42 protein-coding genes and 2 pseudogenes are annotated in these 49,866 nt (G+C 62.3%); 14 read left to right on the forward strand and 30 right to left on the reverse strand.

Annotated elements, in window-relative coordinates; genetic code table 11:
- Positions 1 to 259 precede the first annotated feature (259 nt).
- The 5 genes from PTE30175_RS25845 (at position 260) to PTE30175_RS25865 (ending at position 5,030) form a co-directional block, all read left to right on the forward strand.
- Positions 260 to 631, forward strand: a complete 372-nt coding sequence (locus PTE30175_RS25845; RefSeq protein WP_150699936.1) for a hypothetical protein — start codon at positions 260 to 262, stop codon at positions 629 to 631.
- Positions 632 to 1,036: 405 nt separating this feature from the next.
- Complete coding sequence (locus PTE30175_RS25850; protein WP_150699937.1) at positions 1,037 to 1,327, forward strand: helix-turn-helix transcriptional regulator; 291 nt, start codon at positions 1,037 to 1,039, stop codon at positions 1,325 to 1,327.
- A gap of 179 nt (positions 1,328 to 1,506) precedes the next feature.
- Positions 1,507 to 3,111: a primase-helicase family protein gene (locus PTE30175_RS25855; RefSeq protein WP_150699938.1), complete on the forward strand. Its 1,605-nt coding sequence runs from the start codon at positions 1,507 to 1,509 to the stop codon at positions 3,109 to 3,111.
- A gap of 525 nt (positions 3,112 to 3,636) precedes the next feature.
- Positions 3,637 to 4,131, forward strand: a complete 495-nt coding sequence (locus PTE30175_RS25860; RefSeq protein WP_150699939.1) for a hypothetical protein — start codon at positions 3,637 to 3,639, stop codon at positions 4,129 to 4,131.
- Positions 4,132 to 4,406: 275 nt separating this feature from the next.
- Positions 4,407 to 5,030: a recombinase family protein gene (locus PTE30175_RS25865; protein ID WP_150699940.1), complete on the forward strand. Its 624-nt coding sequence runs from the start codon at positions 4,407 to 4,409 to the stop codon at positions 5,028 to 5,030.
- Positions 5,031 to 5,215: 185 nt separating this feature from the next.
- On the opposite strand, the gene PTE30175_RS25870 is transcribed toward PTE30175_RS25865, so the two are convergent.
- The 3 genes from PTE30175_RS25870 to PTE30175_RS25880 form a co-directional block, all read right to left on the reverse strand.
- The gene (locus PTE30175_RS25870; RefSeq protein ID WP_150699941.1) at positions 5,216 to 5,815 is read right to left on the reverse strand and encodes a hypothetical protein; all 600 of its coding nucleotides are present in this window, start codon (positions 5,813 to 5,815) and stop codon (positions 5,216 to 5,218) included.
- 140 nt (positions 5,816 to 5,955) lie between these two features.
- Entirely contained in the window at positions 5,956 to 7,077 is a 1,122-nt protein-coding gene (locus PTE30175_RS25875) for an FRG domain-containing protein (protein ID WP_150699942.1), read from the reverse strand.
- Positions 7,078 to 7,214: 137 nt separating this feature from the next.
- Positions 7,215 to 8,351 (reverse strand): tyrosine-type recombinase/integrase, encoded by a 1,137-nt coding sequence (locus PTE30175_RS25880; RefSeq protein ID WP_150699943.1) that lies wholly within the window; start codon positions 8,349 to 8,351, stop codon positions 7,215 to 7,217.
- Between the two features lie 64 nt (positions 8,352 to 8,415).
- On the opposite strand from PTE30175_RS25880, the gene PTE30175_RS28375 reads away from it, so the two are divergent.
- Both PTE30175_RS28375 and PTE30175_RS25885 read left to right on the forward strand, forming a co-directional pair.
- The gene (locus tag PTE30175_RS28375) at positions 8,416 to 9,039 is read left to right on the forward strand and encodes a hypothetical protein (RefSeq protein WP_191629226.1); all 624 of its coding nucleotides are present in this window, start codon (positions 8,416 to 8,418) and stop codon (positions 9,037 to 9,039) included.
- Positions 9,011 to 10,435: an aminotransferase-like domain-containing protein gene (locus tag PTE30175_RS25885; RefSeq protein WP_150699944.1), complete on the forward strand. Its 1,425-nt coding sequence runs from the start codon at positions 9,011 to 9,013 to the stop codon at positions 10,433 to 10,435. Before PTE30175_RS28375 ends, PTE30175_RS25885 begins: the two co-directional genes overlap by 29 nt.
- 28 nt (positions 10,436 to 10,463) lie before the next feature.
- Here PTE30175_RS25885 and PTE30175_RS25890 read toward each other — a convergent pair whose 3' ends face one another.
- Positions 10,464 to 12,749: an FdhF/YdeP family oxidoreductase gene (locus PTE30175_RS25890; protein ID WP_150699945.1), complete on the reverse strand. Its 2,286-nt coding sequence runs from the start codon at positions 12,747 to 12,749 to the stop codon at positions 10,464 to 10,466.
- 48 nt (positions 12,750 to 12,797) lie between these two features.
- Complete coding sequence (locus tag PTE30175_RS29020; protein ID WP_150699946.1) at positions 12,798 to 13,037, reverse strand: hypothetical protein; 240 nt, start codon at positions 13,035 to 13,037, stop codon at positions 12,798 to 12,800.
- 196 nt (positions 13,038 to 13,233) lie between these two features.
- Between PTE30175_RS29020 and PTE30175_RS25900 the strand changes: the two genes are divergently transcribed.
- Complete coding sequence (locus PTE30175_RS25900) at positions 13,234 to 13,872, forward strand: hydrolase (RefSeq protein ID WP_150699972.1); 639 nt, start codon at positions 13,234 to 13,236, stop codon at positions 13,870 to 13,872.
- A gap of 144 nt (positions 13,873 to 14,016) precedes the next feature.
- On the opposite strand, the gene PTE30175_RS25905 is transcribed toward PTE30175_RS25900, so the two are convergent.
- The 7 genes and pseudogenes from PTE30175_RS25905 to PTE30175_RS25935 form a co-directional block, all read right to left on the reverse strand.
- On the reverse strand, positions 14,017 to 14,760 hold the full coding sequence (locus PTE30175_RS25905) for a DUF899 domain-containing protein (RefSeq protein ID WP_150699947.1): 744 nt from the start codon (positions 14,758 to 14,760) through the stop codon (positions 14,017 to 14,019).
- A gap of 19 nt (positions 14,761 to 14,779) precedes the next feature.
- Entirely contained in the window at positions 14,780 to 15,448 is a 669-nt protein-coding gene (locus PTE30175_RS25910; RefSeq protein WP_150699948.1) for a Vgb family protein, read from the reverse strand.
- Between the two features lie 44 nt (positions 15,449 to 15,492).
- Positions 15,493 to 16,713, reverse strand: a complete 1,221-nt coding sequence (locus PTE30175_RS25915; RefSeq protein ID WP_150699949.1) for a helix-turn-helix domain-containing protein — start codon at positions 16,711 to 16,713, stop codon at positions 15,493 to 15,495.
- Positions 16,714 to 16,806: 93 nt separating this feature from the next.
- Positions 16,807 to 17,350, reverse strand: a pseudogene (locus PTE30175_RS25920) (class I SAM-dependent methyltransferase).
- A 49-nt stretch (positions 17,351 to 17,399) separates the two neighbouring features.
- The gene (locus tag PTE30175_RS25925; RefSeq protein ID WP_150699950.1) at positions 17,400 to 17,774 is read right to left on the reverse strand and encodes a copper resistance CopC family protein; all 375 of its coding nucleotides are present in this window, start codon (positions 17,772 to 17,774) and stop codon (positions 17,400 to 17,402) included.
- 54 nt (positions 17,775 to 17,828) lie between these two features.
- Positions 17,829 to 18,647: an SDR family NAD(P)-dependent oxidoreductase gene (locus PTE30175_RS25930; protein ID WP_150699951.1), complete on the reverse strand. Its 819-nt coding sequence runs from the start codon at positions 18,645 to 18,647 to the stop codon at positions 17,829 to 17,831.
- A 7-nt stretch (positions 18,648 to 18,654) separates the two neighbouring features.
- Positions 18,655 to 19,170 carry a VOC family protein gene (locus PTE30175_RS25935; RefSeq protein WP_224788980.1) on the reverse strand — a complete coding sequence of 172 codons (516 nt, stop codon included), beginning with the start codon at positions 19,168 to 19,170 and terminating at the stop codon, positions 18,655 to 18,657.
- Positions 19,171 to 19,427: 257 nt separating this feature from the next.
- On the opposite strand from PTE30175_RS25935, the gene PTE30175_RS25940 reads away from it, so the two are divergent.
- Entirely contained in the window at positions 19,428 to 19,889 is a 462-nt protein-coding gene (locus PTE30175_RS25940; RefSeq protein WP_191629227.1) for a nuclear transport factor 2 family protein, read from the forward strand.
- Positions 19,886 to 22,030: an oxidoreductase gene (locus tag PTE30175_RS25945; protein ID WP_150699954.1), complete on the forward strand. Its 2,145-nt coding sequence runs from the start codon at positions 19,886 to 19,888 to the stop codon at positions 22,028 to 22,030. Before PTE30175_RS25940 ends, PTE30175_RS25945 begins: the two co-directional genes overlap by 4 nt.
- Positions 22,031 to 22,114: 84 nt before the next feature.
- Here PTE30175_RS25945 and PTE30175_RS25950 read toward each other — a convergent pair whose 3' ends face one another.
- The 7 genes from PTE30175_RS25950 to PTE30175_RS25980 all read right to left on the reverse strand — a co-directional run bounded on the left by PTE30175_RS25950 (position 22,115) and on the right by PTE30175_RS25980 (position 29,620).
- Entirely contained in the window at positions 22,115 to 24,748 is a 2,634-nt protein-coding gene (locus PTE30175_RS25950; protein ID WP_224788981.1) for a penicillin acylase family protein, read from the reverse strand.
- Between the two features lie 152 nt (positions 24,749 to 24,900).
- Positions 24,901 to 25,560, reverse strand: a complete 660-nt coding sequence (locus PTE30175_RS25955; protein WP_150699955.1) for an aspartate/glutamate racemase family protein — start codon at positions 25,558 to 25,560, stop codon at positions 24,901 to 24,903.
- A 91-nt stretch (positions 25,561 to 25,651) separates the two neighbouring features.
- Positions 25,652 to 26,677 carry a flavin reductase gene (locus PTE30175_RS25960; protein ID WP_150699956.1) on the reverse strand — a complete coding sequence of 342 codons (1,026 nt, stop codon included), beginning with the start codon at positions 26,675 to 26,677 and terminating at the stop codon, positions 25,652 to 25,654.
- A gap of 164 nt (positions 26,678 to 26,841) precedes the next feature.
- Positions 26,842 to 27,333, reverse strand: a complete 492-nt coding sequence (locus tag PTE30175_RS25965) for a nuclear transport factor 2 family protein (RefSeq protein ID WP_150699957.1) — start codon at positions 27,331 to 27,333, stop codon at positions 26,842 to 26,844.
- A 16-nt stretch (positions 27,334 to 27,349) separates the two neighbouring features.
- Positions 27,350 to 28,588, reverse strand: a complete 1,239-nt coding sequence (locus tag PTE30175_RS25970; protein ID WP_150699974.1) for an NADH:flavin oxidoreductase — start codon at positions 28,586 to 28,588, stop codon at positions 27,350 to 27,352.
- A gap of 107 nt (positions 28,589 to 28,695) precedes the next feature.
- On the reverse strand, positions 28,696 to 29,223 hold the full coding sequence (locus PTE30175_RS25975) for a gamma carbonic anhydrase family protein (protein WP_150699958.1): 528 nt from the start codon (positions 29,221 to 29,223) through the stop codon (positions 28,696 to 28,698).
- Positions 29,224 to 29,236: 13 nt separating this feature from the next.
- A complete protein-coding gene (locus PTE30175_RS25980) occupies positions 29,237 to 29,620 on the reverse strand; it encodes a nuclear transport factor 2 family protein (RefSeq protein WP_224788982.1) in 384 nt (127 codons plus the stop codon).
- Positions 29,621 to 29,968: 348 nt separating this feature from the next.
- Between PTE30175_RS25980 and PTE30175_RS25985 the strand changes: the two genes are divergently transcribed.
- Together PTE30175_RS25985 and PTE30175_RS25990 are read left to right on the forward strand one after the other, a co-directional pair.
- Complete coding sequence (locus PTE30175_RS25985; RefSeq protein WP_150699959.1) at positions 29,969 to 31,534, forward strand: DUF1302 domain-containing protein; 1,566 nt, start codon at positions 29,969 to 29,971, stop codon at positions 31,532 to 31,534.
- 52 nt (positions 31,535 to 31,586) lie between these two features.
- Entirely contained in the window at positions 31,587 to 32,966 is a 1,380-nt protein-coding gene (locus PTE30175_RS25990) for a DUF1329 domain-containing protein (protein WP_150699960.1), read from the forward strand.
- Between the two features lie 592 nt (positions 32,967 to 33,558).
- On the opposite strand, the gene PTE30175_RS25995 is transcribed toward PTE30175_RS25990, so the two are convergent.
- The 10 genes and pseudogenes from PTE30175_RS25995 to PTE30175_RS26035 all read right to left on the reverse strand — a co-directional run bounded on the left by PTE30175_RS25995 (position 33,559) and on the right by PTE30175_RS26035 (position 46,616).
- Positions 33,559 to 33,747: a hypothetical protein gene (locus PTE30175_RS25995; protein WP_150699961.1), complete on the reverse strand. Its 189-nt coding sequence runs from the start codon at positions 33,745 to 33,747 to the stop codon at positions 33,559 to 33,561.
- Positions 33,748 to 34,773: 1,026 nt separating this feature from the next.
- Positions 34,774 to 37,179, reverse strand: coding sequence for an efflux RND transporter permease subunit (locus PTE30175_RS26000; protein WP_224788983.1), 2,406 nt, complete (start codon positions 37,177 to 37,179; stop codon positions 34,774 to 34,776).
- 94 nt (positions 37,180 to 37,273) lie between these two features.
- Entirely contained in the window at positions 37,274 to 38,254 is a 981-nt protein-coding gene (locus PTE30175_RS26005; protein ID WP_150699963.1) for a WD40/YVTN/BNR-like repeat-containing protein, read from the reverse strand.
- Between the two features lie 208 nt (positions 38,255 to 38,462).
- Positions 38,463 to 39,641 (reverse strand): acyl-CoA dehydrogenase family protein, encoded by a 1,179-nt coding sequence (locus tag PTE30175_RS28910; RefSeq protein ID WP_224788985.1) that lies wholly within the window; start codon positions 39,639 to 39,641, stop codon positions 38,463 to 38,465.
- 156 nt (positions 39,642 to 39,797) lie between these two features.
- A pseudogene (locus PTE30175_RS28915) lies at positions 39,798 to 40,982 on the reverse strand (acyl-CoA dehydrogenase family protein); the annotation flags it as partial.
- A gap of 81 nt (positions 40,983 to 41,063) precedes the next feature.
- A complete protein-coding gene (locus PTE30175_RS26015; protein WP_150699964.1) occupies positions 41,064 to 42,167 on the reverse strand; it encodes an acyl-CoA dehydrogenase family protein in 1,104 nt (367 codons plus the stop codon).
- A gap of 30 nt (positions 42,168 to 42,197) precedes the next feature.
- Positions 42,198 to 43,376, reverse strand: coding sequence for an acyl-CoA dehydrogenase family protein (locus tag PTE30175_RS26020; RefSeq protein ID WP_150699965.1), 1,179 nt, complete (start codon positions 43,374 to 43,376; stop codon positions 42,198 to 42,200).
- A 90-nt stretch (positions 43,377 to 43,466) separates the two neighbouring features.
- Positions 43,467 to 44,234: a glucose 1-dehydrogenase gene (locus PTE30175_RS26025; RefSeq protein WP_150699966.1), complete on the reverse strand. Its 768-nt coding sequence runs from the start codon at positions 44,232 to 44,234 to the stop codon at positions 43,467 to 43,469.
- 64 nt (positions 44,235 to 44,298) lie between these two features.
- Positions 44,299 to 45,468: an acyl-CoA dehydrogenase family protein gene (locus PTE30175_RS26030; RefSeq protein ID WP_150699967.1), complete on the reverse strand. Its 1,170-nt coding sequence runs from the start codon at positions 45,466 to 45,468 to the stop codon at positions 44,299 to 44,301.
- Positions 45,465 to 46,616, reverse strand: coding sequence for an LLM class flavin-dependent oxidoreductase (locus PTE30175_RS26035; protein ID WP_150699968.1), 1,152 nt, complete (start codon positions 46,614 to 46,616; stop codon positions 45,465 to 45,467). Before PTE30175_RS26035 ends, PTE30175_RS26030 begins: the two co-directional genes overlap by 4 nt.
- A 263-nt stretch (positions 46,617 to 46,879) precedes the next feature.
- On the opposite strand from PTE30175_RS26035, the gene PTE30175_RS26040 reads away from it, so the two are divergent.
- The gene (locus tag PTE30175_RS26040) at positions 46,880 to 47,224 is read left to right on the forward strand and encodes a VOC family protein (protein ID WP_150699969.1); all 345 of its coding nucleotides are present in this window, start codon (positions 46,880 to 46,882) and stop codon (positions 47,222 to 47,224) included.
- A 38-nt stretch (positions 47,225 to 47,262) separates the two neighbouring features.
- On the opposite strand, the gene PTE30175_RS26045 is transcribed toward PTE30175_RS26040, so the two are convergent.
- Positions 47,263 to 48,450 (reverse strand): helix-turn-helix transcriptional regulator, encoded by a 1,188-nt coding sequence (locus tag PTE30175_RS26045; protein ID WP_150699970.1) that lies wholly within the window; start codon positions 48,448 to 48,450, stop codon positions 47,263 to 47,265.
- A gap of 438 nt (positions 48,451 to 48,888) precedes the next feature.
- Between PTE30175_RS26045 and PTE30175_RS26050 the strand changes: the two genes are divergently transcribed.
- Complete coding sequence (locus PTE30175_RS26050) at positions 48,889 to 49,686, forward strand: SDR family NAD(P)-dependent oxidoreductase (RefSeq protein ID WP_150699971.1); 798 nt, start codon at positions 48,889 to 48,891, stop codon at positions 49,684 to 49,686.
- The last annotated feature ends 180 nt before the right edge of the window (positions 49,687 to 49,866 follow it).

Raw genomic sequence — 49,866 nt, forward strand, 5'->3', positions numbered from 1 at the left:
TGCTTGGTCATCAGACACCTCTTCATGGCGAGTATTCTCGCCTAAATCAGTGTCCGGGTTCATTAGACCACTACACTACGCAGCCCAGCCAGCGTCTTAATAACTTAGAAATCAAAGGTGGACTATGAAGCTGAATCGAATCCTTGCAGGCGTCAGCATGGCCGTAGGAATGGTTGTAACTACCCTCGCGAATGCATCGCCTCCCTTGAATCCTTACGGCCCGAGTGCGTCCGACTACATAGCAGGCGCGCGGCGATCTATGGCAAGTACGTTCGGCAAGAATTCGGATGCGCTAATCTTCGCGGTTCAGCCGCTAAATGACGGATATATCGTGTTCACGCGCAAGAGTTGCCCCGAGCCGCACGATGCGTCGGGCAAATCGCAGGACGGTGGAGCCGAGGCGATCTACTTCAAATACGGCGGAGAAATTAAGCAAGCTGGCTGCTGGGTGCCATACGCCGATGCTGCTGCTCTCAAGTGGGCCGATACGGATGGCACAGTAACGCCAATGCGGGCCGTGCAGTGGGCCAATGTGTTCCTCTCGCCGGACGGCAAACAATACCTACTGAAGAAGTATGGCGATAAATTTCGGGCAATGGTCCAGCATGAGAATGCTAACCGTGCGTGGTGAAATGCTGGCAGCGCGCACGGCATGGCGATTTCAGCGGAGTGAACTATTTACGTTACACACTCGGAATGTCGCTCATTTCTAGCCCAAGTCTGCAATAATGCGTTCCGTCGATGAGATGAACGTGCCGGTGCCGAATGACCGGATGCGATCAGTGTCGATGAAGGCTTAGTTCAGAAGGTTTCAAGCAAGGCGAGAAAGAATTGGCGGCTTAGGCTGCTGGCTCTTTCTCGCCTTTTGTTTTGTCTTTTGACTTTTTATTTGGAGATTGGTTATCGGGATCTTTGATGATCCGGATAATTCGGCGTGTTCTATTTGTGTTTATTTGTGCATATGAGAATCCGTTGTGTGGGCACGCTAGTTAGAATATTTCTAACTAAACGGCTCACAGCTCAACAGGAGGTTATTGTGGCAAAAAACACTCACCCCGGGTTCAGACTCAGGCGGATTATTCTGGATAAGGGCATCCAATTCCAGCGGGTGGCCGAAGCAATGGCCGTCACAAAGCCTACTCTCAGCCTTATCACAACCGGCAAGCAAAAAATCACGCCGCCCATCGCGCTGGCCATCGTTAAAGCGCTTGGAGAGGAATACGGGACGGCTTGGGATTGGGCCGTGGCGCAAATCGCATACGACATGCAGGAATTGCGCAATGCCGCTGCCGCGAAGTCTGGCGAGCCGATGGAGGTCGCAGCATGAACACGTTATGGGATTGCGTCCTGCCGGTGCTGTGCGTCGCTTCGTTTGTGCCTACGCGCGTTTGGTTCAGGGTGCTGGGCCTATGAACGCGAACAGGCAAAAAGAAAAGCCGCGCGGCTTGTGTCAGGCAAGCGGCGCGGCTGAATAACGTTAAATCGAGTAACTGGAGTAATTTTACTATGCAGCACAACTCGGAAGCAACTAGCACCGATAATAACGTTCATCACTCCGTACATACAACCGGAGAAGAACTGCACGCCTCACCAAGAATGCCGCCGTTCACCGACGCTGGATACAGTGCGGAGTTCACCGCCATTCAAGAGTCCAGCGCCCAAGCCGTCCGAGGAATTAATGACACGAATGCTCAGAAGGAGATCGATGAGCACAAAGCGCACAAAAAGCTGAAGCAGGAACAACGCGCGGCGCAGGCCGATTTGGATGCACTCACCAAGCGCAATGTGAGCCGCGCTCCGTGGGCGCAGGACTGGTACTTTGTCAGCGGCATCGATCGGTTCATCAAGCTTGGCGAACTGAACACGTACTCGATGACCGGGTTCAATACCGTCTTTGCACAAGAAATCGACCTAGGCGCGAAAGGCAACCCGTACACCTTTGTTCGCGATACGGTCGGATTCAAGGAGGCCCACGGCATGGCGTACGCCGCCGGGTACGGCCCGGTGTACGAGTTCGACGGTATGACGCTCATCAACACCTACCGCGAAAGCCGCGTGCCGAAAGCCACAACCGAATACACGCCGGAAGGTGCCGCGTCAGTGTCCACCGTTCGCGCTCACCTGCGCAACCTGTTCGAGAGCGAGCGCGACGCCGCAATGGTCGAGTCGTGGATTGCCTTGAACGTTCGGAATCCGGGCAAGCTCATCGGCGTGGCGCTTCTCGTCAAGGGCGCGGAGGGTGACGGCAAGTCGGTGATCTTCCATGAAATGATGAGGGAGATTATGGGCAAGGAGAATGTGGCCGAAGTGTCACAGATCGAATTGCACGAGAAATTCAATTCTTGGGGCATCGGCAAGGCCGTCCGCGTGCTGGAGGAAATCAAGGTGGCCGGCAAGAACCGGTATGACGTGCTGAACGCAGTGAAGCCGCTGATCACCAACCCAACAGTACGCACTGTTGCAAAGGGCGGAAATGGCGTTAGCTCTCCGAATACTACCAACTATGTCGGGCTGACGAACCACGAAGATGCGTTGCCGATCAGCAATGTGGATCGCCGTTGGTGGGTTGTATTTACACCCTATGCGCATCGTAGCGAACTGGCCGCGAAAGTCGGCGACCTCCGGACGTACTTCGAGAAGCTGCGAGCGGCGATCTACGGGCACGGCGATGCCCTTCGCAAATACTTTCTCGAATGCGGGATTCACCCGGAGGTCTATCACGGCATGCAAGCGCCTGAAACTGAGGGCCGCCGCCGCATGATGGCAACTGACACTAGCGCGATTGGCGGAGATTACTTGGACGGGTATCTTGCGGATGGTGGTCGAGTAGGCATTAGCTCCGAAGTCGTGGCGGTGAGCGCTTTGACCGAACAGCTTGAATCGGACATGGGACGGTCGGAAATGCCGCAGAGTCGGCAGGTGGCGCGTTTGCTCGTATCTCGCGGCTATATCAAGTGCGAGGGTACATTCATGTGGAATTACAAGACCGTTCGCGTGTATGTGAAGGATAAAGCGCTAGTTCCGCTCGACACAAAGGAGATTCGCACTAAGGTGCGAGAGCTTTTGGATGCCACGAACGTTCCGCAAATTGTCGCCAAGCAGCCGTTTTGATGGCGTTGGCAGTGATGAGTTGTACTTGGACGGATGTCTTCGGACCTCCGCCCTTTTCATTTGTGACATGGGAATAATCGAAAAATTACGCATAATATTATTGATTGGGCTTGGCGTAATAATTGCAAGCCGTTGATTATATTGTAGATTCAGTGAAATATTACGCATTACGGATATTACGAATATACGGCGGCTATAAATACAGATATAGCGTATAGGAGTGTACGTTTGAATTCTAATCTACTAACCTAAACCGTATCCGTAATACGTAATATTTTCACTGCAAACGCACGCCGGGCAAGACTCGCGGCCTAATTACGGATTGCATTACGGAAACGAAGGGCGCGGCAAAATCCGTAATACGACTTCATGGCCCAGCGCGGCCACCACGCGCCCTTCACACAAGCCCGTCGATAATGGCGATTGAGTTCGACGACGACTTAATTAACGAACCATTCTGCTTATTACCATGTTAACCAAGCCACATTATAATCAGGGCAATAGATCGGCTAAGAGCAGGAAATCATGGACAACGAATACGAAGACGATGACGCAGTGCGATACTACGAAGACCCCAGCGTCTTCGAGTCGGACGCGATGCGCACGCTCCATCAAGAGCAATTCGACAAATTTGTGGAATTCCGTATTCGCGGCATTAGCAGCAATGTCGCTTTTGCCAAGGCGTTCCCACGTTATTCGCGACCTGGCGACCTCCGCAATGCCATGGAACGTGTGACCTACCTCGAATCGACGGATTGGTACATCGATGAATTCGAGAAGCGTTTGGCTGCGAAGACGGCCCAAGAATTGTGGCCGGTCAACACCGCGATCAACCGCCTGCTCCAGCGCGTTGAAGACCCTGCCGAGAAGGGCAGCACGCGCGTCTTAGCCATCAAAGAACTCAACGTGCTGACCGGAATCACCGTTGAAGAGGGCGGCCAGACCAAGGCAGGCCGTAGCTTAGAAGACTTCTACACGCAGTTCGCCGGTGCGCCCGGATCGGATAGCGTCCGGCACTGATCGTACACAAGGAAACCGCCCGCCCTTGGTCCCGTAGCACCGGGCTAATACGTTGGTAGCAGTCGGAACCGAAGCCCGCTAGGACACTTGTTTTAGCGGGCTTTCTCTTGGCACGTGGATCACTGGCGCGGCTCGCAGCAACCCAGTTCGATTAGGGTATCCCTTTCCGATACCGGTTCTGGAGCACGGTTTTCCAGTTCGATAAATACCGGTTGCCGGGTTAAATCGAACCAGTTATTATCGAACCACCCTAACCGAACCAAACGGAATCGGCCATGTTCATCCGTGCCTACCTTCGCGCCTCAACCGACCAACAAGATGCGCAACGCGCCCGCCACCAACTGGAAGCGTTCGCAGCCGAGCGCGGTCTGCACATCGCCGCTTGGTACGCCGAGAATGAATCAGGCGCGACGTTGCAGCGGCCTGAACTCTTCCGCCTGCTGTCCGACAGCCGTCCAGGCGATGTTTTGCTCGTTGAACAGATCGACCGTCTATCGCGCCTTACCGCAGGCGATTGGGAGACGCTCAAAGCCGAGATACAGGCCCGCAAAATCCGCGTGGTTGGCTTGGACCTTCCGACATCCCACCAACTCGCCACTACCAGCGATGACTTCACAGGCCGGATGCTCGACGCGCTTAACGGGATGATGCTGGATATGCTCGCGGCAATCGCCCGTAAAGACTATGAAGACCGTCGCAGACGCGCGGCACAGGGCATCGAGCGAGCGAAGAAGGAAGGCTTGTACAAAGGTCGTCCGCAAGACGCCGAACGCAACCAAGCCATTCTGGCGATGCTCGACACAGGCGCTTCATGGTCCACGGTCTGTGCCGCAACCGGCGCATCGCGATCCACACTCAGCCGCCTTTTGAAAGAGCGAAAGGCCACGACTCAAGCCTAGCCACACGTCGCAGCCCACCATCCCAACCTGCGTGGTCCTAGTGGCCCGCGCAGGCATCGTCACATCTGCCCTACCCTACGAATGGCATTTAGTGAAGTTTTGAACATGCCCCCGACCCTCCGACCAAAACGCGCACGGACCAATTTGAACCGGACACTGGCGCGGCGAGCCGTGGAGAGTTTGCATCAATTTGCTCTCTGAGCTTTTCCGCTATTGGTGACATGGAATACAAGCGTATTTCCGCTGATTAAATTCGCTCTTATCGCAGCACTTTTTGCATTGAAGATGTGATCGGCAAAATCGCGTCGATTTTCATTTCCAACAATAAATGCTCGACTAGCGGTGCCAATGTCACCCTCTTTCTTCTCAACGATGATGGGATAGGAGCGCGCAACAGATACACCACTCTTTTTCATGTTGAAATGGGCCTCCACGACCCCTCGACCGTTTGTGTCCAACCTAGGAAAATCAGGGAAATCGAAAAATACATTTATCCCCCTGGAATTATCCGTTACGCAAACATCGGCGAAAATTACTGGGCTTCGGCTATTTTCGTCAGGGGAAAGACAAAATCCCATATTAGCATCGCCGGTTACTTCATCCTTCCACTTGCTTACATCCCACACGCCGACCTTTGTCACGCCGCTGTATTGGCTCTCGTCGTATTTCTGAGACAGTGAATGCATTGAATCTGAAATCGACTCAGCACTATACGTGGCGCCGGATGTCGCGGCCAGAATGATAATGGCAGCATAGCCAAATTCGATAACTTTAAAGCTATTCATTATTCTTATCCTTCCGGTAATTTTTTAATTTTTAGTACATTTTCAACTTTGAAATGGCATTTTGTGAAACGTTGAACAGCCCTGCACCTCCCGCCAAACAACGCACCGACCAATTCGAACCGTACACTGGCGCTTTCAAGTTAGGACGGAAATAGGCGCTCGATCAATTCTGCGCATGTGCCGTCAAGGCCCGGAAATAGCGATCCCGCAGTGACTCCCATCAACGTAAGCTCCCGCATTACCGTTTCTCGACTCGCAACGGGCAATTCGATAGCGGTGAGGTATTGCTTTTTGGCGAGGCCTTCTGCCCATGCGATGTAGTGTTCGACATCCACGACGTTTGTGAGACCGGAAATTGCTTGCTGAGGAATCAGCCGCTGATTCTCTATGGGCAAGAACTCCAGTAGAGAGAAATGCGGTGCAGCTGGAGCGGTGACGGATATCTGACGATGGTCGTCCATCCATTGCTGACGATCGAATTGATGAATCCGTATCCGGTCCTCAGCATCGGAATTGGCGGCCTCCGAATTTTTGATCTTGTGATACGCGAAGTAAGCCGCAACGAATGGCGAGTGTGACCAGTCGATCAACGGCGTGGGGAATCCGTGATGCTGCGCCAAATGGAGCATTGCCCCATTCTCTTCACTGATGCCCCGGTTGAAGACGTGCTTCGTATGGGCACTCAGGTGTCGGTGGAGTGCCTGCATATCTTCGCCAGTGTAACGAACCAAGTCGCAGCGTCCTGTACGGTGAAATGCAGACCTGAGCCTCCATGGTTTGCGCTGACCACGAAAAACATAGCGGCGCGGCTCGACTTGAGCAACATGCCTCTTGAACGTCTCCCAATCCATTACGATGGGAGTTAGTTCGGACGGCCTGCCCGCATCAGTCGTTAAGAGAGTCGCCTTACCGCTGGCGCCAATATTGGAGTGCCACGTTGCGGTCAGCTTCTGTTGGTCCCACTCGACCTTGGCTTGGATGATCCTTCCGAATTGCATGTTAGGGAATACGCGCTCCAATTCTTCCCAAGGGACGGTTAAACCGGTCCCAGGGTGAATCGGATTGGCCAGAACGGTAATGTCCACCGGGCCGGGCTGCGGCTCGAAGGGAACGATGCGACCTACCGTAATCGTTCCCTCGCTGCCTTCCCCGGGGAACATCGACACGCTGCCCCCGATTTTTTCGCCAACGCTTTCTGCATCAATTGTGATCGAGCCGTGCCAGCCGCTCGCTTGAAATCCACCGATCCACTGTCCTCGCATTCTTATCCCCGTCGCTTGGTCAACGAAATTCTATTCTCTCAATCAACGCATCTTCCTCGTTACCCTCAGGCAGCGCAATTAGTGTCAGCGAATCGCGGCAATGCCCCGCCCGCTGCAATCGCTCGGTAGTCTCGACACTACACCAACACAACCGAGTCCAACAAATCCCGCGTCCTGTCGTGCCGCAAGTGGCCATAGTGCTTGTCGATCATCGCCGTGCTGGTTCCTGCGAGCTTCGCCACAACAAAGGTATCCATCCCACCCGCGATCATTTCGCTGATGGCCGTATGCCGAAGCGAGTACATTACGATGTCCTTCGCCAACTTCGCGGCCTCCACCGCTTCCTTGAATTGCTTCTTCCACGCATCCTTGTTCCACGGATTGCCTGACGCCTGGACAAGCAAATGCGCGCCGCCTATCTTGTCTTTCGCCAGTTCCTCGAAGAATCGCGCGGCAGCAGTCGAAAGCGTCACGACGCGAAAGCCGGTCTTGCCCTCCAGCGCCAAAGTGCCCTGCGCCTTATCGAAGTGCTGCACGGTCGCCTTCGCGAGTTCACCGGGACGCGCGGCGGTCAACAGTAGAACCTTCACGAGTCGCGCTAGGTCGGGTTCACACTTCGTCATCAGCACGGCCCGCTGTTCGAGCGGAATGAAGCCTTGCCGCCTGCGGCCTACGCCCTTGAATGGAACGACCGTGCGCCACCCGGCATCCGTGGCCACCAGCCGGTCTTTCAGGGCCAGATTCAGCGCAGCCTTGAACGATGCCAGATTCCGGTTCGCGCTGTCCTTCGCGCGGCGCAAATCCTCGTCATCATCCTCATCCTCGTCGATGTCCAGTTGCGCAGCCACCCACGCCTTCAGGTGGGACGTTCGGAGCTTCGCCAAATCAAGGCTGCCGATGTCCTTTCCGTACACGAGGCGCTTGAACCTGCCCTCTGCATCGTTCGAACTGGCTGCGCTCTTGTGAAGGCGAAGATGGTTGACGTAGTGCTCGCAAGCCTTCCTGACCGTGGTCGAGTCGGGCGAGACGCCTGAGTCAATCGCGCCTGCCCAGACCTCTGCTTGCCGCGCGGCATCGTCGAAATCCGCGAACGTACCCAGCGCGTGGTAGGCCTGCTTGCCCGATTCGTCGCGACGGCGCGCTATCCATGTCCCTTCGCCCTGCTCGGCCTTCCGATATCCCACGAATAGGCCGGCACGCATGCGCGCCCAGTATGGCTCCCTACGTGGTTTTAACCGGTCGCGGGCGGTCTTCGAGTTGATGGGTGTGCTCATGGGCAAATCTCCGTACGGAATTGATACGGAAATTATACCTTAAAGGGTCAGATCGAATCGATTGATGAGCATCGCCAAATCGTTGATTTTTCTTTATTTTTTATGCACAGGTTACCGCTCATGGGTCATGCACCCCGCCTTCACACGGCAGGGGTCACAGGTTCAATCCCTGTACCACCCACCAGATAAGTGGCAAGCGATTCCTATCGATGCCCATGAAACCCCGGCGCCGCAAGGCTTCCGGGGTTTTTTATTGCCATCTTTGCCCATCATCGCGGGTGCTGGCGAGCCCGTCTCGTTTGCCGAAGCGGGCTTGCTGTACGCGGCAGGGACGCCCTTATTCGTCTCAGGCATCGAGATCTCTCGCTGCGCTGGAGATGCCGCCTCGCTCCACCACCCGGGCGCAGATACACGTGGCTTCCAGGAGATTCATCACCATACCCCTTCCGACGCGCATGCTGCACGTCGAGTGTCCGTATCCGTTCGCAACCTATGTGTTGCCCGTTCCATCGCTTTACCTCCAATCCAGTCAGAAGCAAGCGCATCGCCGGCATGGCGATGTGTGAGTGCACAAAAATCGGTGGGATCGGAAGAGTACAGTTCTGATACGATTTTGCGTGTGCAGTACAGATCTGTGCACGTAGGGGGGAAGGCAACCGATGACGCTTTACGAAACACTCGCCGATGACATTGAAAGCCAGATTCAAAAGGGCGTATATCGTCACGGCGACCGGCTCCCGTCGGTCCGGCAAACCAGCCAGCAGCGCCAGATCAGCATCACAACCGTCATTCGTGCCTATTTGCTCCTGGAGAGCCGCGGCCTGATCGTGAGCCGCCCGCAGTCGGGCTATTTCGTGAACTTGCGCGAAGGGGACGGCCCGTTGCAGGGCCACGCGCTGAGCACGTCAAAACCCATTGCCATTTCGGCAACGGTCGACGTGAGCCGCCTGGTGCTCTCGACACTGCGCTCCATTTCGGCTGGCGACGCCGTGCCGCTCGGCTCACCCTACCCTGACCCCACTGCCTTCCCCTTCGAAAAGCTCAATCGGTATGCCTACGCGGCAGGCCGGGACGAATCGCTGCGGGGGCTGAAGGATGCGCTCCCTCCAGGCCATCCGAAACTGATCCGACAGATCGCCCGGCGCTATCTGGAAAAAGGCATGACCGTGGACCCGGCCGATGTCATCATCACGGTTGGGGCGACGGAGGCCATCAACCTCTGTCTGCAAGCCGTCGCCAAGCCCGGCGATGTGATCGCCGTGGAGTCACCGACGTTCTACGCCATGCTGCACGCCATCGAACGCATGGGCATGAAGGCGATCGAGGTGGCAACGCATCCGGAGCAAGGCATCGATGTCGCCGCACTGGCGGCCATCGTCGAGTCACAGCCGGTGGCCGCCTGCATGGTCATGCCGAACTTCCAAAACCCGCTGGGCTTTCAAATGCCTGACGCGCGCAAGCGCGAACTGGTGGAATTTGCCGCGAAGGCCGACATGCCGATCATCGAAAACGGCGTGTACAACGAGTTGTACTACGGCAGCGCCTATCCCAGCAGTTTGAAGTCCTACGACCGTAATGGCCTGGTGCTGCACTGCTCGTCTTTCTCCAAAACGTTGACGTCCGCTTACCGGATCGGCTGGGCGCTGCCGGGACGCTATCGGGATCAGGTCGAAAAGCTCAAGTTCCTGAATACGCTGACGACGGCGTCGATTCCCCAGCTCGCGATTGCGGAGTTTCTCGAGCGCGATGGTTACGAGCATCACCTGCGGCGTATCCGCAAGGCCTATGCACAGCAGGCGAATCTGATGAAGGCGATGGTTTCCCGCTTTTTCCCCGACGGCACAGGGATGTCGGGGCCGGCGGGCGGCTACGTGCTGTGGGTCGAACTTCCGCCCAAGGTCAACGCGATGCAACTCTATGAACTCGCGCTGGAGCGCGGCATCACGATCGGTCCCGGCTACATGTTCTCCACCTCGGACAGCTATCGCAACTTCATTCGGCTCAACTACAGCAGTCCCTGGTCCGCCGAGATCGAACAGGCCGTGATTACCGTCGGCAAGCTCGCCGCGACGTGCGCCAGGTGATCACGGCTCGACGAAGCCTCCCGGATCGTCAGCGACGGCAGGTGGTTTCCGAGCGGAGGATCCGGACCGGAATCGACTTGTAGGATGGCGTGCCGCTTTCCTCGTCGATGTAATCGAGCGGTACCAGAACGTTGGCCTCCGGGTAGTAGGCGGCCACCGATCCCGGCGCGATGTTGTACTCGATCACGGTGATCTTTTCGAGCCGCAGCGCCCGGTCGGACGAGATCGTCTCGATGTCGACCAGATCGCCATGCTCAAGCCCTCGTGCCGCGAGGTCCACCGGGTTCATGAAGAGCACGTCGCGCCGGCCGAACACGCCGCGATAACGATCGTCCATGGCGTAGATCGTCGTGTTGTACTGATCGTGACTGCGGATAGTGATGAGGCGCAGGACGTCGTCCGCCCACGGCTCGTAGTTCTCCCTCACCCCCTTGAACACAGAGAAGATCGCCTTGCCCGACGGCGTTTCCCACTTGCGTTCGGTTGGCGGCAGCGGCAGACGGAACCCGCCGGGCACACGGATGCGTGCATTGAAGTCAGCGAAGCCCGGCACGGTGCGCTCGATCAGGTCGCGAATCCGGTCGTAGTCGGCGATCAGTTCGAGCCACGCCACGCGGCTCTTGGGCAGCGTCGCGCTGGCAATACCCGCCACGATCGCGGGCTCCGAGCGCAGGTGCTCGGATGCCGGCTTGAGCTTGCCTGCAGAGGCGTGAACCATCGACATGGAGTCCTCCACGGTCACCGACTGCGGCCCGCTTTCCTGCGTATCGAGTTCCGTTCTGCCCAGCACGGGGAGCAGATATGTCTCCTTGGCCACCAGCAGGTGCGAGCGATTGAGCTTGGTGCCAAGGTGGACGCTCAGGTCGAGCGACTTCATGCCCGGAAAACTCCGCTCCGGATCGGGCAGCGCTACGGCGAAGTTACCGCCCAGGCAGATGAGCGCCTTCGCCGAACCGTCGATCATGGCATTCATCGCCTTGACGGCGTCGTGTCCGTGCGCTTGCGGCGGCGTGAAACCGAACACGTCCTCGATGCGCGTAAGGAAGGCTTCGGACGGCATCTCGGTGATGCCCACCGTACGGTTGCCCTGCACGTTCGAATGGCCGCGCAACGGGCAGACGCCTGCACCTGGCTTGCCGAAGTTGCCGCGCATAAGCAACAGGTCCGCAATCAGGCGGACGTTGGCGGTCCCCGTGTTGTGCTGGGTAATGCCCATGCCGTACGTGATAATGGTCGCGTTCGATTTTGCGTAGGCCGCCGCGACATCCTCGATCTCCTCGCGCGTGAGACCACTCTCCTTCTCGATGTCCGCCCACGGTGTCGCTTCCAGATCGGCCTTCAGCGCATCAAATCCTTCCGTATGAACCGCGATGAAGTCATGGTCGATGACGTTGCCCTGGGCAGCATCCAGCGCGAGCAGCGCCTTCATGATGCCTTTGAGCGCAGCCGCATCACCGCCCGCCTTGACCTGGTGATACGCGGAGGCGATCCTGGTGGAACCATAGGTCGCCATCTCGATGACGTTCTGGGGATCGGCAAATCGCTCGAGCGCACGCTCACGAAGCGGATTGAACACGATGATCGGAACCTTGCGCCGCGCCGCTTCGTGCAGCGTGCCCATCATGCGCGGGTGGTTCGTACCGGGATTGTGACCGATCGAGATGATGAGCTCGGTTTCGTCAAAATCGTCCAGCGACACCGTGCCCTTGCCGATGCCGATGGACTTCGGCAAACCGACGCTGGTCGGCTCATGGCACATATTCGAACAATCCGGAAAGTTGTTCGTGCCGAACTCACGGGCGAACAACTGGAACAGGTACGCCGCTTCGTTCGACGCCCGCCCGGACGTATAGAATTCAACCTGATCCGGTGAAGGGTAACTGCGCAACACTTCGCCAATGCGCGCGAATGCGGCGTCCCATTCGACCGGGCGGAACTTGTCGGTCGCCGGATCGTAGGCCATGGGATGCGTGAGGCGGCCGAAATCCTCCAGCTCGAAATCCGACAGCGCCAGCAGCGACGACACGGTGTGGTTCTCGAAGAACTCGGGCGTCACGCGCTTCGTAGTGGCCTCCCACGTAACGGCCTTGGCGCCGTTCTCACAGAACTGGAACGTCGAGCGGTGCTCCTTGTCCGGCCATGCGCATCCCGGGCAATCAAAGCCGGTGGGCTGGTTGGTTCGGAGCAACACGATCGGCGCCTGAATGCTCTCCATCTGGTTCCGAACGGCCTGTGCCGTCGCGCGAAGCGCGCCCCACCCGCCGGCGGGTCCGTCATATGGCCGGATACCCGGCACTTCACGCCGCTTAGTCATTTGAAAACTCCATGAACCGTCCCAGATACGCTGGAGACAAACTACTGCTTAAGGGTGATGCCGCTTCGCGGCCCAAGGCTGACATACGTTTCCAATATAAGCAGTCGGCATTACCGCGAAGCGTGCAGTTCGGACGTCGCGCAAAGAGTACAGTTGGCGCTTCAGTTCTCGCGCGCCGAATTCCAGTCGATAGCCGGCCTCGACCAAGTGATCGGTCAGGGTGTCGTCAAACTTGAGCGTGATGTTCAGCTCGGCTTCGGGGGCGGCACCACGCGGGTAAACCTTCATGCGGTGGCGACAAGGATTTCCTTGTACCGGCAAGATCCACTACCTAGAATTCTTCCTGCATTCCACCCACCTGAGTCTGCTCCCCGTGGGTTCTGTATCCGCAAGCCTTCGGTCCACCTCGGCTCGGAGGCAACGTTGCGCTTGACGCCAGATGCATCCATGCACCGCTCGGCGAAATTTCTCGATGGAGGCTGCCATGACCAGTGAGGCTATCCGTGCGCCGTTGGACGACCACCTTCTAACGCCCCAGAACTCTGCATTCATCATCATCGATTACCAGCCAGTCCAAGTGAATTCCATTGCATCGATGGATCGGCAACTCCTCGTCAACAATATCGTAGGAACGGCAAAAATCGCCCTGGCCTATGGGCTCCCGATCGTGCACTCGACCGTCAACGTGAAAACAGGGCTTAACAAGCCGCCAATTCCGCAACTGCAAAAAGTACTCGGTCACTTGCCGACCTACGATCGCACTTCGATCAATTCGTGGGAGGACGTTGAATTCAAGGCTGCCGTCGAAGCAACGGGACGCAAGAAATTGATCATGACCGCGCTGTGGACTGAAGCTTGCTTATCGTTCCCCGCGTTGGATGCTTTGCGGGAGGGCTACGAAGTCTACGCGGTCGTCGACGCCGTCGGCGGAACTTCGGTTGCGGCACACGAAGCCGCGTTGCGGCGCATCGAACAGGCTGGCGGAAAGATGATCAGTTGGACCCAACTGCTTTGCGAACTGCAGCGGGACTGGGCGCGCAAAGATACGGTACCGGCTTTCATGAACCTGTTCGTCGAGACAGGCGGTACCGCAGGCATTCAATTCTCGTACGAACGGACCTGATTCCAGTCTCGTCTCGCGTATTTCCGCAAAGCGCTCCACAAGATAGTCAATCATCATACGCACGGACGGCAGAAGTCCGTGCCGCGGGTTCGAGACTGTGACCATCGTGTACAAAGGCGAAGCCGCGGCAAACCCCGGCGGCAATCAGATCGGTGCGGGCGCGTAGCGGTCGTGGTGGCGTACCCACGCCATCTTGTGAGGTACGTCGCCCTCGTCGCGGCCCTTGGGCGTGAGGTCCATCATCTTGTACGCACCCATCATCACCTCCACGCCGCGCCCATAGGTCGAGTAGGTGTGGAACAGCTCGCCTGCATCGTCCTTGTAGAACACGCTGATGCCGGGCGCTTCCCCGGCCGGGAAGGACGTCATGCCGTAGTTGTAGTACACCTTGCCGCTGGCCTGTTCTTCCGGCGTGAAGCTCACGGCGAAGTCGTAGTTAAACTCGCTGCCGTGCGAGGACACCCACGGGAACTGCCAGCCCATGCGCCGGCGAAAGCGCTCGATGACAGCCAGCGGCGCGCGCGAGATGACCACCAGCGTGATGTCGCGTTGCGCCAGATGCACGTTCATGCCATCGATGTGGTCCGCCATGAATGAGCAACTTGGGCAGCCTTCCTCCCACTCCGGGCCGAACATGAAGTGCTGCACCAGCAGCTGGCGACGGCCTTCGAAAAGGTCGGAGAGCGTGCGCCGGCCCCCGGGGGCGTCGAAGACGTAGACCTTGTCGACCCGCACCCACGGCAGCGCGCGGCGCTCGGCCGCGACCTGGTCATGCAGACGCGTCAGCTCCTTTTCGCGCGCCAGAAACGCGCGGCGCTCGGTCACCCATTGGTCGCCGGACACGACGCGATGGTTCACGATGCTCCCTTCAGCAATGGTGGTGTTCATGGTGTGCTCCTTGGCTCGATCATCCTTTCGGACGCCGCACGGCGCGGACCTTTCCGCTAGCCCCGCCGCCGCAATAAAAGAGGTCTGCCCCGTCGGACTCGAGTCCGCTGACGCCGGTGCCGCGCGGCATCTCCAACCGCTCGAGCACGGCGCCGCTCTCCGGGTTGATCCGGCGGAGTTCGCTTTCGTCCCCTTCCCAGGTGCCGTGCCACAACTCGCCGTCGACCCAGGTCACGCCAGTGACGAAGCGGTTGGATTCGATGCTGCGAATGACCCTGCCGGTTGCCGGATCGATCTGGTGGATCTTGCGGTCGCGGTATTGCCCCACCCACAGGCTGCCCTCGGCCCAGGTCAGGCCCGAGTCGGACCCGTGGCCGGGCGTCGGGATGGAGGCCACCACCTCGCCGGTCGCGGGATCGATCTTGTCAATGCGGGCATCGGCGATCTGGTAGAGGTACGTGCCGTCGAAGGCGGTGCCGGCATCGCAGGCGACCTCGAGCGTGCGCGTGAGTTCGCCGCTTGCGGGATCGAAGGCGACCAACGCGCCGCCGGTCGCGGCCCACACGCGCTGGCCGTCATGGGTGACACCATGGACGTGCTCGGCGCCTGCAAAGGGGCCGTATTCGCGAACGATCTCGGCCGCGCGCACAGTGGTTTGGGAATTGCTCAGGTGTGTGTTGCTGGGCATCGCTGACTCCTTGTGTTGCGCCTTGATCGGCGCGTAAGTCAACTCTATTCAATCGGCAGCGCAGCGGGGAGTAACAAGATCGTCGTGAATCCCGCGAGCGGCGGCGACAGCCAGCGACGCGCCCGCGATTGCCCGAACGAGCGCACCCGCCCTTCGGCCTCCAACTCGCCGAGCGCGCGCTGCACCGTGCGCTGGCTCGCCCCCAGGGCCAACGCCAGCGCCGAGGTCGACCACGGTGCGCCGTCGGACAGCAGCGCCACCAGCGAGGCCCGATCGCCGTCGATGGGCGGTTCCAGCACTGCGACGGAGTGTCCCTCCTGCGGCCGGATCACGAAGCCGCGCGCGGTCGCCTCGATGCTCGCCAGGCCCTTGACGAGCGCCCGCAGGCGGCCGATCTCGACCCGTAGTCGTGCCCGGTGCGTCTCGTCGGGGCGGCGGGTGTGGAAGGCGGCGGCGATCAGGGTTTCGCGATCGACGTCGCCAGGCCATGCCTCGGCCAGCGCACGCGCCAGCGTGAACAGCACCGGCCGTCGCGCCAACGGCCGCCACGCGTCACCTGCACCCAGCCCGCGGCGGCAGGCATCGATCACCAGCGTCTCGGAAGCCAGCAGGCCGGCGACCTCGTCGAGGCGCAACGCCTGCTCACCGCAGGCAGAACGGCGCCGCGCGGCGGGACGCTCGAATTCCGCCCGTGCCTCCTTCACTTCGGCCCGCAGCGCCGGCACGCGGGCGCGCTCGGCCGCTTCATGTGCACGGGCCAGCGCCGCCTGCGCCGGGCCGATCTGCAGCGAGCGCAACGCCAGCTCAGCCGCCGTCAGTTCGGCCACTGCCGTCAGCGACGGCGGCAGGCCACGCGTGTCGACGCGCGCCAGCGCGGCCGCGGCCTCGTCAAGGCGGCCGAGCAGCAGGAGCCGGCGCGCCACGATCAGCCGCGCCTGCAAGGCGTTGGCGTTATCGGCGCGCGCCTCGAGCGTGGCCGCCGCCGATGCCAGCGAACGCGGCGAGCCGCCGAGATCGCGCATGGCCAGCGCCACCTCAGCTTCGGCGACAACGCAACGGGCGCGCGCCAGTTCCTCATGAGCACCAAAGCCGCGCGCCGCTCGCTTCAGCAGTTCTCGGGCGCGTGAATGCTCGCCCAGCTGGGCCATGGCAATGCCGCGCAGGGCCAGCGCCGGCGGGTCGTCGCGCAGGGCGACCCGCTTGAGGGCGCCGAGCGCGTCGCCAGCGGCCAGGGCGCGCGCGGAGGCGGCGATCAGGGAGTCCATGACGGGATGTTACCCCGGCGCGCCGATGTCGCGCCGCGCTTGTGACTTCCGGGGCGCAGGCCTGCGCGGCCGGCAATCGAAGTGTGCGGGCAGCTATGTATTTGCTACCAGCAGTTCCTCTGCATTGTTTGGCGGGCGCAGATCATCTGTCCTGCCCGCGAAGTAGCGCCGGGCAAGATCGGCCGCCGTGACGTGCCGTACTTCTCTAAAGCCGGCTTCGTGGGCCAGCGCCAGGATCTCCGGCGGGGTGAAGAATCAGGCGCCGACGCTTCCATGCCTGAGGACCTGGCTGATCGACCTCGAACACCCTGAGGTGGGACGCGATCTCCGGCCTCCGCTGCGCAAAGCTGTCAAGGCCGGCGCCGAGGATGACATACTGATCGAGCCCGCGGCTGGCCTGTTCCACGACCAGATCCTCGATGAAGCGGGCACGCGCCACGATTGAGGCGCGGAAGGGACGCGTGAATTGCGGGTCCATATCCCCGCGGCGGCGCCAGTCCGTGTCCGGGGCAAGCAGCTTAAGGCCGATTTCGTCTTCAAGCACACGCGGCGGAGGGTCGGCCTCGACATGCAGAGCGCGCCACAAGGCGACTCGCGCTGCTGTGCTGTCCGGCGCTACATCTTGCTCGTCGTTCATGACTTCCATCCTGTTGGTTCGGGACGAGGGACGCGGCACCCCGCCTATCCTACTTCACCCGGAACGCGTAGCCGCCCTGCGTGCGATGCCCGTCATGTGCGACGGCGACCCATCGAACGCGGTAGGCGCCGGGAGGTAACACGGGCACTCCCAGCAACATGACTTTCTGATTTGCCGGGCTCACCTGGGACTTCGAGACGTTGACCCGGTGCCCAGCGCTGTCGGTAACACTCAGCGAACTGAAAGCCGGCTCCAGCGCGTCGTCGAATTCAATACGAATCTCGGTGGGTGGCGCGGTCAGTTCGGCGCCGGCCGTTGGCGTTTGATGTACCGGAGCGGCGTGCGCCCAAGCCGCTCCCCCTTCGAGCAGGATGACCACGCTCACCAAGCCGCGCAGCAAGCCTTGCCGAATATGTGCACTCATTGAAATTAAACGCCCTCTCAGAAAATGGGTTTTCCGATCGATCCCGGAAACAGATCATCCGATATACGCCGACTTCTGTACAGTGGCCGCGTCGGCTGCGAACGCGCCATAGACTTCGGAGATAGACGGATTGCGCCGCAGCGTCTGGCCGCCGCTCACATGGATAACCTGCCCCGTCACAAAGCTCGATTCATCGCTCGCCAGCCAGAGCGCGGCGTCTGCAACGTCGGCCGAAACGCCACTGCGCCCGAGCGGTATCTCGCGGCGATAGAGCTCGGCGACAGCAGGCTTCGCCAGCCCGCCGCCCGACATCGGCGCATCGGCCACGCCACCCGGCGCGATCGAATTGGCGCGGATTCGATGATGACCGAACTCGTGGGCGATGCAGCGAATGACATGATCGATGCCCGCCTTGGTTCCCATATAGGCAGCATGGTGATCGAACATGATCGTGGCGGTGACCGAAGAAACCTGAATGATCGAACCGCCCGACGTCATGGCCCGCAGCAGTGCCTGAAAGTATTGGAACGGCCCGGTGAACTGGAGCGCGTTCATCATGTCCAGATCCTCGCGGCTGTGCTCCAGAAACGGCTTCAGCAGCCCCCAGCCCGTGGCATTCACACCGATGTCGAGCCCACCAAGACGCTTCTCGCTTTCCGCAACCAATTGATTAATTTCGGATTGCGATGTAATGTCGCAAGCGAGCCATTCGGCGCCGAGGGCCGCGGCCACCGTCGACACCGCATCAGCGCGGCGCCCCGACACGAGCACGCGCGCACCATGCTCGACGTAACGTCGGGCGATCGCTTCGCCGATATTGCCGGGCGCCACCCCAAGCACCAACGCCGATTTGCCTTTCAGTCGATCTGTCATTCGATCCTCACGCAGCAATATTGATGGTTTGAACCGGATTTGCGCCGTCCCAGACTCTGGTCGCGGCGATTCCCTCCCGGATCATGTCGCGCATCCCCGCACCCTGGATGAATTCAAACAGGACGCCCGGCTCGCCTACCGACTCCAGATAGGCAACCCGCGTCGCGGGGTTCGACGCTTCGAAAGCGACCGTCATTCCATTGGCGGTGACGCGCGCGACGGCGGCATCGAGATCATCGACGACCCATGCGACATGATGGGCGCCCAGAATCGGTTTCCCCGTCGCATCGCGATACGGCGAAGGCGCGTCGTTGGTCACCTTGATCAACTCGATCTGGATATCGCCCTGATAAGCAAGCGCCACATCCATTGTTACAGTGCCTGGCTGCCCGCGATATCGTCCCTCAAGGCTGACGTTCCGGAAAACTGTCCAAGGCCCCACGCCCATATGCTTGAGCCAGCGCCCGATGCTTTCCTCCAGATCGTCCACGAGATAGCCGATCTGATCGATCGGCCCGAACAATGCCTTGGTCATGATGCTCCCTTCATTGAATGTGTCGGCCGCGTGGCGACCTGCCCCGCCGGCAAAAATCAGGGGCCGATAATCTGTACTGCGACAGTGTCTTCCACGACGCAGACAAATGTCATCGCCGGCCCGATGGTCGAACCAGGACGTCACTATGACACAAAAATAAAAAATGTGTCATGATGAGACACAAAACTTGGGGGCGTCTTCCGCGGTACGTCCCGATAAATTTCAAACTAACGGAGACACGCACCATGTTCACCCCAGAATCGATCGAGGCGGCACGCCGCCACGTAGAAGCCGAGGTTACTGGCGACTTGGCGACCACGCTGGCGACCTTCGAGACCGAACCGGTTTTCGAGCTCTATCCCGTGGGCCTGCGTATGACCGGACTGGATGCCACGCGCCGCTACTATCGTCATTTCTTCGACCATGTCGCGCCCCGCTTTGATGGATCGCGTACCGCCAGTCATGGCGAGTGGCTCGGCGAAACGGGGCTGGTGCAGGAATACGCCATCACGTATCGCTATCCCGACGGCCAGCAGAAGCAATTCCGCGTCATCGGCATTCTCAAATTCGGTGAGCACGGCCTGACGGGTGAGCGAATCTATGCAGACGAGGCGCTGTTGAGAATGATGTTTGCGCCCGTCTGGGACGAGCTCGAGGTCATCGCCCCCGATGCCAATCAAGATGCGCGCACGGGAGCGAGCCGATGAACCGCACGTCCTATTCCCACCTGCTCGCCCCGGGCCGAATCGGCACGATGACGTTGCGCAATCGAATTGCCGTCACCGCGATGGGCGCGAGCCTTGCGGAGCCGGACGGCCACTGCGGCGAGCGCATCGTGCGCTATCACGAAGCGCAGGCGCAAGGGGGTGTAGCCTTGATCATCACCGGGGTCGCTGGCGTGGCGTGGCCGGCCGGTGCCAATCAGATCAACCAGATCGCGATTTCGGATGACCGCTTTCTTCCCGGCCTGACGGCGCTGACGGACGCCGTTCACGCACACGGGGCGAAGATTGCTGCGCAATTGCATCACGGCGGGTTGGTCGGCATGGAAGACATGCTGGCAGGACGCCCCATATGGGGGCCGTCACTGCCCGACATGCCCACTGGCGACTTCACGGAAGCTTTCCTGCTCGAAGAGTTGGCCGAGGCGCCATTCAGCCGCATCGCCAATGTGACCGTCCATGTCATGACGCGGGCCGACATCGACACATTGATCTCGCAATTTGCCGCTGCCGCGGGCCGGGCGAAGCGAGCCGGCTTCGACGGCGTCGAAATCCATGGTGGGCACGGTTACCTCCTGTCGTCGTTCATATCGCCCAAAAGCAACAAGCGCACCGACGAGTACGGCGGCCCGTTGGAAAATCGTGTCCGCCTGCTGATCGAGGTGATCGAGGCAGTGCGCGCCGAAGTCGGCCCCGACTACCCCGTATGGTGCAAAATCGATTCGCGCGAGGAAGGCAAGCCTGGCGGCATCACTATCGACGATGCAGTACGCACTGCACAGTTCGTCGAGGCCGCAGGCGCCGATGCGATCACGGTGACTGCTTATCATGACGCGGGACAACCGAAGCTGCATTCGGGGTCCCATACCCCTCACGAGCCCGGGCTCAACATTCCCTTTGCGGCGCGGATCAAGGCGGCGGTTGGCATTCCGGTCATCGCCTCGGGCCGGATCGAACCCGAACTGGCCGATGCCAGGATTGCCGAAGGGGAGATCGATTTCGTCGCGATGGGACGCAAGCTGCTTGCCGACCCTCAGCTTCCGCGCAAGCTCATCGAAGGTCGGCCCGACGATGTCCTGCCGTGCATCTACTGCTATACATGCATCAGCGCAATCTACCTCGGCAAACCGCTGCGCTGCGCCGTCAACCCGGAAACCGGCTTCGAATACCTTCGCCCGACATTGCCGAGCGGCGGCAAGCGGGTCGTGGTGGTCGGCGGCGGTCCGGGCGGCATGGAGTCGGCGCGACGTCTGGCGGCTGACGGACATCAGGTGACGCTGCTGGAACAGGGGAAGCAACTCGGCGGCACCCTGCGCTTCGCCGCACTGGCCTACCCAGCCAATGAGCGACTGCTTGACTGGCTGCGGCGTCAGGTCGAATCCGCACGCATCGACGTGCGTCTGCACACGAAGGCGACGCCGGAACTGCTGCATACGCTGGCCCCTGACGCTGTGGTGGTTGCCACAGGCGCAAAGCGCAGCCTGCCCCCCATTCCAGGCCATGACCTGCCACATGTGATGAGCGGCGACGACCTGCGCAGCCTGATGCTCGGTGAAAACTCGCAGCAACTGGCGCACAAGGTTGGCTGGGTGACGCGCACGGCGTCGAAGCTCGGCGCCGCGACGGGCCTGACGGCCAATCTCGATTTCGTTCGCCAGGCCACGCGGCGTTGGATGCCGCTCGGCAAGCACGTCGTGATCATCGGCGGCGAATTGGTCGGCCTCGAGCTGGCCGAGTTCCTGTCCGAACGCGAGCGGGTTGTGACGATCGTTGACGAGGACCCGCGGTTTGGCGCCGGGCTGACGATCGTCCGGCGCATGCGATTGCTCGCAGAGTTGAAGGAGCACGGCATTAAAATGCAACCCGAATCATCAGACATTCGAATAGAAACTGACAAGGTGCATTTTACCGATCATCAAGGCAAGGCCCAGGCGATTGACGCCGATCACGTTATCGTCGCAAAGGGCGCTACCGGTGACCTTGCCCTCGCGAATCAGCTGCGGGCCGAGGGTTTTCGGATCTACGAAGTCGGCGATTGCACCGGCGTTGGCTATATCGAGGGGGCCATGCGCGGCGCAGCCCGCGCGGCGTCGGAGATTTCGGATGTCCGCAGGCTGGATCATTAAAACGTTGATGCGAAAGCCCGGCGCAGTTGACGTGCGAATCGTGCGGCGGCCACGCGCGAAACGCGTCGCCGCCGTGCAATGCGTCTACTTCGTCTCGATACGCAGCATCTCGGTGGACTTCGTTGCGCGATTCACGTCGCCCGCGTCATGCCGCAGCGGCTTGCGGCCGAACGACGTGTAGAGCGCGACCTGATCGGCGTAGTGCGGCGAGGGTGTGCCGTCCGGCGCGATAAAGCCGCTCTGCCCCGGCGCAACCACGTCGTAAGCCGTGACCTTGCCCGACGCGCCTGGCGCCCCGAAGATAATCAGATCGTTCTCCGTGCCGCGGTTCATATACACCGGCGTGCGCACCGCCTCGGCGGCGTTCGCCTGCGGCACGCCGAAAAAGTTGTTCGCACGGAACGTCAGCGGCACCGTCGGCGCCCGCCATGCCGACGGATCGTCGCCGAGCTTCGTCTTGAGCGCCGCCGCCGCATCGCCAAGCGCCGCCAGAATCACCTCATCGTGCGGCTTGCCTGCGAAAATGTCGAACGTCTGCGGCACGCCGGCCTTGTCGCCACGCAACGCCTCGTACAGTACCTTGCTGCCGTTGCCGATGTTCGCGGAACCCGTCGGGCCGTCCTGCGGCGTGGCATAGCCACTTGCGAGGAACCATTTGTCATACGGCGCGGGCACGACTTCGCCCAGCGTACGCTTGAGCATCGCGCTCAACCAAGCATCCATGATGGCCGGCCCGGCGGTATCGTAGTGGCCGGTGTGCGTGTCGTCGCGGTTCAGGCCATCCCACGCTGCGAGCTGCAGCGCCAGCACGCGGCGCACGTCCGTTGTGGGCAGGCTGGCCGTCGCGTGTTCGATGAACGGCAGGAAGTGCCGGCGGTTGACGTCCACCGCGCTGGTCTCTTTCAGGATCTGCCACATCTCGTCAACGCCAAGCTTGTCGCGTGCCTTGAGACGTTCGTCGATCTCGGCCACACGGTCCGCGCCGCCCCACAGGAACGCGAACAGATCGCTTGCCGGATAGCCCTTCTGCGGCGAATTGTTCCAGTTCGCGATCCAGCCCTGCTTCGGGTTGTAAACCTTCGGGTTGGTCGAAAAGGGCAGCAGCCCGCGCCAGTCCCACTCTCCCGTGCCCGGCACCGGCAGGCGCGGATCGTGGCCCGGGCGGCGATCCGGATACTTGCCGGTGTGAACGTAGCCGATATTGCCGTCGCGATCCGCGTAATACCAGTTGATGGTCAACGCATGGCGCGATGCGTCCGCCGTCCATGACTTCCAGTCGTGCGCCTGCGCCTGGTGGGTCCACGCGAGCAGGGACTGCACTTCGAGGCCGTCCCACGCGCGGCCCTTGGCGTAGGCCACGTGGCGCGCGTCGTCGCGCTGCATCACGTTGCCGTGCACCGTGCGATAGACATCCAGCATGACCGGCGCGCCGTCCTTGACCTTGATGATCTCGACACGCTTTTCCATGTCGCGCCATTGGCCATTGTGGAAGTAGCGGTTCGGATTGGCCGGATCGACTTTCTCCGCAAACATGTCGATGTCATCGCCGAAGCCGGCCGTCGAGCCCCATGAAATCTTGCCGTTGTGGCCGAACAGGATGCACGGATAACCGAACGGCGTGTTGCCGACGAGATCAAAGCCCGCGCCATGCAGCCCGATACCGTATGTATAGGCGGGCGCGAACCAGCCGAACTGCGGACCGTTGAGCATGATGGCCTTCGCATCGAGCGCCTTCGATTTGCCAACGATCCACATATTGCTCGTGGTCGGGAAACCGGCCGGCCCGGGTTGGCCGAACTGCGCGAACTGGGCAAGCATCGTCGCGGCATTATCCGCAGGCGCTTCGTGCAGCAAGGCGCCGTCGCTGCCGCGCGCCAGACGCGCGAGCATCGGCGCCGGGCCATCGTAACGCGGCAGAATTTGTGCGGACGACGACGACGTCACGCCCGGTTGCGGCCCGACCTTGACGGCGTAGCTGCCTTCGCTCGCGGGCACCGTCGTCGGTGCGTCGGGATTGACGAGCCATTTGAGTTCGTTGAACAGCGCCATGCCCTTGTCCGCGCCGTACTTGTCCTTGAGCGCAGTGACAAGCGCAAGGTTGTCCAACTCGCTCGTGGCGTCGGAGAAGCGGTTCGCCATCGTGCCGACGAAGACCATCGCGACATCGAAGGCATCCCAGTTCGACGGCTGGAAGCCGAAGTCGGTGAATTGTTTTGGCAGTTTCGATCCGGGTTGCGCGCGCACCTGTGCGATCCATGCGTTCATGCCCGCGGCGTAGCCTTCGAGAATGTCGCGTTCGCGCTGCGGCAACGCGCTGAGCTGCCGCTCGATGGACGCCGGCCAGTAATTCGCCCGGATCGACTTGTCGAAATCGACGAACTTGCCACCGAGCACCTCGGCCACCGTGCCTTGGGTGCTGCGCTTGGCCATCTCCATCTGGAACAAGCGGTCCTGCGCGATCGCATAACCGTAGCCATAGAACAGGCCGTAAACGGTGTTTGCGTAGATATGCGGTACGCCGTATTCGTCGCGCTTGATCGTGACGCCCTGCGTCGCCGGGGCTGCGGCGGCGGCCGGCGTGGCGGGCGCCGCGGTTCGTGCCATCGCCGGGGATGCCGCGCCAAGCGAGGCCGCGATGAGCGTAAGCGCCAGCACCGGCACACTCAGGCGCCGGGCGAAGCGTGGCAGGGTAATCGGTGCGTGGGGGCTCGTGTACATCTTGTCTCCATATTCTTTTCTTGAGACAAAAAGATTAGCATGCTGTCGACCGACCGGTCGGCTTATGAATTACATGCACGTCGAAATGCGATTTTCGGGACACGCCGCCGAACCCCTGCCCCCTGCCCCGGCCCGCTGGCGCGACGTCGCCGCTACCTGACCGTCTCGGCGAGCAGCGATGCCAGCCGGCGCATGGCGGCAGGAATCGGCGCGATGATGGGCACGTCGAACTGGCCGGCCAACGCGATCGCCGCCTGACCGAGCGGACCCCCGCCGATGATGACAGCCTGCGCACCGTCAAGCGTAATGCATTCCGAGACTGCTTGCGCCAATGCCGCCTCGAGGCGCGCCGGGTCGGCCGTCAGCGCCTCGGGGTCTCCCGGGGTCAGGCGGACGCCGGTATAGCGCGCGCCCAGCCCCAGCGCATGCGCCCGTGCATCGATCGGCCCCACAAGCTCGGGTGTGACCGTGGCGACGCCAAAGCGGCGGCCGCCATGCGCCGCCTCCCGCATCGACGATTCGCAGATCCCCACAACGGGCACGTCGATGAGATCCTGAAGCGCCTCGATACCGGGATCGCCGAACGCGCTGATGACCACGCCGGCGGCGTCCCCGCCGTGCCGCCGCCAGCTTGCCAGGACTTCGCCGCCTGCCGCGTTGAGCGCAGCGGCGTCCACGATCATCGGCACGCCGCGAGCTGCCGTCGCCCCGCGCACCGCATATCCGGCGGGCGCAGACGCCCTGGCGATCGCCAGCATCATGGCGGTCGTGTCTTCCGAGGTATTGGGATTCAGTAAAAGGATCTCGCGCATGGGATGGTTGAGTCCCTCGTGGTGCCAAGAGGACCCATCATACTGCGAGGCGCACGCCTCGCGCAAAGCCATCACGCGTCCGGGTGCCGGCTTACTCGCGCGCCCACAAATCCGGCAGGCCCGGGTCCGTCGATGCGATGAACTTTTGCAGCAGCGATTTGAGTACCGCGCCATCGGCATATCCGAAACGTGCCAGGGCATCCGCTTCAAGCGATTTCGACGCAGCCACCAGATGCAGCGCGCGATCGCGGCCACTGGGTGTCAGGAAGAAGCGCGCGCCCTGCCCTGCCGCATCGTCCGCCTCGCTGTGCAGCCATCCGCCCGCGCGCAGACTTTCCAGCACCGGCGCGCTCGGACGCTCCAGACTGTGCGAGATCGCGGCATCGACGTCCGCCGCGCTCACGCCATCGCGCACGGTGAGCGTCGACAGCACATACCATTGCTCGTCCGTCAGGCCGGCCGCCTGGGTCTTCTCGCGAATCCTCTGGTAGAACTGAAAATGTGCGCGGCCCAGTTGATAGCCGAGAAAATCCTCGCTGAAACTGCCTGCAAGCCGGGCGCTGCGCGGCGCGGGCAAGGTCGGATCCTTTTGCATCGCCAGCGCGTATTTGCCTGCGTGAAACGCCAGCGGCGCACGTTCCTCGCGCTCGAACGCCGTGACCTCGCCCACGAAAATGATGTGGTCGCCGCCCTCGTACTGGAACGACGTCTTGCAATGGAACCGCGCCACGCACCCACGCAGAAGCGGCACGCCCTGGGCCGTGGCATCAAGCTCCAAGCCCGCGAATTTGTCTTCGCCGCTCTTCGCGAAGCGGTTCGACAGCGCCTCCTGATCGGCGGCCAGCACGTGCACCGCCCAATGATCGGCGGCCTCGAAGGCTGTGCGGCTATGCGCCTTCTTGGCCAGGCTCCACAGCACCATCGGCGGATCGAGCGAAACAGAGTTGAAACTGTTCGCCGTCAGTCCGACGAAACTGCCGTCCGGCGCCCGCGTGGTGATGACTGTCACGCCAGTGGCAAAGGCGCCGAGCGCCGAGCGGAAGGCTTTCGGATCGGTCTTGGGGTCGGCCGTCGGTGCGGCCGGGGCATCGTGTCGGGGGGCGCTTGGTGCGGTCATGAGGAACTCCATCGAAGCGTTATGCAGTGAGTATCGGCGGGCGCACCGACTGGCTGTCGCTGCATCGGTGCCCCGTCATGATCCCGAGCTTCCCACAACGCATTCACGGCCTCATCGTCCTGCCAGACTAGCCAGGGAGCACATTGGCCCGCCGCTTTTCGGGCTTAGCCCGCCTGACGCGCGGCCAGCACCAGCGAGAGCTGCGCCGGGTCGAGCTTCAGGACCAGCGTGGAAGTCGGGACGCACCGCGTGGCCGACATCCGCCATTCGTCGCCGACGCGGCGGTAGCGGTCCTCGTAGACCGCGCCGAGTTGCAACAGCGTCATCGCCTGCGTGTCGATGCGCTGAAAATGCAGCCCCCAGGTACCTTGCGCTTCGTCGTCGCCCGTCAAGGCGATCTGCGGATTCACGCCATGATGCATTTCGATGATGTGATCGACGCATCCGAGCCGGGTGAAGACGTCCACCAACGCCTCGCGATTGTCGAAAACACCCACATTTCCGTAATCGATATGAACCTCGCCCGGCACGAAACACTCGCGCATCCCCGCCGGATCCTTGGCGTCGCAACACGCCAGGTAACGCGCCTTGAGCCGGCGAATCGCTTCGATGTCTTCAAGACGGCGCACGCGCGCCGCGATGTCGTGATCAGTCATCCATTGTCTCCGTGGATTATTCCGCAGCCAGTTGCTGCGTCAGCGAGGGATCGTTGCCCGGACCATAGACACAGCTCACCCCCGCCGGATCGTAGATCTTCGCCACGCACGCATTGCAACTGTCGCACGCGGAGCGGTCCGTCACGCCGTCGCGCCAATGCGTGACGAGCGCCGGGTCGTGAATCAGCGCGCGTGCGAGCGCGACGCAATCGAAACCTTCGCCGATCAGCCGTTCGGCATCGGCGAGCGACTTCAAGCCGCCGATATACGCCAGCGGCATGCGCACCGCCTGGCGAATGACGCGCGCCGGTTCCAGGAAATACAGGTCGCGAAACTTGAGATCGCGCGGCGTGCGCTTCTCGAGCATGGTGATGCCGAAGCGGGCCAGCGCATGCGGCGCCGCCGCCTTCATCTGGGCAGTCGGCATCGGGCTGCCGAAGAGCGCCCACGGACTCTCGACATTGCGCCCGCCCGAAAGCGTCAGGATGTCCGCACCTTCGGCCTCCAGGACACGGGCAATCGCCGCGGACGCCTCGGCGTCGTTGCCTCCCGGAACGCCATCGATAATGCTGAGCTTGCAGCCGACCGCCATATCGTGTCCAACGGCGTCCTTGACCGCACGCAGCACGGCAGCCGGGAAACGCGCACGCTGTTCAGGACCGCCGCCGTAGGCATCGCGCCGTTTGTTGGACAACGGCGACAGGAACTGGTTGAGCAGATAACCGTGGCCCATGTGGATCTCGACCGCGTCAAAACCCGCCGAGCGCGCCAGGCGCGCTGCCTCGGCGAATTGCGCGGCGACGGTCGACATCTCCGCCTCTCGCATCGCCCGCTGGAAATACACGCCGTACATCATGCCGAACGCGTTCAAACCGCCCGACGCGCTGGCCGGCCGGCGGCTGCCCCCGTGACGCATCATCGTGAACGACCCGGCGTGCGTGATCTGCAGGCATGCGGCCGCGCCTTCCCGATGCACGGCGTCCGTCAGCACGCGCAGATAGGGGATGGCGGCTGGCGTCAGATGGATCTGATGCGGGAACGTCATGCCGTCGCTCGCCACGGCAGCGTAGGCAACGGTCGTCATGCCGACGCCGCCCGCAGCCAGGTCGCGATGGTGTTTCACGAGCGCTTGCGTGGGCAGGCCATGCGGTGTCATGCCTTCGTTCGCGCCCGCCTTGATATAGCGGTTGCGCAGCGTGAGCGGGCCGAGCTTGACCGGCGTAAACGTCGATCGGGCAACGGGAGACTGCACCATGGATAGCGGGAATTCGGATGAAGCGGACGACGACGAAGTCGACGGCAAGGAAAACTGCGGCATGCAAGCCTCCTGACGATTCTGTGGATGGGTGTGCTGCGGACGAATCAGACGTCGATGCGCTTCATCGTCGCCAGACTCTCACGGGCGAGCGCCTGATACAGCGTTGTGCCATGACGCTTTGCAGCGATTTCCTCAGGTGTGAGCGCGCGTACGACCCGCCCCGGCACGCCCATGACAAGCACGCCGGGGGGAATGCGCTGCGCCGTGGACACGAACGCGCTGGCTGCCACGATCGAGGCCTCGCCAATCTCGGCGCCGTCCATGATCACGGCGTTCATGCCGATCATCACGTCGCGGCCGATCTGGGCGCCGTGCACGACCGCTGCGTGGCCGATATGACTGTTCGGCAGGAGGCGGCAGACCTCTTTCGGGGCGACGTGCAACACGCAACCGTCCTGCACGTTGCACCCTTCACCGACCTCGATACGCCCGAAATCGCCGCGCAGGCTAGCGCAGGGGCCGATATAGCAACCCGCGCCGATCTCGACGTCGCCGATCAGCACCGCCATTTCGTGAACGAACGCTTCGGGATGGATACGCGGCCGGCGGCCGGAGAATTCATAGAGTGCCATGACGATGCCGGGATCAGGCCGGATGAACGTCGTCCGGCGCCCAGAACGCCTGCATGCGTTCGATCTTTCCGGAGTCGTCGAACGTCATCACGTCGGTCACATCGATCTTGACGGCGTGCCCGTTCATCGTCACCTGCACCTGGAACGTGATGGATGCGCTGCGGCCATGCGAGCCGCGCGGCGGCGCGACCAGCGCCAGCCGTGCGCCGGTTTTGATGGCGCCTGCGTAGAAAGCCTCGATCGCGGCCCGCCCTTCAACGCGCGGCGCGCCGACCGGGTCTTCGACCGTGGCATGATCGGCGTAGAGTGCGCACACCCGTGCGGCGTCGCCTGCATTGAACGCCTCGACATATTCCCGCAATGCGGCCTTCATCGTCGCGCTGTCGACCATCGTCATCCCCTGAAATCCGGTAATAAAAGGTGGCCGCCGCGCCAAGCAAGCGGCGGCCAATGTCTTGCATCATCCTCCGCGACCGCTGCGGCGATCATCGTCATTTCAGACTAGGGCGGTTCGCCGGGCCGTCGGGCATCTACCCGGCGCCTGCACGGCATCTGCGCGGACATCTACTCGTTTTCCCGCATAGGCTTTCCGGGCATGGCCCGGCCGCCCTTCTCCCGCCGTACCCGCCGATTTTCTAAACATATCCGTCTAGTCTATTCCGACGTTTTTTTTTAGCGGCGGCATCACTAGTCTGCGGTTCAAACCACAAGAAAGAATGGCTTCGTCATCACTACAGGAGACACCATGCAGGCTCGCCGCAGCACCCACGCACCGTTGCTCAATCAGCCTTACTCCCGCATAGCGGTTGCCGCTGTCCTGATGTTTGCTGCCGGCGGCGCCCTTGCCGGCAACACCATCGATCTGGGCAATGAAACCTCCCTCGACTGGTCGTTGACCGGGACATACGGTGCCGCCATGCGCACACGTTCGCCCAGCCCGACGATTCTGCAGCCCGCCAACATCAACGGCGACGACGGGGACCGCAACTTCCAGAAGGGCAGCCTGATCAATAACCGGTTCAGCCTGCTCGGTGAAATGAATCTTTACCGCGGGAACATGGGTGTGTTTCTGCGCGGCAGCGCCTTCTACGATCAGGTCTACCGGCGCGCGAACGGCAACGATTCGCCGTTCACCGTCAACCATTCCGGCGATTTCAACCAGTTTACCGATCCGGCGCAGTTCTACCATGGCCGTCGCGCGCAGTTGCTCGACGCCTACGTGTACAACACGTTCTCGGTCGGCGAGACCAAGCTCAACGTGAAGCTCGGTAATCAGGTGGTGGCCTGGGGCGAATCGCTGTACTTCCCGAACATCGCCGGTGCGATGGGTGTGGCCGATGCGACGAAGTCGTTCGTGCCTGGCGCGGAAGTGAAGGACATCCTCTTGCCGGTGCCGCAATTGTCGATGCAATGGCAATTGAACCCGACCGTCAGCCTGATGGGCTATTACCAGTTCACGTACCAGCCGAATCAGCTGAGCGCACCTGGCAGCTACTTCAGCACGACCGACGTCGTCGGGCCGGGCGCGCAATACATTATCGGGCCGGGCGGCTTCAAGATTCCCCGCGGGCCGGACATCACCCCGAGCAATCAGGGTCAGTTCGGCTTGGGCTCGCGTGTACGCGTATTCGGCGACACCGAAGTGGGCCTGTACTTCTTGAATTACCACGACAAGAACCCGAACGTGGTGACGTCGTTCTTCCCGACCATCCAGTACCAGCAGAAGTACTTCGGCAACATCAAGCTCTATGGTGCGAGCGCGTCGACCTCGTTGTTCGGCGCGAACGTGGCGGGCGAAGTCAGCTACCGCGACGGTGCGCCGGTGCTCGTCAACGTGGGCGGTACGCCGCAAGCGACGCGCGCCAACGTTTGGCAGGCCCAGGTCTCGGCGATCTACTCGATCGGCCCGACCTTCCTGGCGGATTCGCAGTCGCTGGTGGGTGAAATCGGCTACCAGCACGTTGCCAGCGTGACGCCGTTCATGGGATCGACGCAACTGGTCAACACGACCAATTCGGCGGCCTACCAGGTGAGCTGGTCGCTGACGTACAACAACGTGTTCGACGGCTGGGACTTGACGATCCCGTTGACCTACGCGGACGCGTTCTCGGGCCATTCGGCCGTGGCAGGCAGCTTTGGCTCGTTGTCGGGTGCGGGCGACCGGCGCGTGTCGATCGGTGCGACGTTCAAGCGTCTGAACAACCTCGAACTAGGCCTCACGTACGCGAAGTTCCTTGGCAGCGTAAGCCTTGCCAACCGGCCGCTTGCCGATCGTGACTACGTTGCCTTCAACGCGAAATATTCGTTCTGATGCCGTCGGTCCTGAGACCGGGCGACATGCCATCCAAAGGAGTTGAACAGAGATGAAACGATATCGAAACCTGACCGTGCAAACCGGTCTTTTGGCTGCCAGCCTGCTGGTGGCGGTGGCGTCGTACGCAAAGACGACGCAGGATGACCTCAAGCAGCTTGAAGGCCCGCTCACGCCGGTGGGTGCTGAGCGCGCCGCCAGCAAGGACGGCCAGATTCCTGCGTGGAGCGGCAAGTGGCTGGGTGCGCCTCCGGGCGTGCAGTACAAGGCGGGCGACCGTTATGCGGATCCGTACGCGAGCGAGAAGCCGCTGTATGTGATCACGGCGCAGAACATGGCGCAGTATGCGGACCATCTGACTGAAGGCGAGAAGGCGCTGTTCAAGAAGTATCCTGAGACGTTCAAGATGCCGGTGTACCAGTCGCATCGCGACTTCCGTTTCCCGGATGCCTACTACAAGAGCATCACGACGTACGCGCCTGAGGTCGAGATGCTGCCGAATGCGAACGGCATCAAGAATTCACCGGCGATCGTGCCGTACCCGGTTCCGAAGAACGGTTTGGAGTTGATGTGGAACCTGCGCGTGTCGGCGGGGCTGGCGTTCGAGAAAGCCACCTATGACCAGGCGGTCGTCTATCCTGACGGCCAGATTGCCTGGGGCCGGGTGAAGTACTCGATCTACGGGCCGCGCTCGACATTCCAGTTCGCGCCGAAGGACGAAATCTACAACCGCAGCTTCTTCCGCACGGTGACGGATTTGCCGTTGCGTGATCGTGGGACGGTGATCATCGGTTACTCGGTGTGGAACGAAGACGCAAGCAATTCGAACCGCACGTGGATGTACAACCCTGGTACGCGCCGTGTGCGTCAAGCACCGGAATACGGCTTCGACCAGCCGAGCGGCCCGGGCGGCTTCCGTACCGTGGACGACGACCGCTTGTATAACGGCTCGGGCGAGCGTTACAGCTGGAAGATCGTCGGCAAGAAGGAGATGCTGGTCCCGTACAACAATTACAAGGTGATGAACACGTCCACGAAGTACAAGGACATGTTGACGAAGGGTCACGAAAATCCGGATGTGATGCGATATGAGTTGCATCGCGTGTGGGTGCTCGAGGCCACGCTCAAGCAAGGGTTCCGTCACCAGTACGCGAAGCGGGTGTTGTACCTTGACGAAGACAGCTGGATTGCGTTGTCGGCAGACAACTACGATGCGCGCGGCCAACTGTGGCGCACGAACTTCGCGTCGACGGTCTACGCTTACGACGCCAAGTTCTTCTACACGACCACGGTGTTCTTCCACGACCTGATCTCGGGCGCCTACCTCGCCGACCGACTGACGAACGAAGGCCCGATGCCGGCGCTGACCCCCAACTCGGAATTCAACGAAAGCTACTTCTCGCCGGATGCGGCACGTAGCGCGGGGACGTGATCGGCGGTTTCCGCAGTAACTTGATGTAGAGGTATGCCCCGCTTCGGCGGGGCTTTTTGCTTTATGGTTACTGGTGCTTTTGCTTGGTGTAACTGCCTGTCGTGCCTATTGATGCCCGCGCCACCCGCAATGGCCCTTCTTGCCTATTGATGCTCGCGCCGGCCGCAGCATTGACCCGCTTTCCGCTCCCGACAGAACACACGTACGCGGAAAGCGGGTCAACGCTCCGGCGAACCGCTACCGTTCCGTCGACACCCTACCTCAAGCCGCCCAATGCTTGCCCCAGTCTGACGCGACAGCCGTCTTCACCAGCCGCTCCACGCGGCATGCCGATTCCCGGACTCGCTCACGAGGGACCGGCGTCGACTCCGATAATCGTCATGCCGTGACACCCCGGCGGTCCACTCAGCCCCCGCGGCCTCGGGGCCGCACACCGAACGCGGGTTTCGACGTACCGGCACCGCGCGACGCGCGCAGGTTCGTTGAAACCTGTGTATTCCGGCTTTATCGCGAAGGTCAGGGCCGTAACGCATCGATAATCGCCCGGATGATATGCCATCCGGGCTAAGCTGCCGCTGCGGGCGGGCGGGCGTTACGCGGCAAGAGGCTGCGCACGATCCATGAGGTGGTTTCGCTGCTCGAAGATTTGCGCCGAAAGTTCATGTGCAGTGTTCGCGAGCTCTTCGAGTTGCTCAAAGAACGCATGCACGAATTCCTCGTCCAGCGAATCGATCCCGCCTTGGCCACCCACCATCGACAGCGCGACTATCTTGCCAGTCACATTGCGCAGTTCAACCGCACGTTCATCCTGCTCCCGACGACACACTGGGCAATCGCTTCGTCTTCCGGGGAAAGTTGACGTTCAACTTCAGACATAACACCTCCAACACAACAAAGTGGGTTTGCGCCCGCTCAGCGCTGTCGTGGGAGTGACGTAAAGGTTGGCGTTTCGATGACGAACGGGTGGGCGGGCACCAGGCCGGGGTGAGATACCGTGCAATTCCCATGGAGAAAAACGGCCGATCCGAAGATCGCCCAGCCTGAGCCCGCCCATAGAGAAATGACGTGCGCAGTCGGTGCACGACGGGCCGCGCCGAAGCGCGGCCGTGTGCCCATGGCAATTGCTGCCGGGATCTCACTCCCGTATCGCGATTGGGTCGCGACAGGAAAAGCTTACGTGCTGCACACGGCATGTACAAGGCGATAAGTCGTCAGTTCTATCATTTTGCGCGACTTTCGGAATCGTCCGAGAAAATCATTGGGATAACATGCCGATTTTCCAACTAGCCGCCTCCCGGCACGGCATGGCGCCTGTATGTCGTCGCCGATGACCCGCGTCGCACGATACGCAGTGGCGCGCTGGAAGCTTCGTTCGGTTTACGGCCCCGAGGCCGCGGGGGCTGTGTGGACCGCCGGGGTGTCACGGCATGACGATTATCGGAGTCGACGCCGGTCCCTCGTGAGCGAGTCCGGGAATCGGCATGCCGCGTGGAGCGGCTCGTGAAGACGGCGATAGCGTCAGACTGGGGCAAGCATTAGGCGGCTTGAGGCAGTGTGTCGACGCGACTTGAGCGGTTCGCCGGAGCGTTGACCCGCTTTCCGCGTACGTGTGTTCTGTCGGGAGCGGAAAGCGGGTCAATGCTGCGGCCGGCGTGAGCACCAATAGGCAAGACGGGCAGTTGCGGCTGACGCGAGCATCAAGAGGCAAGGCGCGCAGTTCCACCCGACGCAAGCCCCATAAAAAAACACCCGCCGGAGCCATCCCGGCGGGTGTTGAGCAATATTGCCCGACAACGCGGGCGGCGGATCAGGACGATGCCGATACCGTCATCGTCGCCTTCTCCACCTTCGATGCGTGGCCTCGCGCCCGCGCCCGCTCTTCCTCCGCAACGCCAAGCCACGCAGCCAGTGCAGGCAGCAGGAATACCGCGCCGAACAGGTTCACCAGGAACATGAACGCGAGCAGAACCCCCATGTCCGCCTGGAACTTCAACGCCGACAACGCCCACGTGCCCACACCGATGAACATCGTCAGCGCCGTGAACAATGCCGCAGTGCCCCGCTGGCGCATCGACTCCGCAAATGCATGCGGCAGGTCCTGCCCTTCCTCACGGATCTGGTGCTGGATGCGCTCGTACAGATAAATGCCGTAATCGACGCCAACGCCCACGCCCAGCGTGATCACCGGCAATGTCGCGACCTTCAGGCCGATGCCCAGATGCGCCATCAACGCATTGCACAGGATCGAGACAACCGTCAGCGGCATGATGATGCACAGGACCGCGCGCCACGACCGGAAGGTGACCAGGCACAACAGCGTAATCGCGCCGAAGATCGACAGCAGCATCACCACTTCCGCTTCTTCCACAGCCTCGTTCGTCGCCGCCATCACGCCAATGTTGCCGCCACCCAGCCGGAACGCAACGTTCGGCGTCTTGTCCGTCGCCACGAAATGCTTGATCTCGTCGACGATGTGCGCGATGGTCGTGCCCTCGTGATTCGTCGTATAAATGAGCACCTGAATCGCCTGGCAATTCGGCGTATTCATCGCGTTGTCCGGATCAAATGCCTTCGCGCCCTGGCTCAAACCCGCGCTGTTGCGCGGCAACGCTTCCCAACGCGGATTGCCCTCGTTGCTCGCACCGATCGCAACTTTCGCCAGCGACGGCACACTCACCACCGAATGCACGCCAGCCACACCACGCATCGTCATCTCGAAGCGCTCGACCGCACTCATCACCGGATAATGCAGACAGGCGTCATCGAAGCCGGTCGGCTCGACCACCACCGTCAACACGTCGACACCAATGTTGTACTGATGCGTAATCGCAGAATTGTCGCGGTTGTAACGCGACTCCGCACGCAGCTCCGGCGCACCATTGCCGATGTCGCCGATCAACAGATGCCGAGCCTCCCGTGCACCGAAGCCAAGCAGCACGAGCGCCACGGCAAATACCGCCAGCGCAGGCTTCGGACGCGCGAAACGCGCAAACCACTGCCAACGGCTGCCGCCCGTTCGGCCCGCTTCCGCCTGACGCTTCGCTGCAGCCAACGCACGCGGCTCAAGCCGAGTGTAGGACAACAGGATCGGCAGGAAAATCTTGTTCGTCACGATCATCAACAGCACGCCCAGACACGCCGTGATGCCAAGTTCGCGCACAATGTCGATCTCGATGCGCATGATGACGAGAAAGCCCAGCGCGTTCGTCAGCAACGCGACCGTGCCCGGAATGAACAGCTTGCTGAATGCGCCGCGCGCCGCGCCCAGCGGCGAAGCGTCCGTCGCCAACTCCTGCTTCCACGCATTGGTCATCTGCACCGCGTGCGAAACGCCAATAGAGAAGATCAGGAACGGCACAAGTATCGACATCGGATCGATGCCGTAGCCCAGCAACGGTAATACCCCCAGCAACCAGACAACCGGCAACAACGCGACCACCAGCGCCAGTACCGTCGTCTTGAGCGAACGGGTGTAGCCGAGCAACAGCAATGCGGTAATGACGAAGGCCACGGCGAAGAAGACCATCACGCCGGAAATGCCCTCCTCCACGTCGCCGACCAGCTTCGCAAAGCCGATGATGTTGACCTCGACGCCGCTGTTTGCATAGCGCGCGCGCAATTCCTCAAGTTTCTTCGCGACGAGCGCGTAATCGGTGGTCTTGCCATTGCCGTCGGTTTCGCGCAATTCCGCGCGGATTAGCGCCGACTTCAGATCGTTGCCCACCAACCGCCCGATCTGGCCCGAGCGCGCAACGTTGCTGCGCACCGTCGCAAGTTCGTCCGGCCGGCCACTGAATTTGCCCGGCATGACGACGTCGCCCTTGAAGCCGTCTTCCGTAATTTCCGTGTAACGGACGTTCGGCGTGAACAGCGAATACACGCGTGAACGATTCACACCCGGCAGGAAGAAGACGTCGTCCGTGGCGCGGCGCAGCGCGTCCATGAACTGCGGGTTGTAGATGTCGCCCTCGCCTTTCCAGCGCAAACTCACCAGCACGGTGTTCGCACCGGAGAAAGTGCTCGCGTACTTGTTGAGGATCTGCATATACGGATGCTGCATCGGGATCATTTTGTTGAACCCGGGGTCGAGACGCAGACGTGTGGCCGACAGGCCCAACGCGAGCGTGACCGCGATGCACACCGCCAGCAGCAGCCGGCGGTAGGCAAACAGCAGATCCGCGCAGCGTGTCACGAAATGGGACATGCGATTCATGGATTTCTCGCTTACAGACATTGTTCGGGAAGGACGCGTCCGGCCGCCGGCAACTTTGCGCGGCGGGCTTGCGAACGCACGCGTCGCAACGGGTTCATCGCGGCGGCAAGGCCAACGGGGTCAGGCCGCCGTCGCCGGCGACCAGGACGTTGGACGACGTAGCGCCCGGCGCTGCGGATGGCATCGGCAAGACAGCAGACAAGCTCATCGCGCCGCCGCCGGGGGCGGTCGTGAAATGACGGCCGCCGTCGCCGGATACGGCCACGGTGCCGCCCTGCCCGACGAGTACGATGCGCCCGTCAGCCAATTGGGCACCGCCGAAGAACGATGCCGCCGCCGGCAGTTCCACACGCTCCCAAGTCGTTCCGAAGTCTTCGCTGCGCAGGACGTTGCCGCGCATGCCATAGGCTACCCACGCGCCATCGGTCAACGGCAGTACGCCGTAGAGCGAACCGGCGTACGGCGATTTCACCGCCGCCCACTGCGCACCGCCATCGGTCGAACGCAGGACCGTGCCCGCTTCACCAACGATCATCAGGTTGTGCCGCGCGTCGCTGGCCATCGCGTTCAGATGCCGGTCGGCCGCCGGCGTCTGCGGCGACGGCTGCCACGTGCGCCCGCCATCGTGCGAACGCAACAGTGCGCCGAAGCTGCCGAGCGCGAACCACTCTCCCGTGGGCGCACCCCACACGGACAGCAACGGGTCGGAATGCGCCTCGTCGATGTGGACCTGACGCCAGTGCAGTCCGCCATCGTCGGTGCGGACGATCACGCCGTCATGCCCCACGGCCACGCCGACGCGGGCGTCAGCAAAAGCGACTTGCGTCAGGGTGGAGCCGGCGTCAGGCTTGACGTCGGCAGGCCGCCAATGCGCCCCCGAGTCGTCGCTCACGAGGATTTTGCCGCGCTCGCCCACGGCCACGAGCCGGTCGCCCGCGCGCGCAAGGCCATTGATCTGCAGACGGTCGGGTTTGAGGCTCGATGCCGGGAACGCCGGCAGGGGGCGCGGCGCGAACGCGAAAATTGCCGCCGCCACGACGGCCAGCGACATCGCGAGGCCGATCAGTCGTTTCATGAAAGTCTCCTCCATACAGCTTGTTCCGGGACGGTCCCGGCGCGGCGTCTGTGTTCGACGCGTCGTCGCCATCGTCCCGCGGGGGTCGCGCAGCAAGGGGTGCCCCCCCATGTCGGCGTCGTGATATTCACTATCGGCCAGTCGTCCGCGCGGCGCATCGTCTGTTTCGATAAGACGCCCCCGCCGCGCGAGCACTACACCATCGTGTTCACGCCTGCCCGCGCGGCTCGCGCGGCATGCCGAGCCCCCGTTCGGCAATGATGTTGAGCTGGATCTCGTTGGTCCCCGCGTAGATCGTGTCCGCGCGTGAAAACAGCGCCATCTGCTGCAAACGCATGCGGCGCGGATCGTCAGCATCGATCACGTTGGCGTCGGCGCCCAGTACGTCGAGCGCGAGTTGGCCGAGGTCCCGGTGCCAATTCGACCAGTAGTGCTTGTAGATGAGCGCTTCACGGCCCGGCGCAGCATTTGCCGACTCGCTTCCGGCGGCATCTCCCGCCAGCATCCGCAAGGCGTTGTATCGCATCACGCGCAATCCCGTCCACGCGCGTGCAATGCGTTGACGGACCAGGGCGTCACGCAGCGCGCCGCGTTCGCGCGCAAGTGAAACGATCCACTCGAGTTCGTGCGCAAAGTGCATTTGCTGACCCAGCGTCGAGATGCCCCGCTCGAAGCCGAGCAGCGCCATGGCAATGCGCCAGCCGTCGCCCGGCTTGCCCACGACATGTTCAGCCTTCGCGATCGCGCCGTCGAAGAACACCTCGTTGAACTCCGCGCCGCCACCCATCTGCCGAATCGGACGAATTTCCACGCCAGGCTGGTCAAGCGGCATCAGCAGGAAGATCAACCCGCGATTGCCCACAGATCCCGCTTCCGAGCGCGCCAGCACAAAAATCCAGTCCGATTCGTGGGCGAGCGACGTCCACACTTTCTGGCCATGCACGCGCCAGTCGCCCGTCGCAACGTCCAGTTCCGCACGGGTGCGCACGTTGGCCAGATCCGATCCCGCGCCCGGCTCCGAATAGCCCTGGCACCAGAACTCCGTGCCGTTGCGAATGCCCGGCAGGAAGCGGGCCTTCTGGGCCTCCGTACCGAAAGCGAGCAAGGTCGGACCAATGAGCCCTTCGCCGATGTGCCCCGCACGCCCCGGCCCGCCCGCGCGCGCATATTCTTCCTGCACGGCGACCTGATCCATAACGGACATGTCTCGCCCGCCCCACGCCTGCGGCCACCCCAGACAGGTCCATCCGCCGTCGGCCAGCTCACGCTCCCAGTCCTTGCGCAACGCCGGATACGCCTCTTCGTCGCCAGGACCGCCGCGATGACGCAATGGTGCGAAACGGCCGCGAAGATGCGCGTCCATCCAGGCCGTGATTTCCTTTCGCAGCGCGGATTCGTGCGCGTCGTATGCGGCATCGTCGGGCGTATCCGTGCCACATTCGCCGCGCGGCGAACGCTCGTTCACCTCCGTCGCGCCACCGTGTCCATGCGCCGCCGTCATATCGGCGGACATCTGCCCCGCCAGCGCTTCGAGCGTCGCCGCCGCGCCGCCGAACCATGATGCCGACGCCTGCGCACGCTTGAAATGCAGTTGCGGATCGTATTCCCACGTGAAGCCGACGCCACCGTGCAACTGGATCGCTTCGCCCGTGCAGAAGCGCTGGACGTCGATCGCCAACGCGTGCGCCGCAGCGACATCGCGCCATGCATCGATGCCGGCGAGCACGCAAGGGGCTCCGTTGTCGGTTGTCGCGCCCGACGCATCGTCGAGTCCGCGCGCCGCACCGTAGACCAGCGAGCGCAGCGCTTCGATACCGATCATCATCTCGGCGCAGCGATGCTTTACCGCTTGAAACGAGGCGATGGCGCGGCCGAACTGCACCCGCGTCGCCGTGTATTCGACGGTAAGGTCGAGACATTGTTGCGCACTGCCCAGTTGCTCCGCCGCCATGGCGAGCGCGCCGTTTGCGAGTGCGTAGGCCAAGCCTCGCGCCACACCCGGTCCCTGCGCGACGCATGCCGCCGCCTTGACCGCCAGGCCGTCAAAGTGCACCGACGCGACCGGGCGCGTGAGGTCGAACGCGACCAGCGGTGAAATATGAAGACGGGAATCGTCACGCAAGCCCGTGCGGTCAAGCACAAACAGCGCCGGCTCGGTCGCGCCATCGAGCTGTGCTGCGACGACAAGCCAATCGGCCTGCGCTGCATCGAGCACCTGCGCGACGTGTCCGTCAAGCACGAAGCCGTTGCCGGCCCGGCGCGCACGGACCGGCAAGGTGTGGGGCGCAATTGCGCCTGAAAGCGCTGCCGGCAAGCCGTCGCATGGCATGACAAGCGCGGCGCGCCGGCTGCCGGCGGCGATCGCCTCGAGCCACGGCGCGGCATCCGCTGCGCTCAGGCTCGCCTGCAACGCGGGCGCGGCGAGGCAGACCGTCGACAGATACGGCACGCATGCCAGATGACGCCCCAATTGCTCCATCAACAGCGCCGACTCGAGCGCACCCAAGCCCGCGCCGCCGACCGCTTCAGGCAAGGTCAGGCCGCACCAGCCGAGTTCGCCGCCGAGCGTTTGCCACAGGGCGTCGTCATCCGGCGCGCCGGCGTCTTCGCTGCGTGCGTTCACGATGCGCCGTACGGCCGCGCTGTCGCTTTGCGCAGCCAAGACTTCGGCCGCGCTGTCGCGAATCATCTGTTGCTCCATCGAAAACGCAAAACGGTCAAATCCCATCGTCCTCTCTCCAAACGACAAAAGCGACGGTCGCACACGAATTCGCGAACGTCGCCTGAACAGTGTTGTCCTGTACCTGCCTCACGGTCCCGCGGCAAACGTGCTGCCGGGTCCGATCGGCGTAAGCGTGCCAAGCGCTGTGCGCCCCAGCACGTGCATGGCGACGCGGCGCTTGTGAAACGCGCTGTCGCCCCACGTGCCGGCCAGCGCCCATGCGCGCTTGGCAAACATCTGCAAATCAAGTTCCCACGTGTAGCCGATCGCGCCATGCGCCTGCATCGCGTGCCGTGCCGCGAGACGCGCCACGCGCATGGCCGCGAGCTTGGCGTGCGAGACGTGCGTCGGCGCGAGGGCGTGACGGTTGGCCAGCGCGTACGCGGCGCGGTACAGCACCGGGCGTGCGAAATCGAGCTGTATCGCGACGTCGGCGAGTGCATGCTTGACCGCCTGATTCGCGCCGACCGGTTTGCCGAATTGCTTGCGCTGCACCGCATGATCGATGGCCAGATCCAGCATGTGCTGCGCCAGGCCCAGCAGTTGCGCGGCGACAGCCAGCGCGGCGCGGTCGAATGCGCGATCCCAGTGCGCGGCTGATGCGTCGGCCGTCAGCAGGCGCGACTCGGCCGCGGGTGCACCGTCGAGGATGAACAAGCGGCGTGACGGGTCAACGCTCGTTTGCGGCACAAGCCGCATGTTGTGCTTCGTCACCAGGTGCAGCGCACCCTCGTGGTGGCAGATCAATGCGTCGGCCACATGGGCGTCGGACACAAACGGTTGCGACGGATGCATCACCGCCACGCGCGCGCGCCCTGCTGCGATGCGATCGAGCAGCGTCAGGCAACGGTCGCGCTCGGCTTGTACGGTAACGTCGCCACCCTCGCACAGATCGCGCAACAGGCCGGCCGCGACAAGCGCCGTGTCAAACAGCGGCTCCGGCACGGCGAAGTAGCCGCACGCTTCAGCCAGCGGCGCCCAGGTGGTCTCGTCGAAGCCCAACCCGCCCTGCGCCGTGGGCACCTGAACGCCGCACAAGCCCTGCGCGGCAAACAGCCGCCACAAGGTATCGGAGCGGCCGGTGTCGCGCTCCCAAAGCTCGCGAATCAGCTCCGGGGTCATCTCCAGCATGAGCACGCGCCGCACGGCCTCGATGAAGCGGGTCTGCTCGGCGTCGAAAGTGAAGTCCATTCGCGTGTTTCCCCCGTAGGTTCCGATGCGTCAGCCGCGCGGCAGGCCAAGCAAACGCTCGGCCACGATGTTGCGCTGGATCTCGTTGGTGCCGGCATAGATCGGCCCGGCCTGGGCAAACAGGAAGCCATCCAGCCAATGGTCGGGCGCAGCGCCACTGGCACTTCCTGCACCTTCGCGGGGCCAGCATTCGGCGTGCGGCCCGAGCAACGTCATCGCCGTGTCGTGCATGCGCAGGTCGAGTTCCGACCAGAACACTTTGTTAGCGCTTGCTTCGTCGCCGAGGTCGCCGCCCTTGTGCAGGCGACCGGCCGTGGAATAGGTCGAAAGCGTGTAGGCCTCGGCGTCCATCCAGGCTTGCAGCACAGCATCCTCCACAGCCGGGTCGCCGCACGGGCCGTCGTGCCGTTCGGCGTAAAGATCGCGCAGCGCGGCGGCCGTCTGCTGAAACCGGGCGGGCGAACGCAACATGAGGCTGCGCTCGAACGCCGCCGTGGCGTTAGCCACTTGCCAACCCGCGCCTTCGGCGCCGACACGGTTCTCGATCGGGACGACGACGTTGTCGAAGAAGATTTCGGCGAAGCCGGTCAGCCCGTTGAGCTGACGAATCGGACGCACCGTTATGCCCGGACTGTCGAGCGGCACGAGCATCAGGCTCAAGCCGTGATGGCGCGAGGCCACCGGATCGCTGCGGAACAGGCCGAACAGCCAGTCTGCCCAGACAGCGCGCGTCGACCAGATTTTCTGGCCGTTGAGAACGTAGTGATCGCCGTGACGGATCGCGCTCGCGCGTATCGCCGCGATATCGGAGCCGGATTCCGGTTCGGACCAGCCCTGCGCCCAGATGAATTCTCCGGCGGCGGTCGGCGGCAGAAAGCGTGCCTGCTGTGCCGGCGTCCCGAAGGCCATCAGGGTCGGCCCGAGCAGAAAGATGCCATTCTGGTTCACGCGCGCCGGCGCGCCGGCGCGCCAATACGCCTCCTCGAACACGAGCCAGTCGACGAGATCGCTGCCGCGCCCGCCGAGGGCTTGCGGCCAGACGAGCGTGCTCCAGCGTCCACCATGAAGTGTGCGCTCCCATGCGCGATGCTGCGCAAAGCCTTCGGCGGTATCAAAGCTCGCCAGGGGTGCCTGTGGCACATGTTCGGCAAGCCACGCCTCGGCTTCGGCGCGCAAGGCATGCTGTCGTGGGGTGTAGTCGAGATGCATCCGCGCTTCTCCTGACGGATCTTCCTGCTGCCTCGCGCGGCATCGGGACTACGGCCAAGCCTGCTGCCGGCCGCCCCGATGCCGTTCGTGTTACGCCACGCCCATCAACATCTGGGCGTTATCGATGCGCATCTCGGCGCCGTTGACGAAGCGGGACTCGTCGGACGCGAGGAACAGCACCAGATTGGCCACGTCCTGCGGCGAGCACATGCGCGCCATCGGGTCCGTTGCCCCTTGTGTCGCGAGTTCGGTCGCCCCGCCGTCGGCCGGCAGCAATGCGAGGGTCATCGGCGTAAGGATCCCGTCCGGATGCACGGAATTGCAGCGGATCTTGTAGCCGACTTGCTTGCAGTACGACGCCGTTGCGCGTGTCAGGGCCGCCACGGCGCCCTTGCTCGCGCTGTACGCGCAGAACATGCCCATGCCGCCAAGCGCTGCGACCGACGACATGTTCACGATCGACCCGCCCTTCTCCTTCATCGCCGCCACTGCATTCTGGCAGCCCAGGAAGTAGCCGTCGGCATTGATGCGCAGCATCCTTTGCCATTGCTCGAGCGTGGTGTCCTCGATGGAACCGACGGCCAGGATCGCCGCATTATTGACGAGGATGTCGGGCGCGCCGAAACGTTGGGCGGTCGCCGCCATTACGGCACGCCAGTCCGCCTCATTGGCGATGTCGTGACGCACGAACAGTGCCGCATCGCCGATCTCGCGCGCGACGGCGCGGCCGGCTTCCTCGTTGAGGTCGGTGATGACCACGCGCGCGCCTTCACGCGCGAGCAGCAGTGCGTCTTCCTTGCCTACGCCGCTCGCGGCACCCGTCACGATGGCAATCTTGCCTTCGACGCGTTGTCCCATGCCTATGTCTCCTTGTGATCTTTATTCGATGGACAAGGCCGGCGTCGTGCCGGCCGCCATCGCCCTACAGGAAATAATCGCCGTTCGGACGCCCCATCAGCACGCCGCCGAGATTCTGTCCGAAACGGTCCACGTTGTTGGCGTAATGCGCCCGTGCAGCGTGCAGGTCGAGGAACCGGCGCACGAGCGGGTTGCTCAGATAGATGCCGTTGCCGCCCGCGTAGCGCAGCAGTTGATTGGCCAGCTGCGCACAACGCTCGGCCACTTGCGCCGACTGATAACGGAAATGCGTGCGCCGGGTCATGTCGACGGTTTCGCCGCGCGTGGCGCTGGCGAGCAATTCGTCGAAATTGCGGCGCAGCAGCACTTTCATCTCGTCGATGGCCACGGCCGTGTTGGCGCACGCGACTTGCGCGCCCGGATCCTCCGCCGTCTTCGTGCCGCCATTTGCGCTCACGCGCCCGTCTGCATAACGGCGGAAGTCGTCCAGTCCGCCTTCGAGCGCGCCGATACACGCGGTACACACCGCACGCACGAAGATCTGCGCGAACGGCAAGCGATACAACGGCGACGGGTTGACGGCGCAACCCGGGCTCGTGCCGTTCGCGCCGTCCACCGAACGGTGAGTGCGGTAGGCCGGCACGAACGCATCGTCGACATGAATATCGTGACTCCCGGTGGCGCGCAGGCCCATCACGTCCCAGTTGCGTTCAATGCGGTAGTCGCTGCGCGGCAACAGGAAGGTCCGGTACTCGGGCGGTTCGCCCGCTACCGCCGGCGGCACGAGCGCGCCGAGGAAAATCCAGTCGCACAATTCGCTGCCGCTCGAAAACTTCCAGTGCCCCGACAGACGAAATCCGCCTTCGACCGGCGTCACCTTGCCGACCGGCATGTAGGTCGATGCGATCAAGGTTTCCGGATTCTTGCCCCAGACGTCCTGCTGGGCGCGATCATCGAACAGCGCCAGTTGCCAGTTGTGCACGCCCACGACGCCGTACACCCAAGCCGTCGACATACAGCCTTGCGCCAGGGCCATCTGGACTTCGAAGAACGTCTGCGGATCGAGCTCCTCGCCGCCGTAGCGCTTCGGCTGCAGGACCTTGAAGAAGCCGGCCGCCTGCATGTCGGCGACCGTCTCGCCCGGAATACGCCCCGCCGCCTCGGCGGCGGCGGCGCGCCCGGCCAACACCGGCGCGAGTTCGCGCGCGGCGGCGATGAGGGCGAGGGCTGTCATGCGGTTGCGCGCAGTTTCACGCCCTGCTTGCGGAAATGCGGAATCACGTGCTCACCGATGTTGCGGATCGTCTCGAGCTGCGCCCACTGCGGCACGGTGCCCATCTGGCAGATGAACAGGATTTCGTCCGCGCCGGCGTCGATCAGGCGTTGCACGTAGCCGATGCAATCCTCGACCGTGCCGTAGGCATGGTTCGGGTTGAGCATCATCATCGCCGGATCGCTGAAGTCGACCGCCACCTTTTCCGAGGCGAAGCTCGTCTTGATGACGGCTTTGCCTTCGGCATCGGCCTCGGTGGAATTTTCAGCGTCCCATGCGTCGGGATTCGGCTTCTCGCCACCGGTGTACCAGTAGGCGAGCGATTCCATGAAGTAGCGCTGGCCCTTGATGCCGATCTTGCGTGCGGCCAGACCGTCTTCGAGCACGATGGTCGGGCACAGTGCCGCCAGATGCTGCAGCGGACGGAAGCCGACCTGGTCTTCGGGCTTGCGCGCGGCCCAGGCATCGCGATAGACCTGGTTCTTGCGCGCCACGTCTTCCGGACCGCCAAAGCCGAGCACGAGCGCGCCGATGCCGCGTCCGCCAGCGCGCTCCAGCGAGTCGGTGTTGGTGCACGCCATGTACATCGGCGGATGCGGCTCCTGACGCGGCTTCGGATGAATCGGGCGGCGCGGGATCTTGATGAATTCACCGTCGTGCTCGATTTCGTCCTGTACGAACATCTTGGGGATGAGGTACATGGATTCGTCGATCATCGGATACAACGTATTCAGGTCATAGCCGAAGGTGCCGGCTTCCTGCTGGGTGCCGCCCTTGCCGACGCCGAAATGCATGCGACCGTTGGACAGGATGTCGAGCGTTGCCACGCGTTCGGCGACCTTCACCGGGTGGTTCATGGCCGGCGGCAGACACACGACACCGTGCCCGATGCCGATGCGCTTGGTGCGCCCGGCTACGAAGGCGAGGAAGGTCTCGGGCGCGCTCATGTGGGCGTAGTTGGTCAGCGCGGTGTGCTCCACCGCCCAGATCACGTCAAAGCCCTTCTCTTCGGCGAGTTCGACCTGTTCCATGATCTCGTCGAAAACCTTGTGATCGCCGGCCCGCGATGCATCGACCGTCTGCGCTTCGTAAATCAGTGAGAACTTCATCGCCAGTCTCCAATTTCAAATGCTGGATATTTTTCAGGAATCGCGAGCCATTCGCGTCTTCGTTTGCCTCGCCCGGCACATTGGCCGATTGAGGCACAGTTTGAAATTTGCGGAATTTTTCAACAACGTCTGTTTGGATTACGCAAATCTTTCCCGAAATCCCTAAGATGCAATGCACTTTCAGCGATTTTCAAATCGCATTGCCAAGTTAATTAACCTGTTTCGCTCAGGCGGGACATTTCGGCATTTGCCGGAGGACGGATATGAAAGCCAAACTGGTCATTCACCCGGTCGACGATCTCGACGCATGCGTGCGCTTCTATGCGGACACGCTCAAGCTGGCCGTGAAGTTTCGCGATGGAGATCGTTATTGCGCAATCGATGCGGGAGGAATCACGCTGGCGCTGGTTGCCGGGGAAGAGCGGCTTGTCGACGTGCCGGCGCTCGGCTATGCGTGTGAATCGCTCGACGCCCTGCACGCAGCGATCGATGCCGCCACAGCTTCAGGGGCGACGGTCACCCGCGCGCTGGAGAAAGGGCCGCACGAGTGGCGCGCCGTACTCAAGGATCCCGCAGGCATGCCATTCGTCGTGAGCGCGAAGCTCTGACGCCCATCCCCCTTCTGGGGGATGGGCCGGTGCTTTGATCAGCCGAGTGAAATGACGCTGGAGAGCAGCGTCCGGACCAGCGTGGCCTGACGGGTGACCCCCGTCTTCGAGAAGATTGCACGCAGATGCGCGCGCGCCGTGTTCTTGCTGATGCCGAGGTCATCCGCCGCATCTTCGACGGAGTAGCCGTTCGCCATCAGGAGCGCGAGGGACGTTTCCGCAGGGGTGAAGTCGAAGAGTTTGCGCATGACTTCGCGCGAGGCATCCGAGCGGCACTCCGGATCCCGGATGAACACGACACAGGCCGGGCGCCACTTGTTCTCTTCCGACCATTCGGCAAACGGGATTGCGCGAATCAGGAGGCCGAGCTTTGCCTTGCCCGACGGGCGCGTGATCGACATTGCCTCGATCATCGCAGGTTGCACCGCGCCCGCGGGTTGCGGCGCCAGCATCTGCTTGATCATCTTCTGGAACTGGCGTTGTTCCTGGGCGTAGTTGAAGTCGAATGCGCCATTGTTGATGCGGATGCCGTCGTGATGACTGAGAATTTCCTGTGCGGCCGCATTGGTCTTCAGGATCGTGCCGGTATCGTCGAGAATCACGGTGCCGACCAACATGCGATCGACGGTGTTCGCGTACAGCGTGCGTTCGGATTCGATCAGGTCGAGCCGGGAGTGCAGGTCGACGGCACGCTTCAAGTGCGGCAGCAGAATCGACAGGAGAGCGCGCTCGCGCACGCCGAAGTCCTCTCCCGTGTGCCCGCGCGAAACGCGGAATCGGCACTCGACGCCGTCTTCCGTGCGGATGTCGGCCGCCAGGACGTAGCGAATGTCCAGATCGCGCAGGAACTGCTTGTAGATCTCGCTGGAAAGCCACTTCTCGGCACCGAAGAGTTCATCGGCGGTCGTGACGCGGTCGGCCGGCAGATTGACGATCGGATCGAGCGAATAATAATAATTGTTGTACGAGGCGGCCGCCGGCGTAATGCCGTCGTGGGCGGCGTTGATCATGAGACCGGGGCGATCGGCTGCGGGGGGGCGCAGAATCAGCGTGGCGTGGCTCCCGCCGAGCAGGCGGCGCATCGTCTCGAGCGCGGTGCCCCAGGGCACATCTTCCGTCGGGCCTTGATAAATCTCCTCGATCAGCGCGCTGAACTGCGGCATCGCCAGCATGGCCTGCGCAAACGATGGGGCCTCGTCGTAGCTGCGTGAAGTGGCCATCAACATACCTCGTCTCCTATTTCATGATCCGCCCGCACCGGCCACCGTTCGCAGTGGCGCGTTGCGGACTTTTTTTGCGGTGTCGGATCGCACCGTTCGTCGATATTATTTTTATTGATCGGCTGATTATAAGAATTGATCGGCTTCAGCTAGCGGCCGGATGTCTCGGTGTTTTCCCTTGAAAACGGCCAGCTTCGGGCTGGTCTACTGTATTTCGGGACGTCTCAGGCAATGTATAGGAAACGGGCCAGTTACCTCCTCGTCTAAATGCATTAGATTGGCCTCGCCTGCGGGTATTCACTGACGGCCGCCTGATATATTGCATTCGGTGCCGCCGGGGATTTTTCCTCGATGCGACCAAAACGGACGATGCTTGCGGCGTGTGGTGCCGGTAGAAATACGCGTCATTCAATGCCATTTTCCAACGACATCAGGAGACGCCGCATGTCCCAACGAACCGCAGTCATCACCGGCGCAGCCGGCGGCCTTGGCCGCGCGCTCGCCGCCCACCTGGCCGCGCAGGGCTACGCCCTCGCACTGGCCGACGTCAACGCCGAACGCCTGAATCAGGTCTGCCGCGAGTTGGAAACGCCCGAGGCGCGGGTGTTCGCCATTCCGACGGACGTTTCGAGCGCCGATGCGGTGGAGGCACTCTGCGTCCGCAGTTTCGAGGCGCTGGGGCATGTTGATCTGCTCATCAACAACGCGGGCGTGCTTGTTTCGGGCAATAGCTGGGAAATTGCACCCGAAGTGTGGCAGCGCACGCTCAACATCAATCTGTGGAGTGTGGTGCACGCGCATCGCGCATTTGTGCCGCGTCTGCTCGCCCAGGGCAGCGGTCATATCGTGAACGTGGCATCGATGGCCGGCATCGCCGTCGGCCCCTATCTGGCGCCGTACACGGTTTCGAAGCAAGGTGTGGTGTCGCTGACGGAAACTTTGGCACTGGAAATCGCTGCGGCCGGTCTGCCGCTGAAGGTCTCGGTCGTCTGCCCGGGGCCGGTTGCAACGGGCATCGCGAGCGGGCTCACTGAGGCGTCGGCCGCCGGGGTCGCGCAAATGAACGGTTTCTTGCGCGCGGGCATCGAAGGCGGTACGCCGGCGGAGGCTGTCGCCGAGCGTATTCTCACGGGCGTCGCGGCCGGGGACTTCTGGATCCTGCCGCACCCGGAAGCCGCCGACGCCGCCACGCGCCGCGCGGCCGGTATCGCCGGGAACATCGCGCCTGCGCTGCCTTGGTAAGGCCGACGTTTACCTCGCTTGCCTGTTGATGCTCGCGCCGGCCGCAACTGCCCTTCTTGCCTATTGATGCTCGCGTCGGCCGCAACTGCCCCTCTTGCCTACCGATGCTCACGCCGGCCGCAGCATTGACCCGCTTTCCGCTCCCGACAGAACACACGTACGCGGAAAGCGGGTCAACGC

The organism is Pandoraea terrae (genome assembly GCF_902459695.1).
Taxonomy (GTDB): Bacteria; Pseudomonadota; Gammaproteobacteria; order Burkholderiales; family Burkholderiaceae; genus Pandoraea; species Pandoraea terrae.

Coding starts and splice junctions, on each gene's coding strand:
- PTE30175_RS25860 (WP_150699939.1), top strand. CDS start 3,637: ATGGACAACGAATACGAAGACGATGACGCAGTGCGATACTACGAAGAC.
- PTE30175_RS25940 (WP_191629227.1), top strand. CDS start 19,428: ATGTTCACCCCAGAATCGATCGAGGCGGCACGCCGCCACGTAGAAGCC.
- PTE30175_RS25945 (WP_150699954.1), top strand. CDS start 19,886: ATGAACCGCACGTCCTATTCCCACCTGCTCGCCCCGGGCCGAATCGGC.
- PTE30175_RS26045 (WP_150699970.1), bottom strand. CDS start 48,450: ATGTTGATGGCCACTTCACGCAGCTACGACGAGGCCCCATCGTTTGCG.
- PTE30175_RS25890 (WP_150699945.1), bottom strand. CDS start 12,749: ATGACTAAGCGGCGTGAAGTGCCGGGTATCCGGCCATATGACGGACCC.
- PTE30175_RS25870 (WP_150699941.1), bottom strand. CDS start 5,815: ATGAATAGCTTTAAAGTTATCGAATTTGGCTATGCTGCCATTATCATT.
- PTE30175_RS25985 (WP_150699959.1), top strand. CDS start 29,969: ATGCAGGCTCGCCGCAGCACCCACGCACCGTTGCTCAATCAGCCTTAC.
- PTE30175_RS25900 (WP_150699972.1), top strand. CDS start 13,234: ATGACCAGTGAGGCTATCCGTGCGCCGTTGGACGACCACCTTCTAACG.
- PTE30175_RS25965 (WP_150699957.1), bottom strand. CDS start 27,333: ATGACTGATCACGACATCGCGGCGCGCGTGCGCCGTCTTGAAGACATC.
- PTE30175_RS25910 (WP_150699948.1), bottom strand. CDS start 15,448: ATGCCCAGCAACACACACCTGAGCAATTCCCAAACCACTGTGCGCGCG.
- PTE30175_RS26035 (WP_150699968.1), bottom strand. CDS start 46,616: ATGAAGTTCTCACTGATTTACGAAGCGCAGACGGTCGATGCATCGCGG.
- PTE30175_RS25915 (WP_150699949.1), bottom strand. CDS start 16,713: ATGGACTCCCTGATCGCCGCCTCCGCGCGCGCCCTGGCCGCTGGCGAC.
- PTE30175_RS26000 (WP_224788983.1), bottom strand. CDS start 37,179: ATGAATCGCATGTCCCATTTCGTGACACGCTGCGCGGATCTGCTGTTT.
- PTE30175_RS26050 (WP_150699971.1), top strand. CDS start 48,889: ATGTCCCAACGAACCGCAGTCATCACCGGCGCAGCCGGCGGCCTTGGC.
- PTE30175_RS25865 (WP_150699940.1), top strand. CDS start 4,407: ATGTTCATCCGTGCCTACCTTCGCGCCTCAACCGACCAACAAGATGCG.
- PTE30175_RS25930 (WP_150699951.1), bottom strand. CDS start 18,647: ATGACAGATCGACTGAAAGGCAAATCGGCGTTGGTGCTTGGGGTGGCG.
- PTE30175_RS25990 (WP_150699960.1), top strand. CDS start 31,587: ATGAAACGATATCGAAACCTGACCGTGCAAACCGGTCTTTTGGCTGCC.
- PTE30175_RS25905 (WP_150699947.1), bottom strand. CDS start 14,760: ATGAACACCACCATTGCTGAAGGGAGCATCGTGAACCATCGCGTCGTG.
- PTE30175_RS26015 (WP_150699964.1), bottom strand. CDS start 42,167: ATGGACTTCACTTTCGACGCCGAGCAGACCCGCTTCATCGAGGCCGTG.
- PTE30175_RS25880 (WP_150699943.1), bottom strand. CDS start 8,351: ATGAGCACACCCATCAACTCGAAGACCGCCCGCGACCGGTTAAAACCA.
- PTE30175_RS25975 (WP_150699958.1), bottom strand. CDS start 29,223: ATGGCACTCTATGAATTCTCCGGCCGCCGGCCGCGTATCCATCCCGAA.
- PTE30175_RS25970 (WP_150699974.1), bottom strand. CDS start 28,588: ATGGTGCAGTCTCCCGTTGCCCGATCGACGTTTACGCCGGTCAAGCTC.
- PTE30175_RS25845 (WP_150699936.1), top strand. CDS start 260: ATGGCAAGTACGTTCGGCAAGAATTCGGATGCGCTAATCTTCGCGGTT.
- PTE30175_RS29020 (WP_150699946.1), bottom strand. CDS start 13,037: ATGAAGGTTTACCCGCGTGGTGCCGCCCCCGAAGCCGAGCTGAACATC.
- PTE30175_RS25980 (WP_224788982.1), bottom strand. CDS start 29,620: ATGACGATGGTCGACAGCGCGACGATGAAGGCCGCATTGCGGGAATAT.
- PTE30175_RS26025 (WP_150699966.1), bottom strand. CDS start 44,234: ATGGGACAACGCGTCGAAGGCAAGATTGCCATCGTGACGGGTGCCGCG.
- PTE30175_RS25925 (WP_150699950.1), bottom strand. CDS start 17,774: ATGAGTGCACATATTCGGCAAGGCTTGCTGCGCGGCTTGGTGAGCGTG.
- PTE30175_RS25875 (WP_150699942.1), bottom strand. CDS start 7,077: ATGCGAGGACAGTGGATCGGTGGATTTCAAGCGAGCGGCTGGCACGGC.
- PTE30175_RS26020 (WP_150699965.1), bottom strand. CDS start 43,376: ATGCATCTCGACTACACCCCACGACAGCATGCCTTGCGCGCCGAAGCC.
- PTE30175_RS26040 (WP_150699969.1), top strand. CDS start 46,880: ATGAAAGCCAAACTGGTCATTCACCCGGTCGACGATCTCGACGCATGC.
- PTE30175_RS25950 (WP_224788981.1), bottom strand. CDS start 24,748: ATGTACACGAGCCCCCACGCACCGATTACCCTGCCACGCTTCGCCCGG.
- PTE30175_RS25960 (WP_150699956.1), bottom strand. CDS start 26,677: ATGACCGCACCAAGCGCCCCCCGACACGATGCCCCGGCCGCACCGACG.
- PTE30175_RS25955 (WP_150699955.1), bottom strand. CDS start 25,560: ATGCGCGAGATCCTTTTACTGAATCCCAATACCTCGGAAGACACGACC.
- PTE30175_RS25885 (WP_150699944.1), top strand. CDS start 9,011: ATGACGCTTTACGAAACACTCGCCGATGACATTGAAAGCCAGATTCAA.
- PTE30175_RS28375 (WP_191629226.1), top strand. CDS start 8,416: ATGAGCATCGCCAAATCGTTGATTTTTCTTTATTTTTTATGCACAGGT.
- PTE30175_RS26005 (WP_150699963.1), bottom strand. CDS start 38,254: ATGAAACGACTGATCGGCCTCGCGATGTCGCTGGCCGTCGTGGCGGCG.
- PTE30175_RS25855 (WP_150699938.1), top strand. CDS start 1,507: ATGCAGCACAACTCGGAAGCAACTAGCACCGATAATAACGTTCATCAC.
- PTE30175_RS26030 (WP_150699967.1), bottom strand. CDS start 45,468: ATGACAGCCCTCGCCCTCATCGCCGCCGCGCGCGAACTCGCGCCGGTG.